The organism is Bellilinea caldifistulae (genome assembly GCF_001306055.1).
Taxonomy (GTDB): domain Bacteria; phylum Chloroflexota; class Anaerolineae; order Anaerolineales; family Anaerolineaceae; genus Bellilinea; species Bellilinea caldifistulae.
Map to the genome: position 1 here is coordinate 57,672 of NZ_LGHJ01000015.1, position 57,298 is coordinate 114,969.

Here is a 57,298-nt window from a genome sequence, read left to right on the forward strand (position 1 = left end):
ACTTCGGAACCGCCTTACGTGACTTATTTTATGATTGCCACCTGTGTGCTGGCCTTTTTGGGGCAGTTGTTGACCCAGACCACCTTCGGCACGGATTTGCTGGCGGCCTATGGCGCCAAAGTCAACCCGTTGATTACCGCCGGGCAGTACTGGCGGCTGATTACGCCGATGTGGCTGCACGGCTCGATCCTGCACATTGCCTTCAACATGTATGCCTTGTTCATTTTTGGCAGCAATCTGGAACGCTACTACGGTCACATCCGCTTCCTGCTGCTTTACCTGATCTCCGGTTACGCTGGAAATGTCATTTCTTTTATGATGACACCCCGTCCCTCGTTGGGTTCTTCCACGGCCATCTTCGGTCTGCTGGCTGCCCAGGCGGTGTTTCTTTACCAGAACCGCCAGCTGATTCGCAATGCGCGCAGCCTGCTGACCTCAACCCTGATGATTGCGGCGATTAACCTGTTGCTGGGTACTTCGCCGGGCATTGATAACTGGGGACACCTGGGCGGGCTGATCGGCGGGCTGGCCTTTGCCTGGTCGGCCGGGCCGATTTGGACGGTGCAGGCCGATTTCAACGGCGTCAGTCTGGTGAATCAGCGCAGCCGCCGGCGGGTGGCGCTGGTAGCGGTGGGCGTGACCCTGGTGTTCACTGCTCTGGCGGTTTTGCGCATCTGGATGGGGTAAAAAGTCCTTTTTACGTTCGTCGGGGGATATTTTTCTATGCAGGTGTGGGTATCATCCCCCCGACGGCCTTGCGGGGGGTTGCCACACTCGCTTGCGCTCGATCGCAGCGACATAAAACCCCTTAAACAATCCCTTCCCCCAATTTCGCGGTCCGAAATTGGGGGAAGGGTACAAAAGCGGTTCAGGCGCGGATTTCCTGCCGCTGAAAGAGGATGTAAGCCAGTGCAAACAGGACGATGGTCGCGGCAATCAGACCGGTCAGCTGCGGCCAGATCAGCGCCACCGATTGGGAAAGCGGCAGAGGCGAACCCAAAATAGCCCCTTCCATCTGAGTCGGCAGTAAAATGCCCAGCGAACGAGTCTCCGGGTTGAGCAGGGCAATCATTGTCTCGGCGTACAGGGTATTGGGGGAAAAGCGCGCCAGTGCCAGTTGCAGGTTGGCCTGTGCCAGCAGTTCGCCCAGCGTTCCAAAGCGAATTGGGCTGAGCGATTGCGCCAGCAGACCGGCGATGATGTTCCAGAACACGGTGAAGAACAACCACACCGCGGTTGAGGTCAGCGCAGCCGTTGCCGGTTGACGAAAGATCACCGAAAAGACCATCGCCAGCGCCAGCCAGATTCCGCCGTAGAAGATGGTGGCCACCAGGAACCACAGGGCGCGTCCCACCTCTTCACCGCCGGGGGCAACCCCCAGGCGTAAAATGCCCAAGCCGAAGATCAGCAGCCAGAGGGCCGTGCATACCAGCGCCAGGGTGAAGAGCCCCGCCAGAAACTTTCCCATCAGCAGGGCATCGCGATAGATTGGCTGAGCCAGCACCCGTGAGAGGGTGCGCCGGCTAAATTCACTGTTGACCGAGTCGAACGCCAGGGCAATGGCCACCAGCGGGATGAAGAAGGCCAGCAGCGCCGCAAAAGCCGGCAGCGGATCTTGAGCCGTGGTGAACAGGCGCAGGTAGAGGAAGCGGTCCTGACTGACATTCTGGCTGATGTTTTGGGTGGCTACGTAAATCGAGCCAATCGCCGCCAGGACGACCAGAATTTCCAGTACCACCATGCGCGCGCTGGAAAGGTGGTCGGCCATCTCTTTGCCAACCACCGCCCACATGCCCTTCCACGGCGATCCTTCGCGAACGGGGCGGCTGGCGCTTTGCGGTTTAGCGGACACGGCTGGATTGGACTGTGCCATGTTCCACCTCCTTGAAGTAGGCGCTGTAAATCTCTTCCAGACTTTGGGTCTGCACATCCAGTTTGTACAAACGCCCGCCGGCCTGGACAACCGCCTGAGCGGCTTCCGGGCGCAGGTCGCGGGCGGCTTCCATCGTGTACAGGTTCTCACCCGTCTGACGGATGTTGCGGAAGCCGTCCACCCGTTGTAAAGCACTCTGAATGGCCTGCGGGTCGCCTTCGGCTTGCAACTGAATGCGGTAGGCTCCGCCCAGCACCCGCTCGGCCAGTTCGTTGACCGTGCCTTGCAGTACCATGCGGCCCTTGTGGAACAGGCCTACCCGGTCGCAGACCGCCTGCACCTGATAGAGCAGGTGGGAGGAAAGCAGGATGGTGATGCCTTCCCGTTTGAGGGCGCGGATCATTTCCAGAAATTCCAGCGAAGCCTCGGGGTCCAGACCGGAAGTGGGCTCGTCCATGATGATCAGGCGCGGATTTTTGATCAGCACATCCGCCACGCCCAGCCGCTGGCGCATACCGCGCGAGAAGGTGCCCACCCGTTTATCCGCCACCTCGCGCAGGCCGACCCGTTGGAGGGCCTCATCCACGCGCGCCGGCAGCTGCGGAGTGGGAATGGGGTTCAGACGGGCAATGTAGGTCAGGTTTTCGCGGGCGGTCAATTCGTCGTAAAAACCGACCTGATCGGGCAGGTAGCCAACCCGCGATTTGACGCTGAGCGGCTGGCGGGTGGGGTCGAGTCCCAGCACCCGCACCGAGCCGGAGGTCGGCTCGGTCAGGCCCAGCAGCATGAGGATGGTGGTGGTCTTCCCCGCACCGTTGGGACCGAGCAGACCGAACACCTCGCCAGCCTGAACCTGCAGGTTGAGATGATCAACCGCCACGAAGGAGTTGTATTTTTTGGTCAGGTCGCGGGTTTCAAGGACGGTCTCGCTCATACTCACCTCCACAGAGAAAGAAATCGGGAAGCGAGGATCAGCGCCGCCCAAAGCGGGAAACCGCCATGCCCACCGCCGCTACCGCCACCGCAATCAGGGCAATGCCAGCCACACCCCACAGGGTCGAGGTCACCACGGTGATGCGGAACTCGGCGGATTGCTGCTTGCTGTCCACCGGGCGAGCGTTGATGGTCAGCAGGTAGTCACCGGCAACCGCTTTTTCGGCAGGTTTGATGGTGGCGGTGACTTCCACCTGCTGGCCAGCGGGGATTTCGACGATTTCCTTGGGCTCAAAGGTAACCGACCAGCCGCTGGGTTCAATGGAGCTGAGTTGAATGCCGCGCAGCGCAGCCGTACCGGTGTTCTTGAGGATGATCTTGAGTGGATTGTCCTGTCCGGCAGTCGCCTGACCGGAAAGCCGCCCATCGGGGGTGGTGATGGAGAGACGCCCTTCACCGATCACATCGGCAGCCAGATCCATGCTGGCTTCCACATCACCGGCGCGGGCGTAGATTTTGAAGGGGTAACGCCCGGCTTCGAGGGTGATGAGCGGTTCGGCGACGACCGTCAGGTTCTTGCTTTCGTTGGCCGCCAGTTGAATTTCGGTGACGGTCTGGCCAGCCGATTCAAAGCGTACCTGCATGTTGGTCGGTTGATCGGCCGACAGGGCAACGGTCAGGTCTTCACCACCTTCATTCTTGAGGGTCACGGTGTAGCGGAAGGTGGTGCTGGGTGTGCCGCGCTGAATCGGCAGTCCGTCCATGTCCAGCGAAAGGCGCGGGGGCAGTTTTTCCTTGACCGTCAGGATGATGGGTATTTCGGCGGTTTGGGTTTTGCCCTTTGCCACCACCTTCATGGTGTATTTACCGGCTTCGGGGTTGGCGGGCGGTTCGATGCGCACATCCACATTGACGGTGGTTTCGCCATCCAGGTAGACCGCATCCACAATCCGGTTGCCGCCGCGGAAACTGGCTTCCCAGCCTTCCGGCAGCCCCGCCATTTCCAGATTGACCATTTGCGGGCTGTCTGCACGCAGCTTAAGGGTGAGGGTGACCACTTCGCCAAAGCCGATGATCTGGCTTGGGTAGGTGGTAGAGATGGTCAGCCCGGCAGCAGGGGTTTCATCCTGAGCCTGCACCGGAAGCGGTAGCACGAACAAAGCAATCAGCAGCAAAACCAGTGAAATCGGCAGCAGACGCTTCATACTTCTTCACTCCTTTTGTGCAAAGATGTAAAGAATGTGGGGTTTTTGACGGATGCTATCCTACTACAACAAGATAAGAAAATGATTAGAGAATTGTTAAGGTTCTTCCTTAACGGCATGCCGGGGCAGGTGTCCGTTCTGCCCCGGTAGCGTAAGAAAAAAATTGAAGGAGGATTAATCCGTTGCGATAGACGGCTCGGCAGCTGCCACGATGATCTTCCCGCCGGGCTGCTGATCATCCAGCGTGTTGATCATCCGGACGGTTAAGCCGATGAAACCCATCAGCAGGCACATCCCACCGCCGAACAGATACCACGCCCGCAGCCCGAGCAACTCCGCCACCGGCGCGCCGATCATCATTCCCAACGGCATCATCGCCTGTGCCAGACTGTTGACCAGAGTAAAAACCCGTCCCTGCATGTGCGGCTCAATTTTGGATTGGAGCAGGGCGAACAACGGGCCGTTGGTGAGCGGGTTCATGATGCCGGAAATCAACATGCCACTCCACGCAATCCAGTAGCCCCAGGCCGGGGCTGCCCCGGTGATCAACACGCCGACGCCGATTCCCATCAGGGAGAGCATGGAAGTGATGATCTTGCGCCGAAAACCGCCCCAGGCGCTCAGCAGCAGGCCGCCCGCCACTGCCCCCACCCCCCAAGCCGATTGCATCCACGCCAGCTGCAAAGCGCCGCCGTTGAAGTGGCGGGTTACCAGCAGCGGCATGAAAGCCGAGCCGGGGCTGAGCAAGAAGTTGACCATGGCCGCCATGAGCAGAAGGGTGAAAATTCCCGGCCACGAAACCACATAGCGGAAACCGCCGCGCACATCTGCCCATACCGTTTTCGGCGTGACCGCAAGGTGGGCATCTTGACGGACGGGCTGGGGGATGGCGATGAATAAAAGCGGCAGAATTGCCAGCCCGGCGGTCACAATATCAATGGCCAGCACCTGAAAGATGGGCAAGGTGGCGATCAACAACGCGCCCAGCGGCGGCGCGCCGATGTTGATCAGACCGTTCAACGCCTGATTGGCCCCCGCAATGCGCGCAAGGTGCTGCTGGGGCACCATCAGCGAGGTGGAAGCCTGCATGGCCGGCCAGTGGAATGCGCCGCCGAGTGAGCGGATGAACAGAGCCACATAGACATGCCACAATTGCACCTGTCCGCTGGCAAATAAAACAACCAGTCCAACGGTTGCCAGGGCAACCAAACCATCGGCGGCGACCATCACCCAGCGACGGTTCCAGCGGTCCACCAGCGCGCCGGCAAACGGAGAAAGGAAGACCTGCGGCAGCAATCCGACCAGCGAGGCGCTCGCCAGCACGGCAGCCGAGCCGGTTTTCTCGGTCATCCACCAGACCAGCGCAAAATGAACCAGTCCGCTGCCCAGCAGGGAAAAGACCTGCCCGACCCAAATGGGGATGAAAATCCGCAGCCAGTGAGAGGGAGTTTTCTGTTCCAAAATTTGCATGAAAAAGAACCTTTATATCCCAGCCATGCCTGCTTCGAACGGCGTCGCCTACCGGCTTTGTCCGGTGCTTTGGGACGCCGCCGCAAAACAAGCGGCATTATTCGATGTACACCTCGACGTGTTCGCCGTCTTCGTCATCGTAGACATCTACCAGATGTCCGCTCTCGCCGGATTGGATGAAAGCCATCAATTCGTTGACATCCAGTCCTTCAATTTCGGGGGCAAAGCGCATTCCCATGCGGATGCCGGAAGCGACCAGATTGAGCGGCAGGCGCACGTTGACGCGCGTCTTGCCGGTGTCGGTATCGGTCACGCGCACCCGCAGCCAGCGTCCGGCGCTTCCCGGCGGGGTGGGCGGAACGGGCGGGCGCGGAGCGCCTTTTACCTGAGCCGAACCGGTCTCCAGCGCTTCGAGCAGACGGGCAGCCTGATCGGCGGTGATTTTTCCTTCCTGCAATAATTGGAGAATTTTCAAGCGTTCTTCGGCGTTTGCCATGCTACACCTTTTCCTTTCCGGCCTTTCAAGCCGTTTCCTCACGTTTACCCAGCAGCCGCTGGTGAGCCTCTTCCGGCGTGATCAACCCCTGCGCCAGCTCGTCCAGAATGCGCAGGCGATCCTCAGCGGTCAGGCGCACCGGGGTTTCTTCACGTCCCGGTTCAAACCCCAGCGTCCGCAGAACTTCGTTGAAGCGGTTGCGCAGGGTGGGATAGGAGAGCCCCAATTCTTCCTCCATGCGGTTGAACCGGCCCTCGCAGCGAATGAAGGTCAGCAAAAATTGCAACTGCTCGCTGTTCAACGGAGCAAAGGGGTTGGCCGACGGGTGAAAATGTCCTTCAATGGTGGTGTCACATTGGGCGCAATACAACCGGGTGACGAGTAATTGCGATGAGCACACCGGACAGCGGTTGAGAATGGGATTCATGCTTCCTCCTGTTGGATCGTTCGGTCAAACTGTTCTGGCTTGAATTTTGCCATGTTTATCTGCAATTATTTTAATTGATAATTTAATTTTGTCAATAGTAAATTGAATTATTTTTATATTTTTTCAAGATTATTTAGTTATCTTGTGGGTCTTTTCCCGGAAGCGAAATGTCCATCCACTAAATTTTTTTTAACAATTGACCAAACCTTCAATCTCTTGCCCCGCTGTGTTATACTAATTTTTATCAACACGAACCCACATACACGCCGGTTGAATCAACCTGTGGGAGGAATTATGAAGAATCTGCTCCTCATGCGGCATGCCAAGTCCAGTTTCAAAGAAGGAGAAATGCCCGACTTTGAACGTCCGTTGAGCAAACGTGGCGAAAAAGACGCCCCCCGAATGGGAAAACTGCTCAAGGACAAAAACCTTGTTCCCGATTTGATCCTCTCTTCGACCGCCGTCCGCGCCAGCCGCACCGCCGAATTGGTTGCCGAAAAGTGCGGGTACAAGGGTGAAATTGTGTACATCCAAAGCCTGTATCTTGGGGAACCGGAAGCCTATCTGGAAGCCCTGCGTGACCTGAAAGATGAGGATGATCGCCTGCAGACCGTGCTGGTGATCGGACACAACCCCGGTCTGGAAAGCCTGCTGCAGTTGCTGACCGACCACCTCGACTGCTTGCCCACCAGTGCGATTGCTTACCTGAAAGTGCCGGTGCGTTCGTGGAGCGCGCTGACGCCTCAGATCATTGCCGGGTTGGAAAATCTCTGGCGGCCGCGCGATTTGAAGTGACCCCTTCCGTCGAGGGGGCAAGAACGCCGTTGCGTTCGGGATGACATTAACCGCGTATACGTCATTCTTTACGAGCGCAGCGAGCGTGGCAATCTCCCGCAAAGCAAGGCAGGAGATTCTCAACTGCCCTTTACCGTACGCAGTGTGGGAGATGTCCACCTGCACTGCACCGTACGCAGTGCGGTGCAAGTGTCGCTGACGCTCGACATGACATTAACCGCTTATACGTCACCGCGAGCGAGCGCAGCGAGCGTGGCGGTCTCCGGCAGGGCCGTTGCGGAGCGGTTTACGTCATTCTTTACGAGCGCAGCGAGCGAGGCAATCAGAACGGGGCGGCGGGCGTAGCCCGCCGCAGGGCGAAGCGCAGACCGGCGGGCGTTAGCCCGCCGGTGAGCGTAGCCCGTCCCGTTCTTGGCGTGAGGCGCAAAGCCGAGCGATTATGAGCGAGCAACAAGCGAGCGAATGCGAGGCTTTGCAAGGGGAAGCCCCCCTGGGGGGGCGGGGGACTGAGGCGGGGGGGCAGAGCGAGGCGGGCTTTGCCCGCTGAGCGGAATTGCTTTTGGGGCGGGTTTAGCCGATTGCGGAGCGGAGCAACGGCGTTTGAACCCGCCCCTTACCTTGTCAAGAATAGGGCTTGTCCTTTGCGGGTTCTTGTGTTTCCGCAAGGTGTAAGCCCTATGGAGTTTTACCACTATATGTGGTGGTGTCTATTGTCACTTGTGCCATATATGGGGGTTGTGCTAGATTATTGATATTGTTCGTCTATTCCCATTTTTCGAGGTGAAGCATGTTTGGCAAATGTGATGGTTTGGATGATGCGGTTAAAAACCTTGCTGTTCTTTATGCGGCACAGGTTGACCTAATGAGAGAGGCAAGGGGGCGGGGTAATATCCCTGCTTTCAACGTTGCTTATTTTTTTGCTGATGTGCTTGATTGTTTGGGCCGGCTGGATAGGGAAAGTCTGATTTTGATAATGGGTGAGAAAGTCGGGAATAAGGTTTGGGATGAGGTAAAGCCCAGTGGATGCACGCATTAGCCGGATTGAGTTTAGCAAGCGGCAACGTCAGGTATTGGCGTTGATTGCGCAGGGTTACACGACTGGCCAAATTGCTTGTGCCCTTGGCATTAGTCGGCGTACTGTTTTGGCGTATTCTGCATATTTGCGCAGTCTGACTGGGGCGGCTAATAATGCTGGTCTGGTAAATGTTTGCTGGCAGATCGGTGTTTTGCCTTTGGATTGTGCCGGCCTATCAACGTGAAGCCGAAGCCCGCAAGCGGAGCTTTGCGGGCGGAGGCTTGACCTACCCTTTGCCCCCGCAGGGGGCAAGCGCATTGTGGGGGGCTTGCCCCCCACAGGGCGCAAGCTTTCAATGGCGGACATTTGCTAGCCCGCAGCCCGGAGGGCAAGGGCGGTAGCAAAGGACGCCGTGAGGCGGGCGGGTTTTGTGCGTGAGTGAAGCGGAGCGGAGCGAACGCACGAAAACCCTACCTTGATTAGCCCGCCGAACTTACCTTTGGTTCTGAATCATGATTCACGACTGGTGGCTAGGCTGACTGCGGTGGCCAGTCTGACTGTGGTATGAATCACGACTGGTGGCTAGGCTGACTGCGGCATGATTCACCACTGGTGGCCAGGCTGACTGTGGCATGATTCACGACTGGTGGCCAGGCTGACTGTGGCATGATTCACGACTGGTGGCCAGGCTGACTGCGGTGGCCAGGCTGACTGTGGCATGAATCACGACTGGTGGCCAGGTGAATCACTACGATCTACTTTATTCACTTACGGCGGTGGTTGAATGGTTGCTTGCTGCTTTGTGTTAGTTTCAATCCGTTGTTCTGAGACGATTTATCGAAACTAAGTGTTTCAGGGTAAGCCATTGCCCTTGCTTTCAATCATCTAGTTTTTCTCCCTGCTCCCCCACAGCGAGCGTGGCAATCTCCCGCAAAGCAGGGCAGGAGATTCCTCACTTCGTTCGGAATGACGTTTACGGGTATCCGTCGCCGCGAGCGAGCGCAGCGAGAGCGGCAATCTCCGGCTAGGCCGTTGCGGAGGCTGGGCGGAGATTCTCACCTGCCCTTTACCGTACGCAGTGCGGGAGATGTCCACCTGCACTGCACCGTACGCAGTGCGGTGCAAGTGTCGCTTCGCTCGACATGACATTAACCGCGTATCCGTCGCCGCGAGCCGCCCTTACAGGCTCAGGCTTTCTCCCGGTTTGAGGATGTGAACCCGGCTGCCGGTCTCCTGCTCGACCTGCTGCGCCCAGCGCTGAACGTCCTGGGCAATCAGCGGGAAGGTGTCGTAATGAATCGGGACGACGTGCCGGGGGGAGATCAATTTGACTGCTCGCAGGGCATCCGCCGGCCCCATGGTGTAGTTATCCCCAATTGGCAGTACCGCCAGATCAATGCCCTCTTCGCCGATCAGGCGCATATCGCCGAATAAACCGGTGTCCCCGGCCAGGTAGATTTTCTGGCCCTCATTGGTCGTCAGCAGAAAGCCGGCCGGGTTGCCGCCGTAACTGCCATCCGGCAAAGCCGAGCCGTGCAGCGCCAACGTCAATTTGAGGTAGCCAAACGGGTGGTGAAAACCGCCGCCCAGGTGCTGGGCGTGAGTCTTAACCCCTTGTTTGGCGATCCAGTTGCAAATTTCAAAATTGCTGATGACCAGCGCGTTGCTGTGTTTGGCGATCTCCACCGCATCGCCGACGTGGTCGCCGTGCCCGTGGGTGATCAGCACAAAGTCGGCGGTCACACTTTCCGGCGAGGCGCTGGCAGCCGGGTTGCCGCTCAGGAACGGATCCACCAGCAAACGATAGCCGCCCGTTTCCAGACCGAGGGCAGCATGTCCAAACCAGGTCAGTTTGACGCCCATTTGAAAAATCCTCCTTTGGTCAATGTGGATAGTTTTATATTAACCGAAGTTGGGGATAATGAAAATAGTCCGATGACCCAATCAAAATATACCATGGGCGTGGCAATCTCCCGCAAGGCTGTTGCAGGGGGGCGGGAGACTCCCCTGCACTGTAAAGTGTCCCTGCGTTCGAAGTGACGTTAAAAAGGGCATGTCATTGCGAGTCACCGGGGGCGGCGCGGATCATGATCAGCAGCATTTTAGCCGGTTGGTTGGCTTTGAGGGCGTGCGGCTGGCCGGCCGGCATGAGCAGCATCTGTCCGCCGTGCAGGCGGTAGGGCTGCCCGGCGATGTGGATGTCCATTTCGCCTTCCAGCAGCTGCACCAGAGCATCATACGGGGCGGTATGCTCGCTCAGCCCCTGCCCGCCGTCAAAGGCAAACAGGGTGACCGTGCCGCTTTTCTGATTGATCAGCGTGCGGCTGACGACCGCCTGCGGTTGAACTTCGATTAATTCGGCCACATTCCAGACTTCGGTTGGGGTTTTTTCCATAGGGGTTGTTCCTCCATCTGTCAAGGATACCGCAGAATTCCCCCGGCGGCTTTGATGTGGAACAAATTAACCCCGTGGAGTTGATCCGCCCGCCGCTGGCGGGAGAAAGACTCTCCCCCGCCATCGGCGGGCTGCATCCGGCGGGGGAGAGGGTCGGGGCAAACCGGCTGGCTTTATTTGCGCACCAGCGGCAGGTAGATGTAGGCCGGTCCGGAGGTAACCTGCACGGTGCGTTCGTCCTTCTTGGATGGATCGCCCTGCGAGGTGAATATCACGTGGATGTCGTCGTCAGTGTGATTCGGCTGGGTGGCGCGCACCCACACCCGCACATCCGCCGATTCGCCGGGCGGCAGGCTGGTGATTTTAGAGGCATCGGCCGGGTCGAGCCACAGGCTGAATTCGTTGTTCGCAAAGGAGACGGTGAAGGTGTCGCCGATATTGCCGTCGTTGCGCACGGTGAAGGTGAAGAAGGCGGTTGTGTTGAAATCAAGATTCCACTCCAACGGGTTGAAGGTTTCAACGGTCGGCTGGTAGCGTTTCACCAGCGAGGTTGTTTCGATATCCTGTGTCACAGACTTAGCCGTATTAGTGACAGAAGACAGCTCGATTTGCCCTTCTTCCACATATTCCTCGTTGCTCTGCCCCCAATCTCCGGACTTGGCCCACAGCAGCAGGGTGCGCTCTTCATTCGGCTGGAGCGGACCGACCTGCGTGATTGGATTGCCCTGTAAATCGGTCACCCACAGGGAAATTTTATCGAACGTCAAGGTTATGTTGAATGTTTCGGGGACGTTTCCCTTATTTTTGACGACAATCTCTCGGTAGTTGGGATCGCCGTTGTAGTAAACCGTTTGAGCTTCGGGTTCGAGCAAATCGGGCTGGTAAAAGGGCGTTGCTGCCCGCAGACCAACTTCCAGGAAAAGATTGGTAGCATCCTGTATATTGGTAGCATCCTGTATAAAGGAAAATCGGACTTTGCCGCGTTGTAAGGATTGTTCGACAGCCGGGGCGCGGTAGCGTACCTTAAAAGTACAAAAAGTATTGTCATTTCGAGGACCGTTACATTCATTATCAATGACTTCAAAGCAATCTCGCTCATCGGCGACTTCACATTTATTGAGGTTGATATCCACCCCGGTTACGGTGACACTTCCTCCATTCAATCCGAAGAAATAGACATTAAAGAGCTTTTCAGGTTCGCTGTCGTATTCAACAACACCAAAATCGTGGAAAGAGGGCTGGATGTTGGGGTTGCCGGGCGGGTTGCCCTGATCGCGCAGATAGACCTGCTGGTAAGCGGCCGCTTCACCTTCCGAGAGCATATCCGCGCCGGAGGAGAAAGCAACCCAGCGGCCGGTGGCGCTCAACGAGCTGAAGTTGGAGTTGAGTTCCGGCGGTTGACCGCCTGCCGTCAGAGAAGCGCGCCAGGTTTGGTCGGCCTGCCAGTTGCGTCCAAAAATATCCGGGCAGTTGTTGCTTGTCCAACCTTCCAGATTTTGAATCACACAGGCGTTGTTCAGGTCGCCTTCAACCAGCTGGTCGTCATATGAGGTGAAGGAAACAATCCGTCCGTCCTCGGAAATGGACGGGTGATAGGACGGTCCCTCTGTGGGCTTATCATCCGGTCTCACCGAAATGAGCTGGATTGACGGATTTGATAAATTGCCCTCGTTGAGTTCGGCTTGGTACAGGTAAATCCGAGTCACTGTCCGAGGGGAGGACAGATTGATGAGGTCGTTAGTGGATGATTGGAAGGCGACATACAGTTTGTCTTGACCGGGGTCGTAGGTCACCGCCGGGTATTCGGAGGCGCCGTTAGCCGGTAAACCGCTGGTGTTTTTCGAGATCAGGCGGATCGAGCCATTGTCGCGGTCGAGCAGGAAGATGTTGGCGCGCCGCTGGTGGAGGGGAGCGTTGGGGTTGTCGGGCGGGTAATTTTCCGCGGGAACGCTGCAATCCAGATTGGTGGCGCGGGAAACGAAGACCACGTAGCGCCCGTTTGTCCCCGGCACGAAGACGGGGTGGTAGGAATCGCCGTTGGCCGGCGCTCCGCCGCAGCCGCGGCTGAGCAGGGTATGCACAAACTCCTGAGTAAGATTTTCTCCAACGTCGGTTACCTGCCGGATGAAGATGTCCTTGACGTAATCGTTGCTGTTTTCGCCCAGATCCGCCATGGATTCAAAAACCACATACACCCCCTGGCTGGAGATGAACGTCGCATCAGCGACCGGATGGGGGTGGGAGAGTTTGGCTTTGACAGTGCCGTTTGGTTGGGTTGAACAAACCGGCGTTGACCCGCTTAAGGCGCATTCCACATTGCCGGAATGGAAACCGGCATCGCCTTGGCCTGACGGAGTTGCGGATACCCGGAAGAGGCCATTTGTTTCCCGTTTTGTTTTATCGGTAAAAGTGAAAAAGATATCCGCTTCTTTTTGGCCGGGTTGATCGTAGCCCGAATATTCGGCCGAGGACTGAAACACGATGTACTTGCCATCTCTCGACACGGTGGGGAAGACAGCATCCCCATCCAGATTTTCTGAAGAAGCATAATTTGTGATCTTGATTAAGGGATTCGACGGCGTGTCGGAAAATTGGAGAAAGATATCAAAACAGCCGCGCAGCTGATTGGTGAGTTCATTGACGCAGAAGACATCGCCGTCGTTGTCGCTACCGCCGTCAAGGTTGAGATTGCTTGCGCTGGATGCGAATACGACCGCGGCGCTTGTATCGTCCCACGATAGGCTGGTGTAGAGGGAATTACCGTCTTTCCCCAGCCCATAAGGTTTACCCACCTCGTTAGGCAAGCCGTGTGAAAGCAAATAGGTTGTCCCCAGTTGAGTTTCTGCGTCCGCGCTGACCACCAGCGTTGGCAGCAGCAGGACGACAATCAGCGTCTGCAGCAGACGGCGCAGTCCCGCTTTGCGTGCGTTTCTTCCCATCATGCTCAACCTCCGCACCCCGCCGTTTCACCTCCGGCGAAATTTTACTGAAAACAATTTTCCTGCAAACTTCATTCTAACAAATTCGCGGTTTGTTTGGGTTTTCAGTTTTGTTATGTCACTTCAACCCTGCCGATGATTTTGGACGGCGGCGTGGCAATCTCCCGCAAGGCACCCACCTGCGTCTCCCCCAAAATCGTTTGCGATTTTGGGGGAGACGGGAGGGTGGAATTTCTCACCCGCCCTGTGCCAAAGTCAGGGCGGGTGTGGCTTCCTTATGACCGGGACAGGGGGAAGGCTGGCTCCCCGCCGACGGCGCTCACCCGCAGGCCGGCCTGCGGCGTCCACACCACCCGGCGCAGTAACAGCGGGCGCGCCGCACCGCCGCCCGAAAGCCGCGCCCATTCGCCGGTCAGCGGCTCACCCAGGCGGGCCGGCCGTCCGCTGAGAGCCGTCAGCCGTCCATCCATCCCCAGCAGCCAGGCGGGGTTGTCTTCGGGCGGCAGCGGCTCGATGATCAGGTCGCGCTCGGCGTTGACCAGCGCTCGCAGCCGCCGGCCTTGGGTATCCCCGCGGCTGAGCAGGTCAAGCAAAACCTCGCCGCACGGACGCAGTCCCTCGTCTGCAAAGGGAACCACCCCGTCCAGTTCGGCGCGCAGGTGAACGCTGCGGAGGAACTGCCCGCCGGCAGGAGCAGCGCACAGCTCAAGCACGCGCGTCCGGCGGCTTTGCCCGGCAGAGATGTAAAAATTGAGGTCGGTCAGCCCGCCGGAGGTGTCCACCCAGGCCGAGCCGTTCCACTGGAGCATCTTGCCGCGCGGGTAGGGATCGCCGCTTTCGCGATAGAGGATGTAGTAATGGCTGGTGTTGAGCGCGCCGCTGCGCCCGATGCGCAGCCAGTAAGGCGTGTTAGCCTGCAAGAGGGGCGGCTGCTCGAAGCGGAAGCGCGCCCACATCCGCCCGCTGCTGATCAGAGCGGCCGGTAAACCGACGGAAGCCAGCCCGGCGCCGGGCACGCCGTTCTGATCGGCGCACACCGTCAGGGTGATCTCATCGCCCGGCGTGCCGCTGCGCCTCAGATTCAGCCCGGCTTCCAGCAGGTAAAGCGGTCCATCGGCGGTTTGAAAACTTTGCGCCAGCAGGGCATCACTGGTGGCCGAGCGCCCCAGCGTTTGCGTGGTTTGGGCGGCCTCCACAAAGCCCTCCACCCCGCCACCTACCCGCAGGTAAGCCCAGTTGAGGGTGCTGAACCAGCCGCGCCCGATCAGGCGCATTGCCGGGGGCGAGGGGCGCGCCGGCAGGAACGCCTGCCCCTGCGGCAGGGCGCTGCCCTGCAAGGCGGCCCGGCAGGCAGCCAGGAGGCTTTCCGGCTGTTCCTCGTTCAGGTGCAGCAGGCGTTCCTTGCGCCCGTAACGGCTCTGGCTGAGGCGGTCCTCCACCCAGTCGCTGCGGGTGCGCCGGGCGGTGAAGGGCGGCTCATTGACCAGCGGGCTGTAGACCGCTGCCACGCGGTTGGCGAGATGGGAAAGGTCAAAGTACAGCCCGGCCGCGCCGTTGAGAATTTCCACCCGTCCGATAAAGCCGTTCCAGCAGGCTTCCCCGGCAGGCGAGTAGAGGATCAGCGGGCGGCGCAGCGCATCGGCGGCCCATTCAGCCGCATCCAGGAGCGAGCAAGCGCCACAATCGGCGCGCAGCACGGCAACGGCGGCGCCGCCCGGTTCTTCCCACACCAGCCGTTCGACCCGGATAGGGAAAGGCGGCGGCAGGCTGGGGGTATTGTCCCGCAAAAACCACCGAATGGTGAGCGGTTCGTTCATGGCAGTTTCACCCGCGGGGCGTAGAAGGCCTGCACCTCACAGCGGCTGGTGAGCGGTGCGCCGCTTTCGGTTTCCCACAGCAGGTACAGGCGGTAATCGCTGCCGGGCAGCAAATGGAGCGGGCTGCCGGTAAGGGCGTGGGTGAAGGCGGTTTCCCCGGCGGAAGAACGACTGTACGCTATCTGCCTTTCGCCGTCCACCCAGACCTCGCTCGCCGAGGCGCCGTTGAGGGCGTGCAATTCCAGCCAGCCCTCCGTGGGCAGCAGGTGAACGAAATCCACCTCCAGCGTTTTCAAACTGGTATCGCGGCTTTCGGCGCGCAGTTCGAGTGTGAGCGCGGCCGGGGTGATCTGCGGCAGCCAGCCCGGCGGCAGGTGAAGGCCACCGGTCACTTGCAGGGAGCGCTGGGTTTGGACTGCGACATCCGGGCTTTCTTCCAGCGGATTGGCATTCCCGTCCAGCAGCCGCCAGCGCAGGTAGACCCCCTCCGGCGGCGGACTGAAGAGCCGCAGCACCGGACGGAACAGCCGCCCGGCACAAAACCCCAGCCGCTCAGCCGAAAGCGTCCAGCGCAGCAGGCTGGCCGAATCGGAGCGCGTCCATTGCACCCGGCGGTAAGCCCCGCCGCTGGCAGCACCGCTGTTCAGCACATTGCTGGCGGTACAGTCGGGCCCGGCTGCGGCGCTCTCCCCCTCCAGCGAGTGGAGAAAAGCCTCGCCGCCCCAGGTCAGGCGACTGCCGGCGGCCAGGATGACCTGTCGAAGAGTCTCCCCCATCGGTTCGAGCAACCGCAGGCGCAGGCTGAGGGGGGCGGGCTGGCCGCCGCTCAGGTCGGCGGCGCGGATATCGGCAAAGTTCTGGTGAGCGGGGTCGCCGTCGTGGTGATTGTACACCGCCAGCCCGGTTTCGCGTTGAACGCCGTTGGCATTGGTGAGCGGCAGGGCGGCGGCCGGTTTACGCCAGTCGGCGGCCCGGCGCAGGTACAGGCGCAGGCTGTAACCGCCGCGCGCCGGTCTCTGGTTGAGCGGGTCGCTTTCCAGCCAGCCTTCGTACAAACTGGCGTAAAGCGGCTCATCTGCCGGCTCAATCCGCCGTTCCAGCACGGCAAAGGGAGTCCGGCTCACCGCCGCCAGGACTGCTTGCAAGCCTTCCAGCCACTCGCGGATGCCCGCCCCATGCAGTCCCAGCACGGCGCACTCGATCACTTCCCCGCCGTCCTGGGATGGGTGCTGTTCCAGCCAGCGCAGGCCCTCCAACGGCGGCTGGGGGACACTCGACTGCAACACCCAGGCGGGCGAATCGGGCAGGATGATGCTGAGGGAAAACATGGCGGTTACTCCATCGGCCAGCCGGGCTGTAGCGGGTCTTCGGCGGGCGGGTAGGGCGGGTTTTCGGCTGATTGCAGGCGGCGCAGGCGGTAGCGGTTCAGGCCGGCCAGCCCTTTTTGAAAGTGATCCAGCAGGATGCGGGCGGTGGTCAGTGCGGCGGCCTGCTGCCCGGCGTGAAAATCGAAGGCGTCCAGCCGTTCGGCTGCCCGCCCCAGCAGGGCGTAGCCGAGCGCGCCGCGCAGCAGCAGGCTGGCGAGAATCGGCGGCAGGGTGGTCGGGTTGGTCTCGCCGTCCAGTCCGTTGATCAGCCAGTCCTCACCGCTGGCGGCCAGCAGGTCGTGGTAGGCCTGGCGCAGGGCGTGGGTCAGTTCGGCCTCGCTCCAGATGACCGCCGGCAGGTCGCGCAGAATCAGACGCAGTTCGGTAATCAGGCTGCTGGTGGTGTTCATGGGCGGGTCTCCGCATTCCAGTGGAATTTGCGCCCGTCGGCGGCGATGATCGTCCACCCGCCGCTGCCGTCCGAACGGTAAGCGAGGGGCGGCAGTTCCAATCCGAGGGCGCGGCAGGCCAGCTGGATGGACGGCGGGAGTTCTGCCGCGGCCGGCGACCGATCAGGCCGGGAGGGCTGCCTGGGGCGCTGATTCATCGGCGCGGCTCCGGGCTGCGGCCGGCATCTTCGATGGCGACGCCGGTGGAGTAGACCGCCAGGGCGGCGATGACGCCCTGAACGGCCTGCCAGCCGTTCAATTCGCCGCTGCTCCAACCGGCGGCGATGGTCACCAGGGCGGCAATCAGCGCCCAGAATTTGCGGGAACGCAGCAGGCGTTCCAGTTGAGAAAGAATGGGCTGCATGTTGATTTTTCCTCCTTTATATTGAAAAGAAAGGTGGTTGAAGAAAGGGATGGGTCTGGCGGGAGATCGCCGCGCTTCCTGGTGGCGGCCCGCAATGACGGAAACCGGTTGATGTCACCCCGAGCGTCAACTTAACATTGTCTGCTTTTTTCAAGGTGCAAATCGGGGTGGGCCGCCCACAAACGGCGCACCATCTCTTCCAGTGAAGGCTGGGGCGGCGGGTTGGCAGGCGCTGCCAGACCACACCAGGCTCGCAGGTCGTTCGGGCTGCCGTTGAACCAGTTCAGGTCGAGCGGCTGCCCGCCGCCCCCCGGCAGGACAAAACGATCACCGCTGAACTGCCACATGCGCCAGTCGGCAGCGCCGGCCGGTAAAGCCGGGGCAAACATCTGCGGCAGGTGCTGGCGGCGCAGGGTTTGCCAGTCCAGGCTCAATTTGCCGCGCGGGTAGGGGTATTGTGCCAGCCACAGGTCCCAGCCGGAAAGCCAGTCGAGCATCGGGGCTGCGTAGGCCTGCACAAAGGTCGTGCGGGTGTAGATCAGGGTCGGTTTGGCCGTGCGACGGGCGATGCCCTCGCTCACCAGCCGGGCACAGCGGCTGATCTGCGCCGGAGGCAGGATGCGGGTGATGTTGTGATTGGCCCACTCCTCCCAATCGAGCCAGTACTGCTCCACATCCACTGCGCAGAAGTCCAGTTGCACATCTTCGCTGGCGCGCAGGAAGTTTTCCACCTGACGGTCGGGGTCGTGAGTTGGGTCGCACCAGTGATAACCCCCGGTCAGCAGGCCGGCGCGGCGGGCGGCGTTGGCGTGCTGAATGCGCCGCCCGTCCCGCAACTGGCTGCCCTGACTGATCTTGACCACCGCAAAAGTCGCGCCCGCGCCACTCAGCGCCCGAAAATCCACAAAGTCGTTCCAGTGGGAGACATCCACGCCGAGGGCGCGCTCGGCTGGCGGCGTAACGGGTCGGGGTACAGCCATCGGCTCGTTCATGTTCAGGCGACGTTGGCTTTGTAAAGCGGGCGGTAATCGGCGACGAACACGCTCACCCAGTGGCGCACCTTCATGCGGATTTCATCGTGGGTGAACAAGGCCCCGCTGGTCTCGCGGTCGGCGACGAAAATCTCCGGCAGCAAGCCGAACCGTTCGCCGAGGATGATGCCGGGGGCCAGTTTCGGGTCGGCAACGGCTGCCCAGTCGTTGGGGTCGCCGAATTCCGGGCAGGTGATTACATCGCCCATCTCGCCGCGCTGCAGGTTTTCGGAGAAGATGCCGGTTTCCCGCTCGAAAGCCGGGTAGAGAATGCGCATGGCGGTCAGGCGCAGACTGCGCGGCACAATCAGGTAGCGGGCATCCAGCGCCAGTTTGGGGGCGCTGCCGCCCTCAGCCACCAGCATCGGCTGCTCGTAGATGGCTTTGCTGGCGGCTTCCCAAGCCTCGCCGGAAAGGGCCGCCGTGCCCACATTGTGGTGATTGGCGGCATGAAACACGGCGCTGCCATCCGCCATTTGCGGCCCAACCCCGTTGTTGGCGGTGAAGATGCTGCCGACCAGCGCCGAAATGCGCCGCAGGGCAGCCGATGCCAGTTTGCGCGGGTACTGGCGCAGTTTGTGGGTTTCGTCGCGCTCGAACATCTCCAGCGTCAGCGCCACAAACCCGCCGTACTTGCCCCATTCGCCCACCTCCGCCGAATCGCGGATTGCCAGCTCGGTGTAGGCAGCCCCTTCGGCGACACCCGGCAGGACGCTCACTTCCCCCACCAGCACGCCGGTGATCGGGTGCAGGTTGCTGAAATGCTCCACGCTGACAATGGGTTCCCACCAGCGGTAACCGCTGCGCCCCAGTTCCTCCCAGCCCATCACTACCATTTTGTTAAGGGCGTCTTTGAGCAGTCCGGGCAGAGTGGCGGTGGTGGAAAGGGTGACTCGTTCGGGGTAGTAGCCGCCGTAGAAGTTGTAGTCACCGGTTAGCAGGGTGTAAAGCTCGCGGATGCCGCTCAGGCGGGCGGCTTTCAGGCCGTTCAGAGCAGCCGGCTTGGGAATACCCAGCAGATCATGGACGGCCGCCTTCAATTGATCCTCCGGCGAGTAGATCGCTTCGATGCGCGCCGGGCCGTTCACCCACTGGCCGGCGGTCAATTCGCTGACCATCTGGCGGGTGTCCTCGATGGTGCGCTGCAAATCGGCCGGGTCGAACGTCCGCCCGCTGAACTGGCGGCGGATGCGCTCGGCTGCGGCGGTCGGCAGGTGGGCGGCAGCCAGCGACTGGTCGAGCAGCAGGCGGCACAATTCCCCTTCCAGCGCGGCAGCCGATGGCTGAGGTGGGGCGGCGGGCGTCCCTGGCGCATCAGCGGGGATTGGGGTTGGGTTGAGTTCGTTCATCAGGTTTCCTCCATCGGTTGAAAAATGAGTGAAATGGGTTTGCGGGGATTGCTGGTTGAGGGCGCGCAGAAAGGCACCACCGCGCGCCGGTTGAATCACACAATCCACCGAAAGGACACGCACAATTTTTTCGACCTGCCGCCCGCGTGCGGTGAACAGCAAATCGGCAGAAAAACCGACCTGCGGGCGGACGGATTCGTCCAGCATGGCGCTGCCGAGGGCGCGCAGCAGCGCAGCCGCCGGCCCCAGCGGTTTAAGGCGCAGGCGGATGCCCTGACGCGCCTCGTCCCACTGCGGGTCATATACCACCCCGGCCAGATCGCGCAGGCTGCGCTCGCCGAGATGATGGTCAAGGTAGCACTCGCGCCCGTCCCACAACGGCAGGGACTGGCGCAGCACCTCGGCGGTGAAGTGCCAGCCGTTGCCCTCCCCGGCGGTGATGGCGAGGATTTCAAATTCGCCCAACGCCTCGCCGTTCAATTGCAGACGGGCGGCGCAATCCATCACGGTGGATGCGGGTGAAATCTGAACCGGCGGGTTCATTCCAGACCTCCGTTTTTGGGCTCGCCGCTGGTTAAATCCACCTTGCCTTCGGGGAAGCCGCCCCTCTGCCGTCCGGCCGGCCCGGCGGGCAGAGCGGCTTTGCCGCCTTCCAGCAGTTCCTCCACCTCGGCCGTCTCGCCGATGAAGCGGTAAACCACCCGCAGCAGTTCGCGGTCGTCAATCAGGCCGCGGTCGCGCAGCTGCCCCACCACCGCCAGAATGTGGTTGCCGGCCAGTCCGAGGGCGACATTATCGCGCGCTGAAAGGTCGCCGCCATGCACACGGATGACGGCCTGCCCGTCCACCCGTCCGCCGCCGGGACGGCGGCCCTGCGCCAGAGCGCGGCGCTGTACGGCAATCCGCAGTAAATCGGCAATCACCTGCAGAAAGAAGGCCTGGCGCTGCTCAAAGCGGCGGTAGGTCGGGCCGCCGGCGGCTTCGGCGGTGGTGCGCGTGCTGGATTCCGGCTCGGCGAGGAAGTGCAGCGGCAGGCCGGCTCCGGCGGCAATCATCTTCTTGATCGCCAGCCCGTCGGTGTTGGCGTCATCGGCTTCGAGGCGCGGCTGAATCACCTCCCAGGTCTCGTTTTCATCGGTCACCAGAATCGAACCGGGGGCCGGCGGCTGGGCATTCAGGCGCTGCTGGCGTGCCAGCCGTTCGCCTTCGCCGGTAAAGCGCGAGCGCACCACGTACAAAAACGCCGTGCGGTAGCGGTTCAGTCGGGCGCGGTCTTCCAGCCAGTTGGCGTAACGACTCAGCCAGCGCAGCAGGGGCAGCAGATCCGATTCGCCCCACACGCAGCCCGCCGGCCGGTTGATGGCGTAGTGGCGCATTACCGCCGGAAAGCGGCCGCCGGCGTCCGGCCCATCCTCCAAGGGCTGATAGGCCGGCCAGGCCTGTACCTCGCGGCCATCCAGTCCGGGGACCGGTTGGTACTCCAGCGGCTGATCAACATCGTTTGGGCGGGTGCGGATCTCGTCAATCTGGGCGGCCGGCACAGCCCGGAAGTAACTCATCCCGGCGGGGTCGGTGGAAATCAGGATGAACAGATTACCGCTACGGGTCAGTTCGTCGCACCATTCGGGCAGGCGCAGGCTCAACTGGTTGAGCGGGTGATGCCACAACTGGTGCAAAAATCGGCTGGTAGCCGGGTGCTCGCAGGCAAAGGTGATTCCGCCGCCGACCACGTACTGGGTGGTCAGTTCGACGATCCGCCGTGCCAGCGGATTGACCCGCCAGGCTTCCAGCGCCTGCTGGAGCGCCTCGCGCCTTTCGGCAAACGGGCGCTCATGAGGCGGGGCGGAAGCGGATCGAGCGCCCAGGGTAAAGGTATTGTCAGTTTCGGTTTGCAGGGCTGCCCGCACCTGAAGGCGCACTTCATCCGCCAGCAGACGGCGGCGCAGCCCTTGCCAGAAAGTTTCTTTCATCTTCACCTCGTTTCAGAAGACAGGGGTTCAAAAACCGCGGTCAAGGTCGCGCAGCGGGTCACAGCCCGGCACAATCAGCGTTTCACCGCCGGACGGCAGGGGTTGATCATCCAGCAGACTGACCAGCGCCGCTGAGATGAGCAGGTCGTCGTGGGCTGGCTGACCGCTGAGCGGATCGCGGCTGCCATCCGGTACGCCCCAGCGCATTCGTTTTTCGGGGCCGGGCAGAATCTCGTACTGGCACAAGTCCAGTTGACGGGAGAACAACCGGCCGGCTTCGTCCTGTTCGGCATCGGCGGCTTCTTTCCATCGTCCGCTTTCCACCAGCGAGAGAAAATCCCAGCCCAGTTTGCTCTTGCTGGCGGTCGAGAAGGTGAAGGGAATCACCCGGCCCGGCAAAGCCCGGCTGAGAAAATCCGCCAGCCCGGCTCCGATGCCGGTGGCATCCACCACCACCCGCCAAGGCCGCCAGATTTCCGCCAGAGCACGTAATTCGGTGTACAGGTCGCTGTGGCGGGTGCCCACCCACAGGCGGCGTCGAACGCAGCGGTAGGTGGGGGCGCGCAGCAGCGGGTCGGCGCAGGTGCTGCGGTCGACCGCTACAATCGTCAGGGCGGTGGCATCCCGGGCTGCATTGAGGGGGTTTTCGCCCGTAGCGGGTGTACCGGTGGTTTCGTCCGCCCCGGCCACATCCAGCAAAAAGGCGTAGATTTCCCCCGGCTGCGGCTGGTCGAGCAGGCGGTGACTGCCGGTCAGGCGCGCCCGCCGTTCCGGCGGGAACAGTCCGCCCTGCCCGTCAATTTCCTCGCTGTAGTACTGGCTGCGGATGAATGGGTGCTGGCGGCCGAGGCGCGCCACCTGTTCGGCGACAAACCGGGCGTAGGCGGGTACCTCGGCGGCAACCTGATCGGCGCTGGCGATGAAGACCCGCTGTACGCCGTCCTGCTGCTGGGCATGGCGCGCCAAACGCAGTTCGCGTGCCAGCAGAGTCTGGCTGGTCCAGGCGGTGCCCCACAGGACGCGGGTGGCGTTGGTGGAGGCTGCCATCGGGGCAATTTCTTTGTCGAATTTTTCGATTTCCACGTCCTGGGCTTCGTCCACTTCCAGCAGGGCGCTGGCGGTTGCCCCGACGATGTTGCTGTGGGGTTCGCCGCTCAAAAAGAAAATCCGCGCCCGTCCGACGCGGTAGATGTAGCCGCTTTCGCGCATCCAGTTCCCGTTGAGCAGGCTGTTGCGTTCCAGCACGCGCTGCAAGCGGCGCATGGCGTTCAGCGATTGCGGTTTCCAGGTCGGCGAAATTTTGACAATTTCGGCCTCGCAGTCCTGCAAACAGGTCAGCAGGTAGGCCTCCAGCTGCGCCTGCACCTCGTTTTTACCCGACTGGCGCGGGAACAGCACCACGAAAGTCAACCCCTGGCGGTACAGCACCGAGCGGGCAACTGCCCGAATGACTTCCGCCTGATAGGAACGCAGGCGGATTTTGCCGAATGCCCGCGCAAACAAGCACGGGTCTTGCAGGGCTTCGCGCAGGGTGATCAGGGAAGGGTCTTTTTTCTCCGATTGCATAAACCTCCTTGTGAAAAGAAAATGGGGGCGGGCTGAGAGGGGGGCCGGCGGCAGGTTCCGCTCCGCGAGGGGATGCCGTCCGGGGTTGAAGGTCGTCCACAACCCAGCCCGCCCGGCTGGGAGGGCATCAGTCCTGGCTTTCGCTGAGCAGGGAGTGGATGCCATTGGCTTCCATTTCGGTGCGAATCTCCTCCAGCGTTGCCCGAACCAGATCGCCGCTGGTTTCCTGCTCGGCAAGCGACTGCTCGGTTTTCAGCAGGGTTGCCAGGCTGGCGCAGGCGCGCGAAACGGTCTGCAACACCGAGAGCAACTCGCCCAGCGAGATGCCGTCATCCGCCAGCGACTGGGCGCGCCGAATCAGCAGGCGCATCATGCGAATTTCCTCGCTCAGTTTGCCGCCGTTGCGGGGGCGTTTGGATGGGCTGACGGTTCGGCTCATTTTCCCTCCCGAAATAGAATTTATGTTCTATTACAGAGTGAGTGTAGAACATACAAAGCCGCCCGTCAATCTGTCAAAAGGTGCAATTTCTGGCATCGAATCTGCACCCTGGTGCAGTGTCCTATGTCCGATTTCGATGATGATTACTTTACAAATGGGTTACAACCGCTTTACAGTTGCCTTTCAGCGCCAATTTTTTGGCTCAGCCTGCGCTATACTCAAAAAGCGGTCAAAAGTGATGGACAAACCGTGAATTGTCCAAAAACGGTTACAAAAAAGTGTATAGCGGATGACAAAACACCAAAAACTAACCAAAAACTATTGACTTTTATACCGCACTGCCTTAATGTAAAAGCAGCAGGAAAAGACCTTTTCTGCCGCGGAAGATAGGAGCCGTATGTTCCAATTCCTTCAAATCCTCCCAAAGCCGATCCGCCGCAGTCCGCTGTGGCGGGATGGACGTGCCCAGTCGTTCATCGAACTGGCGCTGGTTCTGCCCGTTTTGCTGATCATGTTGCTGGGTCTGGTGGAAGTGGTAATTTTCATCGGCCGCTATCTGGATGTGCTGGACCTGACCCGTGAGGCGGCCCGCTTTGCTTCGGTGCGCGATCCGTTTCAGTATTCCCCGCCTTCGGTCTGGCCGTCCGGGCAGAACTGCAATGCCCCCCAAAATCCGGCCCGGCCGGTGGGGGCGGATTTTTACAACATCAACGAACGCTGCATGACCTGCAGTGATCCCAATTACTTCCACTTTTACTACACCACTGCCTGCATCTTCTCGCCGCCGGCCGGGAGTGACTCTTGCCGAACGAACGATCCCTTCTGCAACGGTCTGAATCCCTATGTAACCTTCAACCCGACCACCGATGATGTGGTCATTTCGGTGTATACCGTGTCCAACCGCACGGTCACGCATGTCTGGCCGCGCGATGATGTCTGGCCGAACACCGGCTATTGGGCGCTTTCCGACCACGATGAGGATACCAACCACAACGGCAACTGGCGTACCGATTGCCGTGGAAACATCGTCCGCACCGAGCCCTATTACACCCGTGACCGGGTGATCAGCGGTCTCAACGATAGTGTTGGGCCGGCCAGCAAAGGTTTTGTAGCCGTCGAGTTCTACTACTGCTATGAACAGGTACTCAATCTCCCACTTTTCACTCAAATTGTCCCAAATCCGCTCCGAATCCATGCCTACACCCTCATGTCCCTCCCCGCGGCGCAGCCGACGCCAACCCCCAGACCGTGAGCCTGCCCGCCCGGCGCGCTCCGAAGGCCAGATTCTGGTCATCTTTGCGGTGGCGTTTCTGGTGCTGCTCTTTTTCATTGGCCTGGCGATTGACGCCGGTTCGCTGTATGTGACCTACGGCCATCTCAAACGCGCCGTAGATGCCGGGGCGGTGGCGGCCGCCAACACCTTCAAACGCGGCGAAAATCTGGCCAGCATGACCGCCGCCACCGAAGAGGTGATGGTTCTGCACAATGTGGACACCGCCACGCTCGACCTGCAGGTGTTCATCTGCGATGCGGATGGCGATTCCAACCGGGACAGCAACCTGCCGGCCGAATTTTACGCCCGCTGCCCGGATACCAGTGCCGGACAATCGCCGCGTAAACTGGTCTGGGTAGAAGCCACCCAGCGCGCCCCGCTTTACTTCCTGGGGTTACTGGGTTTCGGGCCGGTCAACCTGACCACCAATGCCATTGCCGAAGCTGCAGCCGTGGATCTGGTGATCGTGCTGGATATTTCCGAATCGATGGCCAGCGATACCCCCGGTTTTGTGCCGGATGATTACGACCCGGATGCGACTTGCAACCCGCTCACCCGCACCCGTCCGGTCAACCGCTCCGACCCGCCGCCGGCCGGCGCCTGCTTGCCGATGTGGCACGCCAAAAATGCCGCCGATGCGCTCATTTCGCGCATGTACCAGGGCTTCGATCAGGTGGCCATCATCACCTACGACTCGCGTGCCGAATTGCATCCCATCCCCAACCTGCATGGGGTGACGGTGGCGCTGACCGACGACCTCGAAGCGGCCCGCAATTACCTGTGGAACAGCATCAAAGTGCATGACGACCCGCCCGTCCGCCGCATCTGGAAGCAGTGGGTGGATTACCGCGCCGTCAATCCGGTCAATCCCGAAGACCGCGACGGTGACGGCTCCGATGCCGATAATCCGACCGTCGTTGGCTATACCTGCCCCAACATGAGCGACCCGCGCATGGCCGATCGCTGGTGGGCCGTTTCCGAAGGCGGTCCCGACCCCTACGGCTGGGGCGGGGTGCCCTGCGATGATGACGGCCTGCTGGATGCCTACGATTGGGACGGCGACGGTGTGTTCACCATGGCCGATCATAACGCGGCGCTGGCTTACCTTGCCAAATACCCGGTGCAGTACAGTCAGGGACGCCCGATCCGCCCATCGCTCTCGCCGCTTTCCACCTGCATCGGCTGCGGCTTGCGGGCTGCCAATCTGGTGCTGAACGATGCCCGTCCGGGGGCTGTGTGGGTGGTAGTCCTGTTCACCGATGGAGTGGTCAACCTGAGCGATACCGCCGGCAGCGGCGGCAGTGGCCCGGGCGATACGCCGTGGACGGGCGGTCTCGTGCCGCTTGCCTACCCCGACGGCTTTTGTGATGGACGGCTGAATCAGGGCTGGTGGCCGAGCCTGTGCATTGACACCACTTTTACCCCGCGTTATTGCATTGACGATCAGGAACAAACCTGCCCGCCGGGTTCAACCTGGATTCGCAATAACAACCAACCTTCCTTCAACCGCAACAACAAGTACTCGGTCAGCGATTATGCCCGCGACATGGCCGATGCCCTGGCGCTGACCCGCTCGACCAATCAGAACGAGCCACGCGGCAATGATGTGGCGGTGTACACCATCGGTCTCGGTGCAGTCAGTTTGGGTGAACCGCTCCTGCGCTACATTGCCGCCGTCGGTGATGACGGCGACCGCACCACCAATCCGTGTGCTACGGCGCCAGCCTTCCGTTCCTGCGGTCAGTATTATTACACCAACAACCCCGAAGATCTGGTTCCGATCTTCGAGGATATTGCCACCCGTATCTACACGCGAATTACGCAGTGATGCGCTTCGCGGAAAGCGAGGGATGCCGATGAAAATGCCCCAATTCTCACTCAAAATCTACTTTTTCCAGCGGCGCAGCCAGCGAGCGCAGGGTTTGGTTGAATTTGCGCTGGCTTTACCCATCCTGCTGATGCTGGTGTTCGGCATCATTGAATTTGGGCGTTTTCTGCAGGCCTGGCTGGCGCTCGAAAACGGCGCCCGCTTTGGAGTGCGTTATGCCATTACCGGTAATTTCAACCCGGCTTACTGTCAGGCGGCTGCCCAGGCGCTGGCGCTGGAAGATGCCGATATTGCCGACGGCCACTACGACTGCCGCGTCCCCGAATCTTTCTCGCCGGACTGGGAACAGATGCAAAACGCCCTTCAGGACTGGGCGCGCCTGCCTTCCATTCGGGATGCGGCGCTGGCCGGGGCAACTGGCATCGCCTGGGATTCGGCGCCAGCCGTTTCGGGCGATTATCTGGCTTACCTCGACTACGGCTGGAATCATGCCGATTTCGACATGGTCAACCGCGGTAATCCGTCTTTGAAGGGGTATTTCAATGTGACCACCTGCTCCAACCGGATCGAACCGGTTGGCAGCAATCAGGCAGCCCGCTTCCAGTTCAACCCGAACGCCCGTTATTTTGTCCCCAACGACCCCAACAGTCTGGATGATTACCGCTTTCCGGATTACTGCGAGCGGGTGCGGGGTAACATTGACGCGGCCGGCAACTTTACCAACCCGGTCACCGAGCGCTATGTGGATGATGCCGGCGGTCCGGGTGACCGCGTGCGGGTGGTGCTGACCTACCGCCACGAATTGATCACCCCCTTCCTCAACTCGTGGTGGCCGACCGTGCGCATTCAGGCGATGCGCGAAGGGATTGTGGAAAAGTTCCGCACCTCACGGGTGACCGGTCTGGTGGGCAGCATCGGCATGGCGGCCACCTTTACCCCCACTCCTCCGCCGACTGCCACCGAAACGCCGACCACCACACCGACCAACACACCCACGCCGGTTTTCTGCCAGTACAACGGCTCGGTGCTACGCCAGTGGTGGACCGGTATCAGCGGCAGCAGCCTGAGCGATCTGACGAATAACCCACGCTACCCCGGCAACGCCACCGCCTTCGATTATCGCACTTCTTTCGAGGCACCGACGGACTGGGGCGATAATTACGGTCAGCGCATGCGCGCCTACCTGTGCGCCCCGTGGACCGGGGAGTACACCTTCTACATCGCCAGCGATGATTCGAGCGAGCTGTACCTCAGTTCCAGTCAGAATCCGGCCGGGGCCGTCCGAATTGCTTATGTAAACGGCTATACCAGCAGCCAGGAATGGACTAAATACGCTTCCCAGCGTTCTGCTCCCATTACTTTGCAGGCCGGGCAGTTGTATTACATCGAAGCGATCCAGAAAGAAGGCGCAGGCGGGGACAATCTGGCGGTTGGCTGGACCGGTCCCGGCATCACCGAGCCGGGTGACCCGCCGGTGGTCATTCAGGGGCAGTATCTGGTGCCGGTGACCCCGGAAGCGACCTACACCCCGACCCCCACCAGCCTGCCGCGCTGCGAGGACCTGGTGGTGTTGGGTGAACCACTTACCTTCCAATCCTTTGTCGCCGGCAGCCCCGGCAACGGTTATATCATTCAATCGCAGTTGCAAAACACGGGTCCTTACAACATCTACATGAGCGGGGCGTTAATGGACTGGACCGGCGAGTGGCACAACCCGGTTCACAGCCAGCCCAGCGGACACATCTTCAATTATTACTCCGGCAACACCGCCAATCAGCCGATTTATGACCCGCCCAACGTGGCATCCTACCCCTATGGTCATGTATTCACCCCCACCCCCAATCGCAACCTGATCAGTCCATATGGCAGCAACTACCTGCGCTGGGTCTATGGGCAGCCAAATCCGGCGGTCAGTAATTTCTCCTTCTGGATTTTGCCCGATTTCAACCACTACCCGCCGGTGGCAACCGGCGTACCCACCCCGCGCATGACGGTGACGCCGGTCTCGTGGGCTGTGTCGGGTAATAGTCGTTATCACAACTTCTACTGGGCCAGCGACTTTACCGGTAGCATTTATTACAATGTGGTTCCCACCGTCGGTCCGACTCTCTCCTGCGTCCAGCAGGTGACCGGTTACCCCGGGCCGAGCATTCAGGTCATCATCAATCCGGGCGGCACACCCTTCTCGGCACGCGCCATCATTAACGGTAATGATAGTGGTGTGGATACTTCACTGGGCGTGTACTTCTTCGTGTATGACAGCGCTGGCAATCTGGTACACTGGTCGCGGGATGCCAATTCGTGGTTCTGCATCTTCGGGCATACCGGCAGCGGCAGCCGCCGGCGCTGCATCACCCGCACCCCGCTGGTGGATTCGTGGGACCAGGGCGGTGGGCTGATCCGCAACGGCAGTTACACCCTGGTGGTTCTGGCGCGCAACAACCACACCAGCAAGAAGTCCAATGTGGTGGTGGTGCCCTTCGTCATTTCGGCAAATACCCCCACCCCGACTCCCCTGCCGACCAATACCCGTACCGCCACCATCACCCGCACCATCACCCGCACGTTTACTGCCGGACCAACCCGCACCAATACCCCCATTCCTTCGATTACACCCACGCGGACCATTACCCCTACTCGTACGGTGACCCGCACGCCGACCATTACCCGCACGCCGACCATTACCTCCACACCCACCCTATGTCTGACGCCGTGGGAGTTGGGCGGCTGCAACTGAGCCCTTTGGGAGGACATTAACCGGTTTACGTCATTGCGAACCGCCACAGGCGGCGTGGCAATCTCCCGCAAAGGTGGGTGGGAGATTGCCACCTGCCCTTTACCGAAGGCAGTGCGGGAGATGTCCACCTGCGCTGCACCGAACGCAGTGCGGTACAAGTGTTGCTGACGCTCGACATGACATTAACCGCGTTTTCGTCACCGCGAGCCGCCGCAGGCGGCGCGGCAATCTCCTGCAAAACCGTTGAGGAGGTTCTGGCTTAACTTGCGCTCTCGCCGGGCGGGTTTTCAACCTCGGCGGCGGGGTTGTGCCGGCGGGCGCGCACGCGCCGAATCCGCCGCCCGCTGACCTGCTCGACGGTCAACAGCCAGTCTTCCACCTGCACCTGCTCACCGCCAATCGGCACGCGTCCGATCACGCCGTATATGTAACCCCCCAGCGTATCGGCTAAATCGGTCACCAGATGAGTGCCCAGCACCTCGTTGAAGTCATCCAGATCAATCCGCCCATGAAAGAGCACCTCATCCTCGCCAATGCGCTGGTAAAGCAGTTCCTCGGCCTGATCGTACTCATCGCGGATTTCACCGACAATTTCTTCCACAATGTCTTCCAGGGTCACCAGCCCGGCCATGCCGCCGTATTCATCCACCACAATCGCCATGTGAATGCTGTTCATCTGCATCTCGCGCAGCAGGTCATCCACCTTTTTGGACTCCGGCACAAAGTAGGCCGGGCGTAAAAACGGGCGAATGTTCTCCGGTTCGTCCTCTTCCAGCGAGGCGCGCAGCAGGTCTTTGGCGTAGAGCAGCCCGATCACGTTATCAATGGTCTCCTCGTAAACCGGCACGCGCGAATGTCCGGAAGTCACCAGCGCCTGTACCGCCTCCGAGACGCGGGTGTTGACCTCCAGCGCCAGAATGTCAATGCGCGGCACCATGATCTCGCGGCACAGGGTATCCCCAAAGTGAAAGATGGAGTAAATCATCTGGCGCTCGCCTTTTTCCAGCCCACCGCTCGGCTGACCGACCTCCACCCATGTTTTAAGCTCGTCCTCGGTCATGCCGCCGTGAGCGGCATCCAGCGCCAGCGGCTGACCCATCAGCCCGCCCAGCAGAGATGAAAATGGGCGCAGTAGCACCTCCAGCCCGCGTGCCAGCGGGTAAAGGCGCAGCAGCCAGCGTTCGGCATCCCGCCGTACCCATCCCTCCACGCTGATTTCCAGTATGACCAGCAGCAGTCCGCCGCCAAAAAAGACGCCCAACCAGATCAGCGGGGAATTCAGGTTGGGGTAGAGAGTCTGTCCGATCAGCACGCCGCACACTGCCAGCAGGACGTGCGCCAGCGAAATGACCAGCCGCAGTCCCAGCCGGTAGGCAACTTTTTCGATCAGGGCGATTTCGCGCTCGACGCTGACCTGTGGGCGCTGACCGGAAACCTGCATCAGCAGCGGCAGGCGAGTGTTCACCAGCGCTGCCCGAACCCACACAGCGATGAAATCCAGCGCCAGTAAGACCACAACCAGCCCGACCAGACCGTTCAGGCTCATCTCAGGCCTCGCTTTCGGCGTTGGAGATGAACCCACCGCGCTGCACCGTGTAGGGAGGCAGTCGCACACCATCCGCCAGCGTGCAATTTTCCAGCCAGGCGGCAGCGATGCGGCAGTCATTCCCAACCTGTGTATTCCACAAAACGGCCCCCGGACCCATCTGGCAATTGGCGCCGATGTGGGTTTGCCCGCCCAGATAACACTGCGGGTAGAGGATGGTATCCGCGCCGATGGTCACGTCTATTTCGATGGTGATTGAGGAAGGATCTACGAGGGTAACGCCAGCCTCCATCCAGCGCGCCGCAATGCGCCGCTGAAGGACAGCCTGCGCCTCCGCCAGATGGGCGCGGGTGTTGATTCCCAGCGCTTCGTGGGGGTCATGGGCGGTGACGGCCTGCACGCGCCGTCCCTGCTTTCGGGCAATCTCCACCAGATCAGTGAGGAAGTACTCCCCCTTGGGGGAAAGGCGCACTTCTTCGAGGGCATCCCACAGCCATTGGCCGTCAAAACAATACACCCCGGCGTTCAGTTCGCGCAGAGCCAGAACTTCGGGCGGGGCAACGGCTTCCTCGACGATTGCCTGCACATCGCCATCCGGGCTGCGCACCACCCGCCCAAAGCCGTGCGGGTCGTCCAGGATGACGCTCAGCATGGTCAGGGCGGCATCGGCGCTGCGCTGCAAGTCCACCAGCTGCTGCAAAGTTTGGGAGGTGATCAGCGGCATGTCGCCAGCGGTCACCACCACCCAATCGGCCTTTCCTTTGAGTAGCGGCTGCGCCATGCGGACGGCGTGGGCGGTGCCGAGTTGCTGATCTTGCAGGGCGTAGCGTGCCCGCGCGCCAACCGCAGCGCGCACCTGTTCGGCGCCGTGGCCGACCACCAGCACGGGCAGTTGTCCGCTGACCTGAGCGGCTGAGCGCAGGCTGTGTTCGATCAGCGGCACCCCTCCCAGCGGGTGCAGTACTTTGGGCAGGCTGGATTTCATGCGTTTGCCGTAACCGGCAGCCAGAATGACCACAGACACCGCAGGATCAGGCTGCATCACACCCCCATTGCTGAAGAGAAGGAAAAAGATCGCCCCGAGGGCAGGGTAAAATCCGCCGCCGCGGGGCTTTGCCGTTGGTGCGTATCGCTTTCAGGGTCAGGAGAGTCGCTGTCCACAGTCATGAGGTTGAAATTTACAGGCTGGGGCGCCCGGATTCGAACCAGGATCCACAGATCCAAAGTCTGGTGTGCTGCCGTTGCACCACGCCCCAATGAGGCTGGGTTGAACCCCTGTGCGAGGCTTATTCTATCACAAAACCGTCTTTTTGGGGCATAAAAATACCTTGACAAAAACCTAAAAGTGCATAAAATCGTTTTGATAATTATAAAAATGTTTTGATTAAACCGAAAGGATTTTTTGCCGTGGATCACGCAACGCTAACCGAAGAACTGTTGACCTTCTTCAAGGCACTGGCGGATGCTCAGCGCTTGAAGATTGTCGGTCTGCTGGCGCAGGAAGCTCACACCGTTGAGCAACTGGCTGCCCTGTTGAACATCAGCCCCTCCACCACCTCGCATCATCTTGCCAAACTGGCCAAAGCCGGGCTGGTGGAAGCGCGCACCGATGGTCATTATTACTTTTACTCCCTTAAAACCGATACGCTGGAGGCGATGGCGCAACGACTGTTGAAGAGTGAAAACCTGCCGCATCTCTCGGCGGATGTCGAGAGCGAGGCGTACGAACGCAAGATCATCCAGAATTTTACCGATGCCAGCGGGCGGATTAAATCCCTGCCGGCGCAGGAGAAAAAGTTTCAGGTGTTGCTGCGCTATGTAGCCAAAGCCTTTCAGCCCGGCCGGCGGTACACCGAAAAGGAAGTCAACGAAATTCTGGCTCGTTACCATGAGGATACCGCCTCGCTGCGGCGCGGTTTGATCGAATCCCGCTTGATGGCGCGTGAAAGCAGTGGAAAGGAATACTGGCTGGTGGAAGAGGCCGCCGGATGACCGTCGCATCTCCACCAGCCCGACGCTGGGTTGTCATCCTCAAAGTATTGTTTGCGGTGAGCGTTTGGGGCGGATCGTTCATCGCTACCAAAATTGCCCTGCGCGATGCTGCCCCGGTCACGATTGTGTGGACGCGCTTTGGCATCGGGGTCTTAATCCTCGGCTTAGCCGTGAGGTTGAGGGGAGCGTATCGGCGGCCGGGCCTGCGCGATCTGGCTTACTTCGCCTTGCTGGGTGGACTGGGAATCACCTTTCACCAATGGCTGCAGTCCACCGGTTTAATCACCGCTCAGGCTACCACCACAGCCTGGATTGTGGCGAGCACCCCCGTGTTCATGGCGCTGCTGGGCTGGTTGTTTTTGCGTGAATCGCTCGGGCCGGTGCGGCTGGGCGGAATCCTGCTGGCGGCGGTGGGGGTGCTGCTGGTGGTTTCGCGCGGGGACTGGCGTGCCCTTTCACTCGGCCGGTTTGGAACGCCCGGCGATTTGCTGATTTTGATCAGCGCGCCAAACTGGGCGATCTTTTCGACCCTCTCGCGGGATGGATTGCGCCGTTACCCGGCGGCGCTGATGATGTTCTTTGTCATGGGGTTCGGTTGGTTGTTTTCTTCCGCTTTCTTCCTCAGCGGCCCCGGCTTTGCCGACCTGAGCCACTTAACCGTGGATGGCTGGGCAGCCGTGTTGTTTTTGGGGATTGCCTGTTCGGGGCTGGCGTATATCTTCTGGTACGATGCCCTGCAAGCCATGCCCTCGGCGCAGGTGGGGGTGTTCCTTTACCTTGAACCGCTGGTGACGGTTGCGGTAGCCGGTTTGATGCTGGGTGAAGTGCTTACCCCGGCCACGCTCATCGGTGGGATGATCATTCTGCTGGGGGTCTGGCTGGTCAATCGGCAGATGAACGGGATGGGGCGAAAAGGGTAATGTCATCGCCCTGATCGAGTGCCAGTGAACCGCGCGGGGCGCGCAGCAACTGGATGGCTACCCAAATATCCCCCACCGCGCCGGAAAAATTCATCACGGCAGCCAGAATCACATAGGTCAGGGCCGAAAGCGGCACAAGGGCAATCAAAGCAATCGCCAACAGACTGAGGACGACCAGCGGGGCAATGCCGATCCAGAAGTAAATATTGGCGGGAATGTACCAGCCCGGCGCGGCGGCATAGGCATACGTGCCGCGAAAGGCAAATTTGGGTTTTACCCCCGCCAGCAGCCAGAAACCCAGCCCGTGGACTGCCTCGTGCAGGATCAGCGTCAGGACGATTGTCACGATCAGCAGCAGTAAGAACAGCAGACTTTGCAGCCCCTCCAAACGGAAAACAAACACCAGCCCTTCGGCCTCCGGACGGAGAAAGGAGGCAATGGTAATAAAGAACCACGCCGAAGCCAGCACCAGACCCAGCCCAAACAGGTTGAGCATCAAAAGGGTGCTGCGGGATTTCAGCGTAAAACGACCGCGTTCTTCATAACCGGATGGTAAAGTCCGAACAGCCTGGCGCATGGTTGATTTCCTTTCTTACGATGAGGAGGGGGTGTAAGTAGGCCATGGGGTGGGGGTTGCCCCCTGGTTGAGCGCGGGAGGAACCACGGGTGTACCGGTCTCGCCCGGAATCAACACGGCTGGAAGGGAGGGGGAAGGCATCTGGCCAGCAGTGGGAAGCAGAACGGGCGGGGAGGGAAGCGGAGGCTGGGTGAGGGACGGTGTAACGGTGGGCGAAGGTTCGAGCCGGTTGAGCAGCCACAGCGCCCCGCCACCCAACAATCCTCCCAGCAAGGCGACGATCAACAGGCCAATGCACCCCCACAACCACCAGCGCCTTCGGGCTGCCGGTTTGGGCTGTGCCAGGCTGCCCGGCGGAACTTCCATCAGGATCACGGTGATGTTATCGTGTCCACCGCGTTGGTTTGCCAGGTCAATCAGGCTTTCGGCAGCCTGACGGGCCGGCTGGCTTTCCACCGCTGCCAGAATTTCTTCGTCGCCCACCAGGTCGGTCAAGCCGTCGGAACATAACAGCAAACGGTCGCCTTCCCGCAGGCGCAGCCCCTGATTGTCCCGCGCCTGATCATCGCTCTCGCCGCCGTTCAGCCGCAGACGGAAGTCCACCTGCGGCGGGGTTGGCGAGCCGAGAAAGCGGCGGATGACATGGCTGTTGGGATGATGAAGCGCCTGTTCGGGGGAAATTAGGCCGCGTTCCAACGCCTCCTGAATCCAGGTGTGGTCGGTGGTCAGCTGGTGAATACTGCCGCGGCGCAGCAGGTAAATGCGCGAATCCCCCACGCTGGCGGTGTACAAACGATCTCCCACGATGTAGACACACGCACAGGTTGCACCCATGCCGTTTTTTTCGCGATTGGACCGGGATTGTTCATAGATTGTGGCGCTGGCGGTTGTGATGGCTTGTTCCAGCAGGGCGGTGGGGGGGAGTTTGTCACCATTTTCCAGCACATATCCGGCGATCAGGTTAACGGTCATTTCGGCGGCGACTTCACCGGCGCGGTGTCCGCCAATCCCATCTGCCAGTACGGCCAGCAGTGCCGGCGGCGACTCGGGTTCGGTCGGTTGTAGCGCCACGATCCCAAAGCGGTCTTCATTGTTCTTCCCGCGCATACCGGGGTCGGTCAGGGCGATAACCGGCAAATGGGCTTGCTGGCTGCGAATCATTCCTGTTCCTGATACGGGCGGGCTATGGGTGCGGGTTGAGGGCTGGGTTTGGCGGTTTCAAAGCGCAGGGTGACAAATCCCAGGTGAATCAAATCGCCGTGTTGCAGCCGGCAGCCACCTGCCGTCACCGGCACATAGTTGACCCATGTGCCTGCCAGCGAACCCTGATCGTAAATCCAGTATTCACCCTTTTCATTGACCACGATGCGGGCATGCACCGGCGAAACGCTGGCAGAGGCAATACAAATTTGCGAACGGAGCGGGTCGCTCCCCATCAGGTTGTCTCTTCGCTTCAGGGGGAGGAGATTCAGCGCCGCTGGGTTTGCCCGGCTTTCCACCACCCCCACACCATCCTCACTGACCTGCAGCAGCCAGGCCGGCGCTGATGATACCGGTACAGCCGCCGGGCGGGCGGAACTCAGCCGGCGTGCCATGGAAGCCGGATTGATTGTGCCGCGTTTCTTTTGGAGTGGTGGCGGCAGCGGCTGAGTCAATGGGTCGCGGTTGTTTCGCCTTTGAGCAGCGGCCTGCTGACGGTTTTGTTGTCCGGCAAACATCAGGATAGTACCCAGTAGCAGCCCGCTCAGCAGAATGGCGCCCAGCACCAGCGGGCGGTTGCCGCTCAGGGCCGCCTGCCAGGGACTGGGCGGGCGGCTTTCTACACTCACCCGCACCGGCATGCGGATGCTGCGCCCGGTCAACCCAAGCGAGTCTTGTACCTCAACCTGCATTTCGACCTGCTGCTCGGTTTCAATCTCGCTCACCGACCAGGTGAAACGATCGAACGGCGGGCGGGTATTTTCCTGCACCAGTTCACCGTTGACCAACAAACGGCTGGCGCGGATGGCGCGCGGATAACCATCCGGAAACTCAATAATCACCCGGTAAGTGAGTGCATCGGGTTCAAGGTCGCCGTTGCGGCTGTTGGGCGGGAAAAAGCGGCGTTCAACCTGTGTTTGCGGTGAAAGGAAGATCGGATTGGGCGGTTGAATGTTGAGAAACACCGGCTGACTGGTGGAGCGTAATTCTTCCTCACCCTGTCGAATGCTGAGGGCAATTGGGTGACTGCCACTGCTGTTCAGGCGGGATTCGTATTCCAGCCGGTATTGGTAGCGGTAGGATTTCAGGTAACCTTCCAATTCCGGCAGGCTTTCGCTGCCCGTGAAAATCGAAAGCTCGCCGCCGGTCTGGCCTGCCAGTTGACTGAGCGCATCGAACATTGCCGGATTTGCAGCAATGGATGGAGCGGATGTGGTCAACCAGACGTGAATGGGAACGTTCAGCCGCCCGGCGCGGTCTATCAGGTTTTGAACACCGTCCAGATTGGAGGCGGGCAACAGCGGTGTGACCAGCAGGACCACGCAGCGCGGTTTGGTACCCCCGCTGATGTCGGTGACCAGGTCCATGGCGCGGGTAATCGCGGTAAGACCGGCTTGTTCGTTCAGCAGGTTGACTTGAGCGAGATTTTCCAGGGCGGTTAACCATTCCTGTTGATCTGCTGAGCGGATCAATTGCAATCCGCTGTTGGTGGACAGGCTGAGACGGTCGCTGCCGGTAGTTTCACCGCCCGCCCATTCCTGCAAGCGTTGTAGTACGGCTTCGTACCGGCGCACACCGGCGTAGCGGGTATTCAATTCCGGCCCGAAATTGATCGCCACAATCACATCCAGCCCCGGCTGGAGCAATTCCAACCACTCCACCGGGCGGAAATCTGCCGCGTCATTCTGTTCGTTCCCCTCGATAATCTGAATCTCTTCGGGTTTGAGCTCTCTTAGAAAATTACCCTGGGCATCAAAGGCTTCAAAAGTGATTTGCACCCGTGGAAACAGTTCTGTGCTGATGGCGGTAATTTCCACCCGGCCCTGAGGCAAGGTTTGTGCCCGGGCAGGCAGTATGCCACTCCCTGCCCCAATGAGAAGCCCTATGATGAAGAAAATCAGGCAGCGCTGACGGGAAGTCATGTCGTTCGTAACCCCAATTTTACCCCAAACAGACCGGGCTTTGCTTGACGCTCACCCAACGCCCGGCTGACGCTGTTTTTTGAGGAGGTGGATGGCTTCACTCTTCCGTGTAAATGCGCACCGGCGGCATCTCCCATGTCAGACGGAAGGGTTTGCCCTCCAGCTGCACGGTCTCGCCGCCGGGCAAGGGCTGGGTAGCAAAAATCGCGCAGGGTTCAAAGGGCTGACGCGGTAAGCGGTTGGAGGGGTTGTTGACCAGCACATGCTCGATGCGGAATGGGCCAATCTCCGCCTCACGGTATAACCCCCAAACCGGATATTCCCACTCTTCGTCCGGCAAGTACAAACCGAGTTGAGTGCAGCGGCGCTCCCCGGTCAGATAATTGACGCCCTCGATATACGGGACGACCAGATTCTTGCGGATGATCATCACCTCGCGGCGCGGCAGGTTGAAGATGTTCCAGTCCTGAGCCAGCGGTTTATTCTGATTGAAGTAAAAGATGGGCAGGGTGCTGATGAGCAGCAAGACCCCCAGCCAGCGGCTGAAGCGCATCGGTATCACCTGTGGTAGAAGCCCAATTATCCCACCGGAAAGCACCAGTAAGGGAAGGTGTAAACGGGCGTGCCACAACTGCCAGCGCAAAAAGCCACAAAAAATCAGCAAACCCGCCAGTAAGATGCCCGTATGGATCCAGACCTCCTGGTTTTGCAGCTTTTTACGCCGTAACCCAAGGATGACCAGTGTGGCCATCAAGGCCAGCACATGCAGTGGCGCACCGGTAAAATCCTCGTTGACCACAAAGCGCTTCAATGCGAAACGATGATCCTGCCAGGTGGTTTGCGGGTCGTTGACATCCAGTTTTAAGCCGTTGTGCAGGCTGATGACGGCGCCTTCCAGCGCCTCATTGAGGGGCGAGACCGTAACGAAATGCAGCGCCAGATTGCGGCTCAGGTTGGAGAGCAGCACATCCACACCAAAACGCTGATTGCGGTAAAGCCGGGTTTCTTCGGCAGGGCCGAGGGGGCTGCCAAACGCGGTAAAATTGCGGGCATAATGCGGCAGGTTGAGCAGCAGGGCAAGGGCAGCCACCACCATCAGCGGACGGACAAACGCCGCCCGGCTCTGCTGCCAGCGGCGAATCACATAGGCAGCCATGATCGGAAAGGCAAACAAATAAGCCGTGGATTTGGTCAGAACCGCCAGCCCCAGACTCAGTCCCAGTGCGGTTTGGGCCGTCCGGTTGGGAGAACGCAGGTCTTCCAACGCAAATACTGCCACACATACCAGCCAGAAGGCTGCGGTCAGGTCATTCTGAGTGCTGGTCATTTGCAGTACGGTCATTGGCAGTGTACCGGCAAACACCGCTGCCAAAATCTGCCCGGTTTTGCCTGCCCCCAACTGTCGGGCAAGCAGCGAAACCCCCAGCATCGCGCCAATCCCGCTGAACCATTGCACGAGGTTAAGAAAGCGGTCCGAATCGCTCAGCGCGTACAGGTGGGCGTGAACATACTCCGTCCACGGGTTGAGGTATAACTGACGCAGAATGTGAGTGGGGTAAAACGCCAGCGATTGATCTTGCAGCCAGTGCATCACCCGACTGAGGTGATAAACCATCGAGTCCCAGTTGTTTGGTGCAGCCACCAGCCCAATGACCAGCGTGAGCAGGGCGACCAGCCCAAGGCCGGCCAGTAATAAAGCGTCCGAGCGCGGAAGCGAGCGCAGCAAGCCGGGCAGACCGGGCGTCTGGTGGGAACGCGGCGAGCGGCGCAGCAGGGCAAGCCCGGTCAGCAGGATGATTCCCCAGCCGGCCGCCAGTGGCAGACGGCTCAGTAAACCGAGCATGCCAGCCAGTTCGGTCAGGGCGGTCAGCCCGGCTGCCCATACGACCCAGCTCAGCAAAAGGTTCAGGCGGAGATCATTTTGAAAAGGGGCGCGCCGCCAGAAAATCAAGCCGATTACCAGCCAACTCAGCGCGGGTAAGATTACCAGCATCGTTCATCTCGCTGAAGAAAATCAGGAACGCTCACGCAAGGGATTATACCCCAGCCCTCACTCAGCAAGACGGTCAGGTCGTGCGCCCTTCCCGCAACTTTAATCGGCGGTGTGCGTATAAAAAGGGAAAGGAGTGCAAAGATGTTCAAGTTTCTGTTTGATCTGATCGGCGGGATCATCGGTCTCGTCGTGGGTTTAGTCGGTGGCATCTTCGGTCTGGTGGTTGGCTTACTGGGCACCGTGCTGGGCCTGACCGTCGGGGTGGTGGTGTTGGCGATTGTGCTGGTTTTAGGCTTGCTCGCATTACCCATCCTTTTGTTGATCTGGATTTTCTGACCGGCATGGTATAATTTCATGCATGAGTGAAGAAAATCCTATCTCTCCATCTGAAGATTTGCCAGCGGAAGAGACCGTAAAGCCGGCACGCCCGGGATACTCGCTTCCGCTGGTGGTTGTGATTGCGGTTTTGTTTTTCGGCGTGGGCATCCTGACGGGTTACCTGATCTGGGGTCAATCGCTGGCACAGACCAATCAGGCGCTCAGCGATGCGCTCTCGCGGGCCGAGGCTGCCGAAGCGGTTTTGCAGGAAGTCGGTCTGGATGTACCGGGTCAGCCGCGCCCCACCCGTGATCCCAATCAACCGATCGAGGTGGTGCGTTACCCGGTGACGGAGGATAACAACCCTGCCATCGGCCCGGCGGATGCACCGATTACGATTATTGAATTCAGCGATTTTGAGTGTCCCTTCTGCACCCGCTGGCATGTCGAAGTCTGGCCGCGCCTGCAGGAAACCTACGGCGATAAAATCCGCCTGGTGTACCGCGACTTTCCGCTGTACAGTATTCATCCCAACGCGGGGGCAGCCGCCGAGGCTGCCAATTGCGCCAATGAGCAGGGACGCTTCTGGGAGTACCATGATTTGTTGTTTGCTGCGGAACAGGGGCTGGGCCGGCAGGCTTACGAAGCCTACGCCAGCCAGTTGAGCCTTGATCTGGATCAATTCAAAACCTGCCTCGATGAAAAACGTTACGAAAGCGAAGTAACGGCTGATTTCGAATATGCCCGTCAGCTGGGGATTCAATCCACCCCCACTTTCTTCATCAATGGTGTGGCTTTAATTGGCGCGCAGCCCTTTGAGGTCTTTCAAGAAGTCATCGAACTGGAACTGGCCGGCAAATTGACCAAATAATCCTGAGCAGGCGGAGCGGAGGATGAAAAAATTTATCGCCGTTGCAGGGAATATCGGGGTGGGAAAATCCACGCTGGTTGATCTGCTTTGTCAGCGCCTGGGCTGGCAGCCGTTTTACGAACCGGTCACCCAAAATCCTTATCTTGCAGATTTTTACCGCGACATGCACGCATGGAGTTTTCACTCGCAGGTTTTCTTTCTCACCCATCGGCTGCGCATCCATCAGCAAATTCTGCGCTGTGAAGGCTCGGTGATTCAGGATCGTAGTATTTACGAAGATGCGGATATTTTCGCCCGTAACCTCTACTTACAGGGCTACCTTTCCCAGCGGGATTACGAAACCTACTACGCGTTGTATCAGACGATTGCCGAATTTCTGCCCCCGCCGGATCTGGTAATTTACCTGCGTGCCTCGGTGGAAACCCTGCAAAACCGCATCCGGCAGCGGGCGCGAGATTACGAACGCGGCATCAGCAGTGAATATCTTGCCCGACTGAATCAGTTGTATGAAGAATGGATTGCCGCCTTTACCCTCTGTCCGGTATTGACTGTGCCGGCAGACAATCTCGATTACGTGGCACACCCTCGCCACCTGGATTTGATCCTGAAAAAAGTACAGGACAAATTGACCGGGAAAGAGGAAGTGGTTTTCTCCCCCGAAGAAGTGGCGCTGGCCAGCGATTGAGCGGTTGAGACTTAGCGCGGTTCTACAATCAACTTGATGGCGGTACGCACCTTGCCGTCAATATCCACATCCACGAATTCGGGCACACACACCACCGAAATACCATCCTCCGCCAGATAGCCTTTGGCGAGCACCAGAGCCTTAATCGCTTGATTGACCGCCCCTGCGCCGATGGCCTGCACTTCGGCGCGTTTGTGCTCGCGGATGACACCCGCAATTGCCCCTGCAACGGCGGCTGTACGAGAGTTTGCTTTGACCTTAATGACGTCCATGGGTTGGCTTATTCCTTTCTGTGATCGGGTTCGATGTCAAGCAAACAAAGGTCCGGGGACACGAAAAAAAAATTGAATAGGTTTCCTGTCAAAATTGTACAGGAAAAGAGGATGAGATTCAAGCGTCACTTGCCCCATCCTCAACCAACTCTCTTTGCTTTATGCAAGCTACAAAATTTTTTAAGTTGACCTATTGATAAAGCCTTTTTTGCTATCTCTGCACACTTTTTTTATTCAAAAATTCGGTTTGAAGATTGATACTCCAAAGATAGGATTAAGTTAGAATTGTGTTGTGGTAAAACATCTTCGAGATGGATGGACACGCTTACCAGAAGCTTTGCGGTTTTCTCTGCCGGTATGGCTGGCAGCACGCCTATTGACCACGTTATTCGGTTTTTGGATCTGGAAACTCCGGCCTCAACCACCTGCAGAAATAATGGTTTTCTATGAAGGGTTGCAGCCCATCACCGAGTCCTGGCGTGGGATGTTTTTTGGAATCTGGCAAAGATGGGATACGGTTTATTATCAAACTATCGTTGAGAAGGGGTATGTTATTGAAAAATCCAGCGCTTTTTTCCCTCTTTACCCATTAACGGCCAGGATCCTTTTCCGCCTGACTGGTCTTGGCTCGTTGGAGTGTCTTTATTTGGTAAGCACATTAGCGTATCTGGCAGCAATTGTCCTGTTATATGCCCTGATTAAGGAAAAATTTAATTCCACAATTGCCAGACGTTCTGTAATGGCGCTGGCTGTCTTCCCTAGCAGCTTCTTCTTTCTTGCGCTTTATCCGCAGGGTTTAGGGTTAGCCTTGGTACTCTTTGCGATTTTGCTGGCCGAAAAACGCTACTGGTTTGGTTGTGCAATTGTCTCATGGCTGGCGGGACTAACCCATAGCACTGCCTTGCCATTATCATTGATCCTACTGGCAGAAGCGGTGATTTTTATTCGTCAAAACACTCATCCATGGCGTTGTGTGGCCCTTCTCGTCGCGGGAATGCCTGCACTGGGAATCGGATTATTTTGGGCCTGGCGGATCAACCAGAACTTTCCTCCAATTATCACTATCCTCACGACTGAATTTGATCGTTATCCTGCCCCTCCGTGGAACAATCTACTCAATTGGGTTGCAATGTTACCTCATCATCTTCTTGCCCCCGATTGGCTAATTAACTCCATAGCTCTGATTCTGACTATTGCAAGCATTATTTGGACCGGTCGAAGAATTTCCATTGGTTGGGCATTGTATCAGGTAGCATTATTAATTATGGTGCTGGGCATAGGTGTAAATTACGACCCTTTGTTATCTTATAATCGTTATATTTTGTCTGGGTTTCCCATTTTTACCATGCTGGGTTGGTGGGTAAATACACCCGTAAAACGATTGATTGGTTTTACCTTGGGTGTATTTGGTCAGGTTATATTGCTGTTATTGTTTTTGCTATGGGTGTGGGTAGGATGAGGAAATAGACTTTCTGTTTCAGGGACTACAATCATTTCCCATGTATTCATAAACAGTCCAACTCCCCAGGGGAATTTTATCCGATAGATGATACTGACATTTGAGATAATCTATCCGCTGTTGGATGGCATTGGTTTGAATAGGAAATTTGTATAAAGGTGTGTAAGAATTGTGTGTATCAATAATCAAGCGAGGATTTTCTTTGATTATTTCATCCAGGAATCCGACTATCATTTCTTCAGTGACATAACCTTGGTTGTATAGTGGATACTGGTAAACAAAGCGAGATGGACTTCTACGGCCGGAGTAAAAATTGATGGTTGTTTCTGCTCCCCATAATAAAACAGTATCTTCGGGGTTGGTATTGAATTGAATTGTAGTTATAATCTCACGTTGTTCGTTCGCAGACCGGAAGAAGGCTAGTTCATACATATAGGGCGCAAAAGATATCCACACAAATAAACCTATGCTATCTATAATCAAAAGATATTTTGCAAATTCAGGAATATCCCAGACTAATTTTGATGAGAGAATAGTCCAAATGGTGATTGCTGCAAAAAAAGCCAGAACAGGTAGAATGGTTATGTAATAATGGGGATACGTTCTGCCCGAAATGCTTACTAAAATCAACTCGACAGGTAAATCAATCAACCCAATTCCTAATAGGGGCAGCCAACTGCCGATAAATTGTTTCTTATAATAAATCATCAATAATCCAATCAGGTAGCCAATTCCTGCAAATTGGAACAGACCGGCCTTGGTAAGCGGCCAAATTCCTTCAATAAGAGGCTTTATCGGTCCTGCAGAATCGATGCCTGAAGAAAAGTAAACCAAATTATATTGGAAGGCAGCCTCCCAAAAGTGGAGTAGACCACCCCGCAACCAAAAAAATGTAACCCAACTCATACAAATGACTACAAAGCCGCCCGAGAAATATAATAAGTGGAAAAGAAGTTTTTTGAGTTGATTTTGCCCAACTCTATAGACGATTACAAATAGAATAACTGAGATCCAAATCCCAATGGTATTTTGTTTGGTAAAAAAAGCAGTAGCACCAATTAATCCAATCAGAAACCATTTCCAATTTTGAGAAGTCGGATGTTCAAATGTGGTTTTAGCAAGCCAAAGTGTAATGAATTGCAAGGGTAAAACATATTCGGTAGTGAAGTTTCCTCCGTGAATCACATAAACCAGTGTCAACAACCATAACAGCGTACTGAAAATTGCGGTTAATGTACCGAATATTTTCTGTAATATTTTATAACCAATATAGGCAGCTATAAACAAACTTATAAATTCAAGCAGCCATACACCCCATCGAGAGCCCTCGGTTAAGGAAAGTCCTAAGGCATTGATGTAAAAAATTACCGGAGGTTTATGATCCCACACATCTCGATATGGTAATTCCCCATTAAGTATGCGCCATCCAATGTAAAGGAAAACCCCCGAATCCCGCAATGTATATTGCATGTTGATGGGACAAACCGGGATTAGAACACCTGAAGCTCCGATAAACACAAGCAAGGTATCTCGAAGTTGATTGGGAATGTTCTTTATTGTCTTCATATCATCTCTCTTATTGATGCTCCCAATTCAGCATCGAATTGCGAAAAACTAAAAGAACCATTGTTATCTTATTCAATAGATCGAGGTGATAGGCGATTATTTCCGTATCCGCGCCGGGAAAACGCGTTCGGCAAGGTCGTACAGGGTGGGACGCGGCGGCATTTCCCGGTAGGGGTAACGCCGGCCATCGGTTAACTCGCCGATTTGCACCTCGTCCGGGTCTGCAACCTCGTTAACGTAAGTTTTCTCGTCCATCAGAAGGGATGATTCGGGGATGGCTTTCCAGTAGCGGATGGTACACAGCGGGGTCTGCAGGCGAATCACGTTGACCGGCTGGCCGTCGCCCGTATTTTCGGGAATTTTGCGCCGTATCAGCCATGGGCTGAGGGGGGAGGTGGTGTACTCTACCATCAAATAATCCAGACATTGCAGGTAAAGGCGGTATTCGACGGCTTTATACGCCCGCACAAACACCAGGGTCGTATCCGGTTCAAACTCCTGAGGGTCTATGACATACTCGCTGGTGATGACCTTCTTTTCCCGATAGGTTTCACTGATGGAAATTTCCAATCGCTGCTGGATGCTTTTTACCAGCCGGTTGGCTGCTTCCGCTTTTGCGAAGGCTGCAAGACCGGCGAGCGATTCGATACCCAGTTTTACGGTCAGGCTGGCTGCGTATTGACGGATTTCCTCCGACTGGCGCACCGCCTCGCGAATCAAATCGTTCATTTTTACAATGGAAACTTCATATTCGGCGCTGAAGGTGCGTCTTTCGCGCACGCCGCGCAAAGGTTTGGCGGCCGCAATCACTTCCCCTTTCCGCACGGGCTCATCCAGTTGGAACGGGCCGCGCAACAGGTAATGGAAACGAACCACCGCAAAGCGATTTTTGTTCTGGCGATGAACCTGCCAGCCGCGTTTCTTTTCCAGTTCTGCGGCAGTGGGGATGGAAAAATACTCGTTTGGCATTGGCCTGCTCCCGCTCTAATTTTTTTGGAAAACCCTGTATACAGCATAGCAAAAAATGGCCGGCCTGTAATCTCAAACGGGCTGCCAATCTCCAAACTGGATGAGGAATGGCAGAATGGTCGTTCAGTTTTACAGATATTAATGATAAAATCGCTCAACGAAAAAGTTGACTATGCGGCGATGGATTATTTTATTGCTGATTTTGCTCGGGTTGGGCGGTACGGTTGCTGCCGTGGCTGCCCAGAGCGGTTACACTCCCGTTACCCAGTCGGAGGCGCTTGCCCGGCAGGAAGGTGAAGTGGTCTACCTCACCAACCTGCAGCGGGCGGCGCGCGGCATTCCTCCCCTGCGGTGGAACTGGCAGCTGACTCAATCGGCGCGCTGGTTTGCGGCTGATAAAGCTGCCGCACCCAATTGCGAGGACGCTCACCGCGACACACTGGGCAATTTTCCGAATGTGCGTGCGCAGGCGTTTGGCTACCCCGGCTCGGCGGGCGCCGAAAATGTTTGGTGCGTCTACATCCCGCCGGCACCGGCGGTGGAAGGCTGGCTCAAAAGCGAAACCGGACACGCTGACCAGCTATTGAACCCCGATCACCGCGAGGTTGGCATCGGTTACAGCCAGAACGGCGAAGGCTGGCTGGCGCAGGATTTTGGCAGCGACAACCCGTATGCGCCGCTGGTGATCGGTAATGAAGCGCTCAGCACGGCCAGCCGGCAGGTAGACCTGTACCTGTACGACCGTCCGGGCGGGGATACGTTCACCGCCTTGCAGCCGGCCGTTTCCATGCAGGTTGCCGAGGATGCCTGCTTCAATCAGGCGGCTGTGCAGCCTTACCAGTCGCGCTTTTCCTTCACCCTGTCTGATGGGGAAGGCTGGAAGCGGGTTTATGCCCGCACGCGGGATGCCTACGGACGCAGCCTGACCGTGGACGACAGCATTTATCTCGGCAGTCTGCCCGCCGGTCAGCCCCTGGGGGAGGAGCGTTTTTCCACCACCCGCCCGTCGGTGAAGCTCTATGATCTTGATCCGCAAGGACGCAGCCACATTCAACTCAGCCTCGGCTGGCTGGGAGATGCCTTCAAGACCGGCAAGAACAATCCGCTGCCCCAACTGAGCGACCCGGCCGCGCTGAACGGCAGAGCCGTGCAGCTGCCGCATAACCGGAATGACGGCAGCGACCCCAACATGGCGTGGGTGTGGACGACATCGTTTTTCACCCAACAACCGATGATGGCTTACTTCCGGCTGAAGGTCAATTCCATACCCGATGGGGAGGCAGTCCGCCTGAGTGTGATTGCCGGTACTTACCAGAGCGGGGAGGTCGTTATACGAGGCAGTGATTTCCCCTCCGCCAATGCCTACATGGAAGTGCCGATTCCTTTTACCTTTACGCCCGATTCAAATAATCCCTTTTTGATTTTTAAAATCCGGCGGACGGGCAGCGCTGAGGTGGTGGTAGATACCGTGACCATCTTCACTGCCCCGCAGCGTTTTAACGGGAGCCCGTTTATCTGGCAGGTGCCCGGCGGGACTTACCGCGGCGAGGGCGTGTGGGTGCGCTTTTCGGCGTTCGACGGCAGTCAGTTTACCCCGCTGCGCGAAGCGGCTGTTTCTCAGTGGGATGGCTGCCTGCTACCCGCTGCCCTGACCGTGCTGGCTGCTCCCTCATCTCCTCCGCCGCTGCTTTCGGCGCTGGTTGTGCCTTCGTACATGGCGGGGGACGGCTGGAGCGTGGAAGAAAACCTGCCGTGGTTGCAAGCCAGCCGTGCCGGCGAGCGGGTGGAAGTGCGTCTGCTGACCGGCGGGCTGGGGACGGGCCAGTACGATGGGGAGATCATCATCCGCCCGACAGAGCGCGCCTATCCCCCACTACGTCTGACGGTGCGACTGATCATGGCAGAACGGCTATTTTCCGCCTACCTGCCGGCCGTTAATCGGTAAATCCCGGCTTTGGCTTAAGACTTTTGCAAATTCTCCCCGTTATACCGAATTTGTGATAAGATGCCGATGTTATGACCGAAGAACGTTACTCCAGCGGGGAAATTTCACCCGGGGTTGAGGCTACGCCCCAAACGGAACAGCCGGTAAACACCCTGCTCGGTTTGATCACCGAGATTTTCAAGACCGTATTGTTCGCCGTGCTGCTTTACCTGGCCATCAGTGCGGTGACCGACCGGGTGCGGGTGGAAAATATCTCCATGCAGCCGACTCTCAACGAGGGGGAACTGCTGGTGGTGTATAAACTGGCTTACCGCTTTGGAGAACCCCACCGCGGGGATATCATCGTCTTTCATCACAACCGCCAGCCGCCCGAAGATTACATCAAACGTGTCATTGGTTTGCCGGGTGATCGGGTGCGGGTGGAAGGCGGGCAGGTGTACGTCAACGACATTCCGCTGATTGAGCCTTACCTTGCCGAGCCACCAGCCTATAGCGGGGTGTGGGAGGTGCCGCCCAATTCGTTGTTTGTGCTGGGGGATAACCGCAACCGATCCTCGGATTCGCGAATTTGGGGCTTTGTGCCGATGAGCGATGTGGTCGGCCGGGCGGTGCTGATTTACTGGCCGCCGGGGAAAATCCGCCTGCTCAGTCATACTGACCTGCTGGCGCAGGCTGCTGCCCGCTGAGTGAGGCAACGTGAGTTTGTAAACATCACCCCAAAGCCGTTGCGGGGGTGGGGGAGACTCCCACCTGCACTGGTAAGTGTTGCTGCGATCAAAACGGATGATTTCTGATCTTTTTTTCGTTTTTGATTAATGTCAAATTAATCATCCTTAAAATCGGTTAAAATAAGAGTAATTGGTCATATTTGGCTCGGAGAGGAAACATGACAAAACTCCCCCTCATCATTGGTCTGGCGGCTTTACTGGTGGTGGTAGGTGTTGGGTTGTATGCTACTGAATTTACGGTCTACCTCGGCAATGACCCCACTGCCTGCAACAACTGCCATGTCATGGATGCCGCTTACGAAGGCTGGTATCATGCCGGCCATCAGGCCTGGGCAACCTGTAATGACTGTCACACCCCGCACGCCCTCATTCCCAAGTATTTTGTCAAAGCCAAATCCGGCATGAATCATGTTTTCCATTTCACCCTCGGCAACATCCCGGAACCGCTGCGTGCCAAAACCGAATCGAAGGAGATCATCCAGGCCAACTGCATTTACTGTCATCAGGAGACCGTCTCTCGGATTGCGGATGGACAGATGGATTCGGGGCGTTACTGCTTCGAATGTCACCGCAGTGTGGCGCACGGTGAACGGGGTATTTCCATTCTTCCCTACCAGGACAAGGGTATTTACGATCCTCATTCACAATCGCTTCAGGAGAAGTAGAACATGTTCAAAAATCCCAAAACCATTCCGATTGTCTTAAGTGTGATCATTGTTATTCTTGCTGGCACGCTGGTTGCGCTGCTGCTTTTCATGAAAAATCAGCCCTTACAGACCCGCGGGGTACCCAATCTGATCGAAATTGCCGCCATGGAGCCGGACAGCTCGGTGTGGGGAATTAATTTCCCCAATCAGTACACCACCTTCCTCCAGACCGAAACCAACAATGCCCGCACGCCCTACGGCGGGTCCGATCCGGTGCAGAAACTGGATGTGGATCCGCGCTTGCGTACCTTGTTTGCTGGCATGGCTTTCAGCAAAGATTACAAAGAAGACCGGGGTCACCGCTGGTCGTTGACCGATGTGCGCGAAACCGGGCGGGTCAACGAGAAAACCCCGGGCACCTGTTATTCCTGCAAATCGGCCAATACACCCATGTTGTGGGCGGAAATGGGTGCCGCCGAATTTGCCCGTACGCCCTTCTCGGAATTGGGCAAACAAATTGACCAGCCGATCGGTTGTGCCAACTGTCATGAAGCCGGCACTATGCGTCTGATTGTCACCAACCCGGCCCTGGAAGCCGCCCTACAGGCACAGGGCAAGGACTGGCGCACCTTCACCCGCCAGGAAATGCGCACGGTGGTATGCGCCAACTGCCATGTGGAGTACTACTTTGCGGGGGAAGGCAAGCTGCTGGTGTTCCCGTGGGCAAAGGGCACTTCCATCGAAAAGATCGAGGAGTTTTACAACGAAATTGACTTTTCGGACTGGACTCACGCCGAAAGCGGTGCGAAGATGATCAAAATGCAGCACCCCGAATACGAACTGTATTCCGCTGGCAGCACCCATTTCAACGCCGGGGTGGCCTGCGCCGATTGCCACATGCCCTACACTCGTGATGGAGCGGTCAAGTTTTCCAATCACAATGTTCATAGCCCGCTCTTTAACCCGGCTGCTTCGTGCGGCACCTGCCACACGGATGTGGATTATGTTGTGGGGCGGGTGACGGCCATTCAAAATCAGGTATGGGTGACCATGTCGGCAAGCGAGGATGCGCTGGTGGAAGCCATTGCTGCCATCAAAGCCGCCGCCGAAACGCCCGGTGCCGATCCGCAGTTGATTGAAGAAGCCCGTGCCCTGCACCGTTCCGCTCAATTACGCTGGGACTTCATCGCCGCCGAAAACAGCATGGGCTTTCACAACCCCGAAGAGGCCCTGCGCATTCTGGCAGCCGCCACCGATCTGGCTCGGCAGGCGCAGTTGAAGGCGGTGCTGGCGGTCGGCTCAACCCAGAGCGCCAGTCGCTAACTATTTGCCATCATCTCACAAACCGGCCGCCCGTTGGCAGGGGTTTTCTGCTGGCGGGCGTTTTTGTTTGCTTATGGTTACAAAATCGTTTGCTGTTTTACCAAAAAGTGGTTCGATTCCCTTTATCCTGATTGACTTTCTCCGTTGTATTCGTTATGATATGAATACTGATGGAAGGTTTCTTTTAGAATTGGGGGATCAAGCGCATGTCCGGATTGATTAAACAGCCAGCCCCAGCCTCTTCCCACCGGCAACTCCGCGCCGGGCGGGCACAGTCGTTCATCGAACTGGCGCTGGTGCTGCCGGTCTTGTTTATCATCTTGCTGGGAGTTGTAGAAATTGCCATTTTCATCGGCCGCTATCTGGATGTGTTGGATCTGACCCGCGAAGTGGCCCGTCAGGCTGCCCGTGAGGAGCGCTTTTTGAGTCCATCCACCTTTTTTAGTGAGACCGATTCCTATCTGGCGGAACCACCGAATGGCTTGAATTCTTACATTACTATGAACGCCTCTACCGATGACATGGTTGTTTCGGTCTTTGATCTGCGTGGGAGTGGCGAAAGAATCATGCATGTCTGGTCTGGCGCCAATGAAAATTATAAAAAAGATTGCCAGGGAAATGTGGTGCGTGCCGAGCCGCATTTTACCCTCAGCGAGGTGATGGCAATTGGTTCGCCTGATGTTAATGAGGGAATGGTTGCCGTGGAGATCTTTTATTGCCATCAACTGGTATTGAATATTCCGCTTATAACTTCTTTTATTCCAAACCCGGTGCAAATCCATGCGTACACAATTTTTCCGTTTCCGGCGATTAAATACCGCTCACCTTAATTCTACCCGGCAGCCTTCCCGCGGGCAGGTGTTGGTCATCTTTGCGGTGGCCATGTTGACCCTGCTTTTCTTTGTTGGCCTGGCCATTGATGCAGGTTCTTTGTATGTGACCTACAACCATCTCAAACGGGCGGTGGATGCCGCGGCAGTTGCGGCAGCCAACCAGTACAAACGCGGCGAAACTCACCTTGATAAATTCGAAAGCGCTGCCACAGAAGTACTGGAATTGAACAACATTGATATGGCGGTGGTAGACCTGGAAGTTCACATTTGCGACGAAAACGGCGATTATGAGATAGACCATGGATTACCGGAGGATCTGAATCGCCGTTGTCATGAGGCCGCCTTTCTTCGTAAACTGGTATGGGTAAAAGCCACCCAGCGTGCGCCGTTGTACTTTTTGGGGTTGCTGGGATTCGGCCCGGTGAATTTATCCACAGAGACGATCTCCGAGGCGGCGGCGGTGGATATTGTACTGGTGCTGGATGTTTCCGAATCCATGTCCAGTCAGACGGGCGGCTATATCCCCAATGATTACGATCCGGATACGGGGTGCAACCCGAATACCCGCACCGCTGGCGCTTCACCGCCTGCCGGAGCGTGCCTGCCGATGTGGTACTTGAAAAATGCGGCAAATGCGTTGATCAACACCATCTACGAAGGGTATGACCGGATTGCCATCATCACCTACGATTCGCGGGCTGAATTGAAGCAGGATTTTACCAGCCTCAAGACGGTTGCGCGCAATTCTCTGTGGAACAACGTCAATGTTCATGATGACCCGCCCTATGCGAGGATGTGGGCTCCGTGGGGGCCCGACCGTGACCCCGGCGACTACGCCTTTAACCCGGTCAACCCCGAAGACCGTGATGGGGACGGGCGGGATGCCGATAATGATATTGACCTGTATAGGGTAGATTGTCCCTGGACGACCAACCCGGCCGTGCTGGCCGACCGCTGGTGGAGCGTGGATGAAGGCGCACCCGATCCGTTTGGCTGGGGTGGTGTACCCTGTGATCATGATGCTTATCTGGATGCCTACGACTGGAACTCCGATGACATCTTCACCATGGATGACCACAATGCTTCGCTGGCTTACCTTGCCAAATTCCCCGTCTTAACCGACCTGAACGATCACACCATCCGTCCATCGCTTTCGCCGCTTTCTACCTGCATCGGCTGTGGGCTGCGGATGGCCAACGAACTGCTGACCAAATACGGGCGACGGGACGCTATCTGGGTAGTGGTGTTGTTCACGGACGGTGTGGCCAATTTGAGTGATACACCGCCGAATGCCTCGACCGGTCCCGGCGATACCCCCTACACTGGCGGGAATGTGCCGGCGGTCATGAAAAGCGGTTTTTGCAACGGCCATTTTGCCGACCGGGACGCTAACTCGTGGTGGCAGAAACTTTGTATTGACCGTCACTTCACCCCGCGCTACTGTGTGGATACCAGTTCATCCACCTGCCCGCCGGGTTCCACGCATGTGGTGGCGAGCCTGCGCAGCTACACCTACTCGGTCACGGATTATGCCCGTGATATGGTAGATGCGATTGGATTGACCAGTTCCGCTAACCCACAGGAGCCGCTGGGCACCGATGTAGCCATGTACGCGGTCGGCTTTGGGGCTGTAAATTTGGGCGAACCGCTTTTGCGATACATTGCTGCTGTGGGTGATGATGGTGACCGCCGTACGGATCTCTGTGATGGTGTATCAAGTTTGCAATCCTGCGGCAATTACTTCTATACTAATGATGCTTCTCAATTACAGGCCATTTTTGAGGACATTGCCAGCCGTATATACACCCGAATTAACCAGTAAAAAGGGCTAGAATCAGGAAGGAACGCCCATGAAACGATTACCTCTTAGTAAACCTCAAATTCCCCTGCGGTTGCGCCGCTGGCGCGCGCAGGGCTTTGTTGAATTTGCGCTGGCGCTGCCGATTCTCCTGATGATGATTTTTGGAATTATCGAATTTGGGCGTTTTCTGCAAGCCTGGCTTGCCCTGCAAAATGGGGCCCGCTTTGGGGTGCGTTACGCCGTCAGCGGTGACTTCAATACTGCTTATTGCGATGAGGCCGCCGCGGCTCTGGGACTGACCGCCTTTCACAGCGGCAATTGCCGCGTACCGGAAACTGTAGACGGGTGGGATGAGATGAGCAGTGCGCTCAAAGATTGGGCGCGGCTGGCGTCTATCCGCGATGCGGCCATTGCCGGAGCAACCGGGGTTGCCTGGGACCCTGCCCCGGCAGTTTCCGGCGACTATCTGGCTTACCTCGATTACGGTTGGAACCATTCCGACTTCGATATGGTGCATCGGGGCAACCCGGCCCTGAAGGGCTTTCTGAATGTGATGATTTGTTCGACTCGCGAGGAAGATCTCGGCGGGGGGGTGTTTGCCCGTTTTCAACGCAATCCTTATACGGCTATTTATTACGAACCCAATGACCCCGGACGGTTGCAGGACTACCGCTTTCCAATTTTCTGTGAACGTGCCATTGGCACCAAAAGCGGCGAGACCTTCAATCAGACCGCTATTGAACGATATGTTGATGATGCAGGCGGACCCGGTGACCGGGTTTTCGTGCGGCTGACTTACCGTCACGAATTGATCACCCCCCTCCTCAACAATATCTGGCCGACGGCCATGATCTACGCCCAGCGGGAAGGTTATGTGGAAGCCTTCCGTAAAACCCGCCCGGGCGGCGCGCTGGGGGTTGCTCCCACCCCCACCAATACCCCGACTGATACCCCCACTCCGACCAATACCGCTACTCACACCTCCACACCCACGCCGACCGATACCGCCACGCCGACCGCCACACCAACCATTACGCCGACCAACTTCCCGTGCGGCGGTACGGGCGTGCTGCGCGAGTGGTGGGGCAGCATCCCCGGCACCTCGGTGAGTGATTTAACCAGTAACCCGCGCTACCCCGGAGCGCCGAACAATCATGATACCCTGCCCGAATTTGAGGCTCCCCAGAACTGGGCAAACAACTACGGCCAGCGCCTGCGGGCTGATGTTTGCGCGCCGCAAACCGGTTATTACCGCTTCTACATTGCCAGTGATGATAATAGTGTGCTGTATCTGAATGGTTCGCTAATTGCCTCGGTGCCCGGCTGGACGTATTACCACCAATGGGATTTGTACGGCAGCCAGAGGTCCGGCACGGTCTATCTAACTGCTGGCTCGTGGCTGCCGATTGAGGTCCTCCACAAAGAAGGTACAGGGCTGGATCATGTCTCGGTTGCCTGGGCAGGCCCGGGCATCACCGGCAATGAGGATGATCCGCCAGTGGTGATTGACGGCTACTACCTGCGTCCGGCCTCTCCCATACCGACCTGGACGCCCACCCATACCGGCACACCGACCCGCACGCCGACCATTACAAACACTTTCACCCATACCCCGACGCGCACCATTACGCCAACGCCGACCAATACCTTTACCCCCACCTTGACCTTCACGGCAACTAACACGCGTACGCCGACCTACACACCGACCATTACTCCGACACCAACGATTACGCGCACCTTCACGGTTACTCCCACGCGCACCAACACCCCCACGCCTACCAATACTCCCACCATCACCTTGACCTTCACACCATCGAACACGCCGACAATTACCCACACATTTACTCCGCGACCCACTAGCACCAACACTCCAACACCCACCGCCACGGTACCTTCGTTGACGCCGACGATCACACGCACCTTCACTGGCACGCCAACCCGCACCAGCACACCAACCCGAACCATCACCCCCACGCCTACGGAAACGCTGCTGCCGACCCGCACCCGCACTCCCACCATTACCCGCACACCGTGTTTGACCCCAGTGGAATTGGGCGGCTGCTAACCTGAAAATCGCTCTGCTCAGCGGCGTGCCCGATTGAATGGCGCGCCGCTGTCCGTTTGCGGTGTACAATTAACCCATGAAATCGAATTCGACCCTGCCTGGAGCAGTGCAGCGTTGGCGAGCGGCCCTCGCCTTTGCCGCCGGCGGTGGCTTGCTGATCCTGCTGACGCTTGGTTTGCTGTGGCTGGTGCAGCGCCAGCCGCAGGCATCCGCCGAGACGGTGGTGGTGCTGATTTCTGTCCTGACTCTGCTGGTGCTGGGGTTTGCGGTGGGGACGCTGGGGTTTATTCTGCGCAGCGTACTGGCGCGGCCCGGTTTGAATCCGATCCTGCTGACGCTGGTTCTGGCTTACGTGTTACCGGCGGCAGTTTATTTTGGGTTGGACCGGCTGCTGGCGCTGCGCTTCAGCGGACTGGAACAATCCCTGCCGGCCATCAGTCTGCGCTCGCCGCTCTTCCCCGGTCAGCCGTGGCTGTTCCTCTGGCAGGCCTTGATCCTGGCTTTTCTCGGCATTCCGGCCGAGCAGAATCACCCCCTTCGGGAGAGGACGGATTCGTCGTCCCGGCCTCCCGAATGGCTGAGCGGGTTGCTGGGAGGGGCTGCCATTGCCCTGTTGGGGGCATACCTTTTCAGTATCACACGGGGCTGGTTGGAAACCACGATCACCGTTTCCGAAATGACCCATCCGCTGGAGGTTGCCCCGTTGATTCGCTGGGTGACGCTGCTGATCGGGGTTCTGGTCGCTCCGTGGGCAGAGGAGCGGTTCTTCCGCGGGGAACTGATTCAACGCTGGCAGCCGCGCATGGGAACGTGGGCGGCCGGGCTGGCTTCGGCGGCTTTGTTTGCCACCCTGCAACTGCGCCCACTCCTCTGGCTGCCGGCTTTTCTGGCGGGGATTGGCTTTTTCTGGTTGTATCGGGTTTATGGCGGACTGAAATCGGCCGTCATTGCTCACACGGTTGTCAATGCGCTGTTGTTTGCGCTGGGCTGGCAGTGGATGATTTAACCACCGGTGAAGGAGAGATGCCATGACCGAATTACTTTACGCTACCGACAGTTACCTGAAATCTTTTGAATGCCGCGTGCAAAGCGTGGATGAAACCAGCCGGGCGGTGTTGCTCGACCGTACCGCTTTCTACCCCGGCGGAGGCGGCCAGCCGTGCGACATGGGGCTTTTGAAGGCTGTAAACGGTCAGGTCTGGCCGGTCACCCGTGTGAAAAAAACACCGGATGGCATCTGGCACACGCTGGGCGGGGAAGCCGGCCTGCCGCAGCCCGGCGATGCTCTGCATGGCGAACTGGATTGGGAGCGGCGCTACGCCCTGATGCGTACCCACACCGCGCTGCACATCCTCTGTGGGGTGGTCTTTCGCGATTACGGCGCCCTGGTCACCGGCGGCGAAATGGAGCCGCTCAAAGGGCGGATGGACTTTGAGTTTGAAACCCTGACACACGAGCGGATTACCGAAATTGAGGAGGCCGTCAACCGCGAGGTGCAGGCTGCCCGGCCGATCCGTGTGCAGATTTTGCCGCGCGAAACGGCTTTTCAGATTCCCGACCTGATCCGCACCAAAATTAACCTGCTGCCGCCGGAGATTCGGGAAATCCGCACGGTGGAAATTGTCGGGCTGGATTTACAGGCCGACGGCGGGACGCATGTTGCCAATACCGCTGAGGTTGGCCGCATCCGTGTGGTGGATTACAAAAGCAAAGGCAAGATCAACAAGCGCATCTATATTGAAATGGGTTAAATTCACTTGACATTAGAACATATATTCTATAAAATAAGATTATGAACCTCTGGAAGCGCCTGTTGAACCTTTTCAGGGAGGAGGCAGAGCAGCAGCGCACCTTCGCTCTGGATGCCCGGCTGGAACAGTCCCTGCGCCAACTGGCCGATCAGGAAAAACGCCCGCCGGAGGAGATCC

The 57,298-nt window shown here is 58.3% G+C and carries 52 protein-coding genes and 1 tRNA gene (2 of these 53 only partly in view); 24 read left to right on the forward strand and 29 right to left on the reverse strand.

Annotated elements, in window-relative coordinates; genetic code table 11:
* Positions 1-687: the 3' portion of a rhomboid family intramembrane serine protease gene (locus AC812_RS09680; protein WP_061913212.1), read on the forward strand. The gene continues 87 nt to the left of window position 1, outside the view; only the last 687 of its 774 coding nucleotides appear in the window; the start codon falls outside the window, past its left edge; it ends in the stop codon at positions 685-687.
* A gap of 181 nt (positions 688-868) precedes the next feature.
* Here AC812_RS09680 and AC812_RS09685 read toward each other — a convergent pair whose 3' ends face one another.
* From AC812_RS09685 to AC812_RS09710, 6 genes are all read right to left on the reverse strand, one after another.
* Positions 869-1,873 (reverse strand): ABC transporter permease, encoded by a 1,005-nt coding sequence (locus AC812_RS09685; RefSeq protein ID WP_061913213.1) that lies wholly within the window; start codon positions 1,871-1,873, stop codon positions 869-871.
* Positions 1,842-2,807 (reverse strand): ABC transporter ATP-binding protein, encoded by a 966-nt coding sequence (locus tag AC812_RS09690; RefSeq protein WP_061913214.1) that lies wholly within the window; start codon positions 2,805-2,807, stop codon positions 1,842-1,844. The genes AC812_RS09685 and AC812_RS09690 overlap by 32 nt, the downstream gene beginning before the upstream one ends.
* Positions 2,808-2,844: 37 nt before the next feature.
* Positions 2,845-4,011, reverse strand: coding sequence for a COG1470 family protein (locus AC812_RS09695; protein WP_061913215.1), 1,167 nt, complete (start codon positions 4,009-4,011; stop codon positions 2,845-2,847).
* 174 nt (positions 4,012-4,185) lie between these two features.
* Positions 4,186-5,481 (reverse strand): MFS transporter, encoded by a 1,296-nt coding sequence (locus tag AC812_RS09700; RefSeq protein ID WP_062158884.1) that lies wholly within the window; start codon positions 5,479-5,481, stop codon positions 4,186-4,188.
* A gap of 97 nt (positions 5,482-5,578) precedes the next feature.
* Positions 5,579-5,977 (reverse strand): SHOCT-like domain-containing protein, encoded by a 399-nt coding sequence (locus AC812_RS09705; protein ID WP_061913218.1) that lies wholly within the window; start codon positions 5,975-5,977, stop codon positions 5,579-5,581.
* Between the two features lie 25 nt (positions 5,978-6,002).
* On the reverse strand, positions 6,003-6,404 hold the full coding sequence (locus AC812_RS09710) for a DUF2089 domain-containing protein (RefSeq protein WP_061913219.1): 402 nt from the start codon (positions 6,402-6,404) through the stop codon (positions 6,003-6,005).
* A gap of 294 nt (positions 6,405-6,698) precedes the next feature.
* Between AC812_RS09710 and AC812_RS09715 the strand changes: the two genes are divergently transcribed.
* Positions 6,699-7,199: a SixA phosphatase family protein gene (locus AC812_RS09715; protein ID WP_061913220.1), complete on the forward strand. Its 501-nt coding sequence runs from the start codon at positions 6,699-6,701 to the stop codon at positions 7,197-7,199.
* A 322-nt stretch (positions 7,200-7,521) separates the two neighbouring features.
* Here AC812_RS09715 and AC812_RS17605 read toward each other — a convergent pair whose 3' ends face one another.
* Positions 7,522-7,677, reverse strand: a complete 156-nt coding sequence (locus tag AC812_RS17605) for a hypothetical protein (protein ID WP_157235449.1) — start codon at positions 7,675-7,677, stop codon at positions 7,522-7,524.
* Between the two features lie 309 nt (positions 7,678-7,986).
* Between AC812_RS17605 and AC812_RS17835 the strand changes: the two genes are divergently transcribed.
* Both AC812_RS17835 and AC812_RS18460 read left to right on the forward strand, forming a co-directional pair.
* Complete coding sequence (locus AC812_RS17835) at positions 7,987-8,235, forward strand: hypothetical protein (RefSeq protein WP_061913221.1); 249 nt, start codon at positions 7,987-7,989, stop codon at positions 8,233-8,235.
* Complete coding sequence (locus AC812_RS18460) at positions 8,219-8,458, forward strand: helix-turn-helix domain-containing protein (protein ID WP_082148891.1); 240 nt, start codon at positions 8,219-8,221, stop codon at positions 8,456-8,458. Before AC812_RS17835 ends, AC812_RS18460 begins: the two co-directional genes overlap by 17 nt.
* Positions 8,459-9,393: 935 nt before the next feature.
* On the opposite strand, the gene AC812_RS09725 is transcribed toward AC812_RS18460, so the two are convergent.
* From AC812_RS09725 to AC812_RS09785, 12 genes are all read right to left on the reverse strand, one after another.
* On the reverse strand, positions 9,394-10,077 hold the full coding sequence (locus AC812_RS09725; protein ID WP_061913222.1) for a metal-dependent hydrolase: 684 nt from the start codon (positions 10,075-10,077) through the stop codon (positions 9,394-9,396).
* Positions 10,078-10,270: 193 nt separating this feature from the next.
* Positions 10,271-10,609 (reverse strand): cupin domain-containing protein, encoded by a 339-nt coding sequence (locus AC812_RS09730; protein WP_061913223.1) that lies wholly within the window; start codon positions 10,607-10,609, stop codon positions 10,271-10,273.
* 173 nt (positions 10,610-10,782) lie between these two features.
* Positions 10,783-13,551 carry a COG1470 family protein gene (locus AC812_RS09735; protein ID WP_061913224.1) on the reverse strand — a complete coding sequence of 923 codons (2,769 nt, stop codon included), beginning with the start codon at positions 13,549-13,551 and terminating at the stop codon, positions 10,783-10,785.
* Positions 13,552-13,823: 272 nt separating this feature from the next.
* The gene (locus AC812_RS09740) at positions 13,824-15,365 is read right to left on the reverse strand and encodes a choice-of-anchor R domain-containing protein (protein ID WP_061913225.1); all 1,542 of its coding nucleotides are present in this window, start codon (positions 15,363-15,365) and stop codon (positions 13,824-13,826) included.
* On the reverse strand, positions 15,362-16,693 hold the full coding sequence (locus AC812_RS09745) for a hypothetical protein (protein ID WP_061913226.1): 1,332 nt from the start codon (positions 16,691-16,693) through the stop codon (positions 15,362-15,364). Before AC812_RS09745 ends, AC812_RS09740 begins: the two co-directional genes overlap by 4 nt.
* 5 nt (positions 16,694-16,698) lie before the next feature.
* Positions 16,699-17,142, reverse strand: a complete 444-nt coding sequence (locus AC812_RS09750; protein ID WP_062158886.1) for a hypothetical protein — start codon at positions 17,140-17,142, stop codon at positions 16,699-16,701.
* Between the two features lie 193 nt (positions 17,143-17,335).
* On the reverse strand, positions 17,336-17,545 hold the full coding sequence (locus tag AC812_RS09760; RefSeq protein ID WP_061913234.1) for a hypothetical protein: 210 nt from the start codon (positions 17,543-17,545) through the stop codon (positions 17,336-17,338).
* Positions 17,546-17,676: 131 nt separating this feature from the next.
* Positions 17,677-18,525, reverse strand: coding sequence for a glycoside hydrolase family 25 protein (locus AC812_RS09765; RefSeq protein ID WP_169787285.1), 849 nt, complete (start codon positions 18,523-18,525; stop codon positions 17,677-17,679).
* A 14-nt stretch (positions 18,526-18,539) separates the two neighbouring features.
* Positions 18,540-20,468 carry a phage major capsid protein gene (locus AC812_RS09770; protein ID WP_061913236.1) on the reverse strand — a complete coding sequence of 643 codons (1,929 nt, stop codon included), beginning with the start codon at positions 20,466-20,468 and terminating at the stop codon, positions 18,540-18,542.
* On the reverse strand, positions 20,465-21,895 hold the full coding sequence (locus AC812_RS09775) for a hypothetical protein (protein ID WP_061913237.1): 1,431 nt from the start codon (positions 21,893-21,895) through the stop codon (positions 20,465-20,467). The genes AC812_RS09770 and AC812_RS09775 overlap by 4 nt, the downstream gene beginning before the upstream one ends.
* A gap of 27 nt (positions 21,896-21,922) precedes the next feature.
* A complete protein-coding gene (locus AC812_RS09780) occupies positions 21,923-23,461 on the reverse strand; it encodes a hypothetical protein (RefSeq protein WP_061913238.1) in 1,539 nt (512 codons plus the stop codon).
* 127 nt (positions 23,462-23,588) lie between these two features.
* Positions 23,589-23,900 carry a hypothetical protein gene (locus tag AC812_RS09785; RefSeq protein ID WP_061913239.1) on the reverse strand — a complete coding sequence of 104 codons (312 nt, stop codon included), beginning with the start codon at positions 23,898-23,900 and terminating at the stop codon, positions 23,589-23,591.
* A gap of 123 nt (positions 23,901-24,023) precedes the next feature.
* Here AC812_RS09785 and AC812_RS17610 point away from each other — a divergent pair, with 123 nt between their 5' ends.
* The 4 genes from AC812_RS17610 to AC812_RS18265 are packed head-to-tail and all read left to right on the forward strand — an operon-like array spanning position 24,024 to position 29,738.
* Complete coding sequence (locus AC812_RS17610; RefSeq protein ID WP_145962474.1) at positions 24,024-24,290, forward strand: hypothetical protein; 267 nt, start codon at positions 24,024-24,026, stop codon at positions 24,288-24,290.
* A 7-nt stretch (positions 24,291-24,297) separates the two neighbouring features.
* Positions 24,298-25,152 (forward strand): TadE/TadG family type IV pilus assembly protein, encoded by an 855-nt coding sequence (locus tag AC812_RS09790; RefSeq protein ID WP_061913240.1) that lies wholly within the window; start codon positions 24,298-24,300, stop codon positions 25,150-25,152.
* The gene (locus tag AC812_RS09795) at positions 25,094-27,001 is read left to right on the forward strand and encodes a pilus assembly protein TadG-related protein (RefSeq protein ID WP_169787286.1); all 1,908 of its coding nucleotides are present in this window, start codon (positions 25,094-25,096) and stop codon (positions 26,999-27,001) included. Before AC812_RS09790 ends, AC812_RS09795 begins: the two co-directional genes overlap by 59 nt.
* A 28-nt stretch (positions 27,002-27,029) precedes the next feature.
* Positions 27,030-29,738 (forward strand): TadE/TadG family type IV pilus assembly protein, encoded by a 2,709-nt coding sequence (locus tag AC812_RS18265; protein WP_169787287.1) that lies wholly within the window; start codon positions 27,030-27,032, stop codon positions 29,736-29,738.
* Positions 29,739-29,997: 259 nt separating this feature from the next.
* Here AC812_RS18265 and AC812_RS09810 read toward each other — a convergent pair whose 3' ends face one another.
* The 3 genes from AC812_RS09810 to AC812_RS09820 form a co-directional block, all read right to left on the reverse strand.
* Positions 29,998-31,284 (reverse strand): hemolysin family protein, encoded by a 1,287-nt coding sequence (locus AC812_RS09810; RefSeq protein WP_061913244.1) that lies wholly within the window; start codon positions 31,282-31,284, stop codon positions 29,998-30,000.
* A gap of 1 nt (position 31,285) precedes the next feature.
* Positions 31,286-32,326 (reverse strand): bifunctional UDP-N-acetylglucosamine diphosphorylase/glucosamine-1-phosphate N-acetyltransferase GlmU, encoded by a 1,041-nt coding sequence (locus AC812_RS09815; protein WP_061913245.1) that lies wholly within the window; start codon positions 32,324-32,326, stop codon positions 31,286-31,288.
* 143 nt (positions 32,327-32,469) lie between these two features.
* Positions 32,470-32,540, reverse strand: a tRNA-Gln gene (locus tag AC812_RS09820).
* A gap of 151 nt (positions 32,541-32,691) precedes the next feature.
* On the opposite strand from AC812_RS09820, the gene AC812_RS09825 reads away from it, so the two are divergent.
* A complete protein-coding gene (locus AC812_RS09825; protein WP_061913291.1) occupies positions 32,692-33,276 on the forward strand; it encodes a DUF2087 domain-containing protein in 585 nt (194 codons plus the stop codon).
* Positions 33,273-34,196 (forward strand): DMT family transporter, encoded by a 924-nt coding sequence (locus AC812_RS09830; protein WP_061913246.1) that lies wholly within the window; start codon positions 33,273-33,275, stop codon positions 34,194-34,196. Before AC812_RS09825 ends, AC812_RS09830 begins: the two co-directional genes overlap by 4 nt.
* Here AC812_RS09830 and AC812_RS09835 read toward each other — a convergent pair.
* The 4 genes from AC812_RS09835 to AC812_RS09850 form a co-directional block, all read right to left on the reverse strand.
* Positions 34,159-34,773 carry a DUF3267 domain-containing protein gene (locus AC812_RS09835; RefSeq protein ID WP_061913247.1) on the reverse strand — a complete coding sequence of 205 codons (615 nt, stop codon included), beginning with the start codon at positions 34,771-34,773 and terminating at the stop codon, positions 34,159-34,161. The two genes, AC812_RS09830 and AC812_RS09835, sit on opposite strands and share 38 nt — an antisense overlap.
* Before the next feature lie 15 nt (positions 34,774-34,788).
* Positions 34,789-35,934: a PP2C family protein-serine/threonine phosphatase gene (locus AC812_RS09840; protein ID WP_061913248.1), complete on the reverse strand. Its 1,146-nt coding sequence runs from the start codon at positions 35,932-35,934 to the stop codon at positions 34,789-34,791.
* Positions 35,931-37,895: an FHA domain-containing protein gene (locus tag AC812_RS09845; RefSeq protein ID WP_061913249.1), complete on the reverse strand. Its 1,965-nt coding sequence runs from the start codon at positions 37,893-37,895 to the stop codon at positions 35,931-35,933. Before AC812_RS09845 ends, AC812_RS09840 begins: the two co-directional genes overlap by 4 nt.
* A 97-nt stretch (positions 37,896-37,992) precedes the next feature.
* Positions 37,993-39,888, reverse strand: coding sequence for a glycosyltransferase family 39 protein (locus AC812_RS09850; protein ID WP_061913250.1), 1,896 nt, complete (start codon positions 39,886-39,888; stop codon positions 37,993-37,995).
* 141 nt (positions 39,889-40,029) lie between these two features.
* Here AC812_RS09850 and AC812_RS09855 point away from each other — a divergent pair, with 141 nt between their 5' ends.
* Genes AC812_RS09855 through AC812_RS09865 form a run of 3 tightly spaced genes read left to right on the forward strand, consistent with a single transcriptional unit; the run spans position 40,030 to position 41,762 of the window.
* Positions 40,030-40,224 carry a hypothetical protein gene (locus tag AC812_RS09855; RefSeq protein WP_061913251.1) on the forward strand — a complete coding sequence of 65 codons (195 nt, stop codon included), beginning with the start codon at positions 40,030-40,032 and terminating at the stop codon, positions 40,222-40,224.
* Between the two features lie 22 nt (positions 40,225-40,246).
* Entirely contained in the window at positions 40,247-41,077 is an 831-nt protein-coding gene (locus tag AC812_RS09860) for a DsbA family protein (protein WP_061913252.1), read from the forward strand.
* 22 nt (positions 41,078-41,099) lie between these two features.
* Positions 41,100-41,762: a deoxynucleoside kinase gene (locus tag AC812_RS09865; RefSeq protein WP_061913253.1), complete on the forward strand. Its 663-nt coding sequence runs from the start codon at positions 41,100-41,102 to the stop codon at positions 41,760-41,762.
* 11 nt (positions 41,763-41,773) lie between these two features.
* Here the strand turns inward: AC812_RS09865 and AC812_RS09870 are convergent, their stop codons facing one another.
* The gene (locus tag AC812_RS09870; RefSeq protein WP_061913254.1) at positions 41,774-42,034 is read right to left on the reverse strand and encodes a stage V sporulation protein S; all 261 of its coding nucleotides are present in this window, start codon (positions 42,032-42,034) and stop codon (positions 41,774-41,776) included.
* A gap of 292 nt (positions 42,035-42,326) precedes the next feature.
* On the opposite strand from AC812_RS09870, the gene AC812_RS09875 reads away from it, so the two are divergent.
* A complete protein-coding gene (locus tag AC812_RS09875; protein WP_145962475.1) occupies positions 42,327-43,493 on the forward strand; it encodes a mannosyltransferase family protein in 1,167 nt (388 codons plus the stop codon).
* An 18-nt stretch (positions 43,494-43,511) separates the two neighbouring features.
* Here AC812_RS09875 and AC812_RS09880 read toward each other — a convergent pair whose 3' ends face one another.
* Positions 43,512-45,059 carry an ArnT family glycosyltransferase gene (locus AC812_RS09880; RefSeq protein WP_062158890.1) on the reverse strand — a complete coding sequence of 516 codons (1,548 nt, stop codon included), beginning with the start codon at positions 45,057-45,059 and terminating at the stop codon, positions 43,512-43,514.
* Between the two features lie 96 nt (positions 45,060-45,155).
* Positions 45,156-46,028, reverse strand: coding sequence for a hypothetical protein (locus AC812_RS09885; protein ID WP_061913257.1), 873 nt, complete (start codon positions 46,026-46,028; stop codon positions 45,156-45,158).
* 172 nt (positions 46,029-46,200) lie between these two features.
* Here AC812_RS09885 and AC812_RS09890 point away from each other — a divergent pair, with 172 nt between their 5' ends.
* The 10 genes from AC812_RS09890 to AC812_RS09935 form a co-directional block, all read left to right on the forward strand.
* Positions 46,201-47,973: a CAP domain-containing protein gene (locus AC812_RS09890; RefSeq protein WP_061913258.1), complete on the forward strand. Its 1,773-nt coding sequence runs from the start codon at positions 46,201-46,203 to the stop codon at positions 47,971-47,973.
* A gap of 71 nt (positions 47,974-48,044) precedes the next feature.
* A complete protein-coding gene (gene lepB, locus AC812_RS09895) occupies positions 48,045-48,659 on the forward strand; it encodes a signal peptidase I (protein WP_061913259.1) in 615 nt (204 codons plus the stop codon).
* A 200-nt stretch (positions 48,660-48,859) separates the two neighbouring features.
* Positions 48,860-49,366: a cytochrome c nitrite reductase small subunit gene (nrfH, locus tag AC812_RS09900; protein ID WP_061913260.1), complete on the forward strand. Its 507-nt coding sequence runs from the start codon at positions 48,860-48,862 to the stop codon at positions 49,364-49,366.
* 3 nt (positions 49,367-49,369) lie between these two features.
* Complete coding sequence (locus AC812_RS09905; protein ID WP_061913261.1) at positions 49,370-50,671, forward strand: ammonia-forming cytochrome c nitrite reductase subunit c552; 1,302 nt, start codon at positions 49,370-49,372, stop codon at positions 50,669-50,671.
* Between the two features lie 206 nt (positions 50,672-50,877).
* Complete coding sequence (locus tag AC812_RS09910) at positions 50,878-51,501, forward strand: TadE family protein (RefSeq protein WP_061913262.1); 624 nt, start codon at positions 50,878-50,880, stop codon at positions 51,499-51,501.
* Entirely contained in the window at positions 51,452-53,326 is a 1,875-nt protein-coding gene (locus AC812_RS09915; protein WP_082148896.1) for a VWA domain-containing protein, read from the forward strand. Before AC812_RS09910 ends, AC812_RS09915 begins: the two co-directional genes overlap by 50 nt.
* 28 nt (positions 53,327-53,354) lie before the next feature.
* Entirely contained in the window at positions 53,355-55,370 is a 2,016-nt protein-coding gene (locus AC812_RS17990) for a TadE/TadG family type IV pilus assembly protein (RefSeq protein ID WP_061913264.1), read from the forward strand.
* A gap of 76 nt (positions 55,371-55,446) precedes the next feature.
* The gene (locus tag AC812_RS09925; RefSeq protein WP_061913265.1) at positions 55,447-56,376 is read left to right on the forward strand and encodes a CPBP family intramembrane glutamic endopeptidase; all 930 of its coding nucleotides are present in this window, start codon (positions 55,447-55,449) and stop codon (positions 56,374-56,376) included.
* A 22-nt stretch (positions 56,377-56,398) separates the two neighbouring features.
* The gene (locus AC812_RS09930) at positions 56,399-57,121 is read left to right on the forward strand and encodes an alanyl-tRNA editing protein (RefSeq protein WP_061913266.1); all 723 of its coding nucleotides are present in this window, start codon (positions 56,399-56,401) and stop codon (positions 57,119-57,121) included.
* A 41-nt stretch (positions 57,122-57,162) separates the two neighbouring features.
* A protein-coding gene (locus AC812_RS09935; protein ID WP_061913267.1) for a helix-turn-helix transcriptional regulator crosses the window boundary here: on the forward strand, positions 57,163-57,298 show its start. Its footprint extends 269 nt past the window's final position; only the first 136 of its 405 coding nucleotides appear in the window; its start codon is at positions 57,163-57,165; its stop codon lies beyond the right edge, outside the window.

Coding starts and splice junctions, on each gene's coding strand:
- AC812_RS09685 (WP_061913213.1), bottom strand. CDS start 1,873: ATGGCACAGTCCAATCCAGCCGTGTCCGCTAAACCGCAAAGCGCCAGC.
- AC812_RS09690 (WP_061913214.1), bottom strand. CDS start 2,807: ATGAGCGAGACCGTCCTTGAAACCCGCGACCTGACCAAAAAATACAAC.
- AC812_RS09695 (WP_061913215.1), bottom strand. CDS start 4,011: ATGAAGCGTCTGCTGCCGATTTCACTGGTTTTGCTGCTGATTGCTTTG.
- AC812_RS09700 (WP_062158884.1), bottom strand. CDS start 5,481: ATGCAAATTTTGGAACAGAAAACTCCCTCTCACTGGCTGCGGATTTTC.
- AC812_RS09705 (WP_061913218.1), bottom strand. CDS start 5,977: ATGGCAAACGCCGAAGAACGCTTGAAAATTCTCCAATTATTGCAGGAA.
- AC812_RS09710 (WP_061913219.1), bottom strand. CDS start 6,404: ATGAATCCCATTCTCAACCGCTGTCCGGTGTGCTCATCGCAATTACTC.
- AC812_RS09715 (WP_061913220.1), top strand. CDS start 6,699: ATGAAGAATCTGCTCCTCATGCGGCATGCCAAGTCCAGTTTCAAAGAA.
- AC812_RS17835 (WP_061913221.1), top strand. CDS start 7,987: ATGTTTGGCAAATGTGATGGTTTGGATGATGCGGTTAAAAACCTTGCT.
- AC812_RS09725 (WP_061913222.1), bottom strand. CDS start 10,077: ATGGGCGTCAAACTGACCTGGTTTGGACATGCTGCCCTCGGTCTGGAA.
- AC812_RS09730 (WP_061913223.1), bottom strand. CDS start 10,609: ATGGAAAAAACCCCAACCGAAGTCTGGAATGTGGCCGAATTAATCGAA.
- AC812_RS09735 (WP_061913224.1), bottom strand. CDS start 13,551: ATGATGGGAAGAAACGCACGCAAAGCGGGACTGCGCCGTCTGCTGCAG.
- AC812_RS09740 (WP_061913225.1), bottom strand. CDS start 15,365: ATGAACGAACCGCTCACCATTCGGTGGTTTTTGCGGGACAATACCCCC.
- AC812_RS09745 (WP_061913226.1), bottom strand. CDS start 16,693: ATGTTTTCCCTCAGCATCATCCTGCCCGATTCGCCCGCCTGGGTGTTG.
- AC812_RS09750 (WP_062158886.1), bottom strand. CDS start 17,142: ATGAACACCACCAGCAGCCTGATTACCGAACTGCGTCTGATTCTGCGC.
- AC812_RS09760 (WP_061913234.1), bottom strand. CDS start 17,545: ATGCAGCCCATTCTTTCTCAACTGGAACGCCTGCTGCGTTCCCGCAAA.
- AC812_RS09765 (WP_169787285.1), bottom strand. CDS start 18,525: ATGGCTGTACCCCGACCCGTTACGCCGCCAGCCGAGCGCGCCCTCGGC.
- AC812_RS09770 (WP_061913236.1), bottom strand. CDS start 20,468: ATGAACCCGCCGGTTCAGATTTCACCCGCATCCACCGTGATGGATTGC.
- AC812_RS09775 (WP_061913237.1), bottom strand. CDS start 21,895: ATGAAAGAAACTTTCTGGCAAGGGCTGCGCCGCCGTCTGCTGGCGGAT.
- AC812_RS09780 (WP_061913238.1), bottom strand. CDS start 23,461: ATGCAATCGGAGAAAAAAGACCCTTCCCTGATCACCCTGCGCGAAGCC.
- AC812_RS09785 (WP_061913239.1), bottom strand. CDS start 23,900: ATGAGCCGAACCGTCAGCCCATCCAAACGCCCCCGCAACGGCGGCAAA.
- AC812_RS17610 (WP_145962474.1), top strand. CDS start 24,024: ATGTCCGATTTCGATGATGATTACTTTACAAATGGGTTACAACCGCTT.
- AC812_RS09790 (WP_061913240.1), top strand. CDS start 24,298: ATGTTCCAATTCCTTCAAATCCTCCCAAAGCCGATCCGCCGCAGTCCG.
- AC812_RS09795 (WP_169787286.1), top strand. CDS start 25,094: ATGCCTACACCCTCATGTCCCTCCCCGCGGCGCAGCCGACGCCAACCC.
- AC812_RS18265 (WP_169787287.1), top strand. CDS start 27,030: ATGAAAATGCCCCAATTCTCACTCAAAATCTACTTTTTCCAGCGGCGC.
- AC812_RS09810 (WP_061913244.1), bottom strand. CDS start 31,284: ATGAGCCTGAACGGTCTGGTCGGGCTGGTTGTGGTCTTACTGGCGCTG.
- AC812_RS09815 (WP_061913245.1), bottom strand. CDS start 32,326: ATGCAGCCTGATCCTGCGGTGTCTGTGGTCATTCTGGCTGCCGGTTAC.
- AC812_RS09830 (WP_061913246.1), top strand. CDS start 33,273: ATGACCGTCGCATCTCCACCAGCCCGACGCTGGGTTGTCATCCTCAAA.
- AC812_RS09835 (WP_061913247.1), bottom strand. CDS start 34,773: ATGCGCCAGGCTGTTCGGACTTTACCATCCGGTTATGAAGAACGCGGT.
- AC812_RS09840 (WP_061913248.1), bottom strand. CDS start 35,934: ATGATTCGCAGCCAGCAAGCCCATTTGCCGGTTATCGCCCTGACCGAC.
- AC812_RS09845 (WP_061913249.1), bottom strand. CDS start 37,895: ATGACTTCCCGTCAGCGCTGCCTGATTTTCTTCATCATAGGGCTTCTC.
- AC812_RS09850 (WP_061913250.1), bottom strand. CDS start 39,888: ATGCTGGTAATCTTACCCGCGCTGAGTTGGCTGGTAATCGGCTTGATT.
- AC812_RS09855 (WP_061913251.1), top strand. CDS start 40,030: ATGTTCAAGTTTCTGTTTGATCTGATCGGCGGGATCATCGGTCTCGTC.
- AC812_RS09860 (WP_061913252.1), top strand. CDS start 40,247: ATGAGTGAAGAAAATCCTATCTCTCCATCTGAAGATTTGCCAGCGGAA.
- AC812_RS09865 (WP_061913253.1), top strand. CDS start 41,100: ATGAAAAAATTTATCGCCGTTGCAGGGAATATCGGGGTGGGAAAATCC.
- AC812_RS09870 (WP_061913254.1), bottom strand. CDS start 42,034: ATGGACGTCATTAAGGTCAAAGCAAACTCTCGTACAGCCGCCGTTGCA.
- AC812_RS09880 (WP_062158890.1), bottom strand. CDS start 45,059: ATGAAGACAATAAAGAACATTCCCAATCAACTTCGAGATACCTTGCTT.
- AC812_RS09885 (WP_061913257.1), bottom strand. CDS start 46,028: ATGCCAAACGAGTATTTTTCCATCCCCACTGCCGCAGAACTGGAAAAG.
- AC812_RS09890 (WP_061913258.1), top strand. CDS start 46,201: ATGCGGCGATGGATTATTTTATTGCTGATTTTGCTCGGGTTGGGCGGT.
- lepB (WP_061913259.1), top strand. CDS start 48,045: ATGACCGAAGAACGTTACTCCAGCGGGGAAATTTCACCCGGGGTTGAG.
- nrfH (WP_061913260.1), top strand. CDS start 48,860: ATGACAAAACTCCCCCTCATCATTGGTCTGGCGGCTTTACTGGTGGTG.
- AC812_RS09905 (WP_061913261.1), top strand. CDS start 49,370: ATGTTCAAAAATCCCAAAACCATTCCGATTGTCTTAAGTGTGATCATT.
- AC812_RS09910 (WP_061913262.1), top strand. CDS start 50,878: ATGTCCGGATTGATTAAACAGCCAGCCCCAGCCTCTTCCCACCGGCAA.
- AC812_RS09915 (WP_082148896.1), top strand. CDS start 51,452: ATGCGTACACAATTTTTCCGTTTCCGGCGATTAAATACCGCTCACCTT.
- AC812_RS17990 (WP_061913264.1), top strand. CDS start 53,355: ATGAAACGATTACCTCTTAGTAAACCTCAAATTCCCCTGCGGTTGCGC.
- AC812_RS09925 (WP_061913265.1), top strand. CDS start 55,447: ATGAAATCGAATTCGACCCTGCCTGGAGCAGTGCAGCGTTGGCGAGCG.
- AC812_RS09930 (WP_061913266.1), top strand. CDS start 56,399: ATGACCGAATTACTTTACGCTACCGACAGTTACCTGAAATCTTTTGAA.